At 28.2% G+C, this 57,671-nt stretch carries 56 protein-coding genes, 8 tRNA genes and 2 rRNA genes (2 of these 66 cut by a window edge); 16 read left to right on the top strand and 50 right to left on the bottom strand.

The window, feature by feature from the left end; all coding sequences use genetic code 11:
* The 26 genes from CPEL_RS03175 to CPEL_RS03045 form a co-directional block, all read right to left on the bottom strand.
* Positions 1 to 1,777, bottom strand: the 5' portion of a protein-coding gene (locus tag CPEL_RS03175) for a hypothetical protein (protein WP_044598582.1). It extends 1,706 nt beyond the left edge of the window; 1,777 of the gene's 3,483 nt are visible here — the first part of the coding sequence; it begins with the start codon at positions 1,775 to 1,777; the stop codon falls past the left edge of the window.
* Positions 1,774 to 3,204, bottom strand: a complete 1,431-nt coding sequence (locus CPEL_RS03170; RefSeq protein WP_084083553.1) for a hypothetical protein — start codon at positions 3,202 to 3,204, stop codon at positions 1,774 to 1,776. The genes CPEL_RS03175 and CPEL_RS03170 overlap by 4 nt, the downstream gene beginning before the upstream one ends.
* Before the next feature lie 7 nt (positions 3,205 to 3,211).
* Positions 3,212 to 4,753 carry an alpha/beta hydrolase family protein gene (locus CPEL_RS09230; protein ID WP_044598581.1) on the bottom strand — a complete coding sequence of 514 codons (1,542 nt, stop codon included), beginning with the start codon at positions 4,751 to 4,753 and terminating at the stop codon, positions 3,212 to 3,214.
* A gap of 256 nt (positions 4,754 to 5,009) precedes the next feature.
* Positions 5,010 to 5,447: a hypothetical protein gene (locus tag CPEL_RS03155; RefSeq protein ID WP_044598580.1), complete on the bottom strand. Its 438-nt coding sequence runs from the start codon at positions 5,445 to 5,447 to the stop codon at positions 5,010 to 5,012.
* Between the two features lie 303 nt (positions 5,448 to 5,750).
* Positions 5,751 to 5,951 carry a hypothetical protein gene (locus CPEL_RS03145; RefSeq protein ID WP_044598578.1) on the bottom strand — a complete coding sequence of 67 codons (201 nt, stop codon included), beginning with the start codon at positions 5,949 to 5,951 and terminating at the stop codon, positions 5,751 to 5,753.
* A complete protein-coding gene (locus CPEL_RS03140; RefSeq protein WP_044598577.1) occupies positions 5,951 to 6,376 on the bottom strand; it encodes a hypothetical protein in 426 nt (141 codons plus the stop codon). Before CPEL_RS03140 ends, CPEL_RS03145 begins: the two co-directional genes overlap by 1 nt.
* A gap of 1,185 nt (positions 6,377 to 7,561) precedes the next feature.
* Complete coding sequence (locus CPEL_RS09630; protein ID WP_256378932.1) at positions 7,562 to 7,684, bottom strand: hypothetical protein; 123 nt, start codon at positions 7,682 to 7,684, stop codon at positions 7,562 to 7,564.
* Positions 7,684 to 8,103, bottom strand: coding sequence for a tRNA 2-selenouridine synthase (locus tag CPEL_RS09220; protein ID WP_167332808.1), 420 nt, complete (start codon positions 8,101 to 8,103; stop codon positions 7,684 to 7,686). The genes CPEL_RS09630 and CPEL_RS09220 overlap by 1 nt, the downstream gene beginning before the upstream one ends.
* On the bottom strand, positions 8,013 to 8,312 hold the full coding sequence (locus tag CPEL_RS03120; protein WP_044598575.1) for a hypothetical protein: 300 nt from the start codon (positions 8,310 to 8,312) through the stop codon (positions 8,013 to 8,015). The genes CPEL_RS09220 and CPEL_RS03120 overlap by 91 nt, the downstream gene beginning before the upstream one ends.
* A gap of 28 nt (positions 8,313 to 8,340) precedes the next feature.
* The gene (locus CPEL_RS09440; RefSeq protein WP_148308768.1) at positions 8,341 to 8,496 is read right to left on the bottom strand and encodes a diadenosine tetraphosphate hydrolase; all 156 of its coding nucleotides are present in this window, start codon (positions 8,494 to 8,496) and stop codon (positions 8,341 to 8,343) included.
* 122 nt (positions 8,497 to 8,618) lie between these two features.
* Positions 8,619 to 9,215 (bottom strand): hypothetical protein, encoded by a 597-nt coding sequence (locus tag CPEL_RS03115; protein WP_232088152.1) that lies wholly within the window; start codon positions 9,213 to 9,215, stop codon positions 8,619 to 8,621.
* Between the two features lie 780 nt (positions 9,216 to 9,995).
* Positions 9,996 to 10,238 carry a conjugal transfer protein TraN gene (locus CPEL_RS09505; protein WP_232088182.1) on the bottom strand — a complete coding sequence of 81 codons (243 nt, stop codon included), beginning with the start codon at positions 10,236 to 10,238 and terminating at the stop codon, positions 9,996 to 9,998.
* A gap of 977 nt (positions 10,239 to 11,215) precedes the next feature.
* A tRNA-Glu gene (locus tag CPEL_RS03110) sits at positions 11,216 to 11,291 on the bottom strand.
* A 16-nt stretch (positions 11,292 to 11,307) separates the two neighbouring features.
* Positions 11,308 to 11,383 (bottom strand) — tRNA-Lys (locus tag CPEL_RS03105).
* A 2-nt stretch (positions 11,384 to 11,385) separates the two neighbouring features.
* Positions 11,386 to 11,462, bottom strand: a tRNA-Asp gene (locus CPEL_RS03100).
* Positions 11,463 to 11,475: 13 nt separating this feature from the next.
* Positions 11,476 to 11,551, bottom strand: a tRNA-Val gene (locus CPEL_RS03095).
* Between the two features lie 16 nt (positions 11,552 to 11,567).
* Positions 11,568 to 11,643, bottom strand: a tRNA-Lys gene (locus CPEL_RS03090).
* A gap of 2 nt (positions 11,644 to 11,645) precedes the next feature.
* Positions 11,646 to 11,722: transfer RNA gene (locus tag CPEL_RS03085), tRNA-Asp, on the bottom strand.
* A 13-nt stretch (positions 11,723 to 11,735) separates the two neighbouring features.
* Positions 11,736 to 11,811, bottom strand: a tRNA-Val gene (locus tag CPEL_RS03080).
* A 16-nt stretch (positions 11,812 to 11,827) separates the two neighbouring features.
* Positions 11,828 to 11,903, bottom strand: a tRNA-Lys gene (locus tag CPEL_RS03075).
* Between the two features lie 73 nt (positions 11,904 to 11,976).
* Positions 11,977 to 14,085, bottom strand: coding sequence for a polyribonucleotide nucleotidyltransferase (locus CPEL_RS03070; RefSeq protein ID WP_044598574.1), 2,109 nt, complete (start codon positions 14,083 to 14,085; stop codon positions 11,977 to 11,979).
* A 133-nt stretch (positions 14,086 to 14,218) separates the two neighbouring features.
* On the bottom strand, positions 14,219 to 14,878 hold the full coding sequence (locus CPEL_RS03065; protein WP_044598573.1) for a phosphoribosyltransferase: 660 nt from the start codon (positions 14,876 to 14,878) through the stop codon (positions 14,219 to 14,221).
* A complete protein-coding gene (locus CPEL_RS03060; RefSeq protein ID WP_044598572.1) occupies positions 14,875 to 16,911 on the bottom strand; it encodes an LPS-assembly protein LptD in 2,037 nt (678 codons plus the stop codon). The genes CPEL_RS03065 and CPEL_RS03060 overlap by 4 nt, the downstream gene beginning before the upstream one ends.
* Positions 16,901 to 17,356: an RDD family protein gene (locus CPEL_RS03055; RefSeq protein WP_044598571.1), complete on the bottom strand. Its 456-nt coding sequence runs from the start codon at positions 17,354 to 17,356 to the stop codon at positions 16,901 to 16,903. The genes CPEL_RS03060 and CPEL_RS03055 overlap by 11 nt, the downstream gene beginning before the upstream one ends.
* Positions 17,353 to 18,603: a phosphoribosylamine--glycine ligase gene (gene purD / locus CPEL_RS03050; protein ID WP_044598570.1), complete on the bottom strand. Its 1,251-nt coding sequence runs from the start codon at positions 18,601 to 18,603 to the stop codon at positions 17,353 to 17,355. Before purD ends, CPEL_RS03055 begins: the two co-directional genes overlap by 4 nt.
* A gap of 259 nt (positions 18,604 to 18,862) precedes the next feature.
* Positions 18,863 to 20,302: a hypothetical protein gene (locus tag CPEL_RS03045; RefSeq protein WP_044598569.1), complete on the bottom strand. Its 1,440-nt coding sequence runs from the start codon at positions 20,300 to 20,302 to the stop codon at positions 18,863 to 18,865.
* A gap of 118 nt (positions 20,303 to 20,420) precedes the next feature.
* Here CPEL_RS03045 and CPEL_RS03040 point away from each other — a divergent pair, with 118 nt between their 5' ends.
* Positions 20,421 to 20,972 (top strand): class I SAM-dependent methyltransferase, encoded by a 552-nt coding sequence (locus tag CPEL_RS03040; RefSeq protein ID WP_044598568.1) that lies wholly within the window; start codon positions 20,421 to 20,423, stop codon positions 20,970 to 20,972.
* On the opposite strand, the gene guaA is transcribed toward CPEL_RS03040, so the two are convergent.
* From guaA to CPEL_RS03025, 3 genes are read right to left on the bottom strand one after another with little or no spacing between them, the layout of a single operon-like run.
* Positions 20,973 to 22,508: a glutamine-hydrolyzing GMP synthase gene (gene guaA, locus CPEL_RS03035; protein ID WP_044598567.1), complete on the bottom strand. Its 1,536-nt coding sequence runs from the start codon at positions 22,506 to 22,508 to the stop codon at positions 20,973 to 20,975. It abuts the gene before it with no gap.
* A 9-nt stretch (positions 22,509 to 22,517) separates the two neighbouring features.
* Positions 22,518 to 23,876 carry a sodium:proton antiporter NhaD gene (gene nhaD / locus CPEL_RS03030; protein ID WP_044598566.1) on the bottom strand — a complete coding sequence of 453 codons (1,359 nt, stop codon included), beginning with the start codon at positions 23,874 to 23,876 and terminating at the stop codon, positions 22,518 to 22,520.
* Entirely contained in the window at positions 23,873 to 24,058 is a 186-nt protein-coding gene (locus CPEL_RS03025; protein ID WP_044598565.1) for a hypothetical protein, read from the bottom strand. The genes nhaD and CPEL_RS03025 overlap by 4 nt, the downstream gene beginning before the upstream one ends.
* Positions 24,059 to 24,127: 69 nt before the next feature.
* On the opposite strand from CPEL_RS03025, the gene CPEL_RS03020 reads away from it, so the two are divergent.
* Together CPEL_RS03020 and uvrC are read left to right on the top strand one after the other, a co-directional pair.
* On the top strand, positions 24,128 to 24,463 hold the full coding sequence (locus tag CPEL_RS03020) for a hypothetical protein (RefSeq protein ID WP_049984574.1): 336 nt from the start codon (positions 24,128 to 24,130) through the stop codon (positions 24,461 to 24,463).
* Positions 24,450 to 26,243 (top strand): excinuclease ABC subunit UvrC, encoded by a 1,794-nt coding sequence (uvrC, locus tag CPEL_RS03015; RefSeq protein WP_044598563.1) that lies wholly within the window; start codon positions 24,450 to 24,452, stop codon positions 26,241 to 26,243. The genes CPEL_RS03020 and uvrC overlap by 14 nt, the downstream gene beginning before the upstream one ends.
* Before the next feature lie 6 nt (positions 26,244 to 26,249).
* Here the strand turns inward: uvrC and recR are convergent, their stop codons facing one another.
* The 3 genes from recR to CPEL_RS03000 are packed head-to-tail and all read right to left on the bottom strand — an operon-like array spanning position 26,250 to position 28,719.
* The gene (gene recR, locus CPEL_RS03010; RefSeq protein WP_044598562.1) at positions 26,250 to 26,819 is read right to left on the bottom strand and encodes a recombination mediator RecR; all 570 of its coding nucleotides are present in this window, start codon (positions 26,817 to 26,819) and stop codon (positions 26,250 to 26,252) included.
* Positions 26,816 to 28,051 carry an ArsS family sensor histidine kinase gene (locus tag CPEL_RS03005; protein ID WP_044598561.1) on the bottom strand — a complete coding sequence of 412 codons (1,236 nt, stop codon included), beginning with the start codon at positions 28,049 to 28,051 and terminating at the stop codon, positions 26,816 to 26,818. Before CPEL_RS03005 ends, recR begins: the two co-directional genes overlap by 4 nt.
* Positions 28,048 to 28,719 (bottom strand): response regulator transcription factor, encoded by a 672-nt coding sequence (locus tag CPEL_RS03000; RefSeq protein WP_044598560.1) that lies wholly within the window; start codon positions 28,717 to 28,719, stop codon positions 28,048 to 28,050. Before CPEL_RS03000 ends, CPEL_RS03005 begins: the two co-directional genes overlap by 4 nt.
* Before the next feature lie 120 nt (positions 28,720 to 28,839).
* Between CPEL_RS03000 and dnaJ the strand changes: the two genes are divergently transcribed.
* The gene (dnaJ, locus tag CPEL_RS02995) at positions 28,840 to 29,958 is read left to right on the top strand and encodes a molecular chaperone DnaJ (RefSeq protein WP_044598559.1); all 1,119 of its coding nucleotides are present in this window, start codon (positions 28,840 to 28,842) and stop codon (positions 29,956 to 29,958) included.
* On the opposite strand, the gene CPEL_RS02990 is transcribed toward dnaJ, so the two are convergent.
* From CPEL_RS02990 to gatC, 8 genes are read right to left on the bottom strand one after another with little or no spacing between them, the layout of a single operon-like run.
* Positions 29,955 to 30,737, bottom strand: a complete 783-nt coding sequence (locus tag CPEL_RS02990; RefSeq protein ID WP_044598558.1) for a shikimate dehydrogenase — start codon at positions 30,735 to 30,737, stop codon at positions 29,955 to 29,957. The two genes, dnaJ and CPEL_RS02990, sit on opposite strands and share 4 nt — an antisense overlap.
* Positions 30,734 to 31,534 carry an SPOR domain-containing protein gene (locus CPEL_RS02985; protein ID WP_044598557.1) on the bottom strand — a complete coding sequence of 267 codons (801 nt, stop codon included), beginning with the start codon at positions 31,532 to 31,534 and terminating at the stop codon, positions 30,734 to 30,736. Before CPEL_RS02985 ends, CPEL_RS02990 begins: the two co-directional genes overlap by 4 nt.
* A gap of 17 nt (positions 31,535 to 31,551) precedes the next feature.
* The gene (locus CPEL_RS02980; RefSeq protein WP_044598556.1) at positions 31,552 to 32,097 is read right to left on the bottom strand and encodes a DUF1882 domain-containing protein; all 546 of its coding nucleotides are present in this window, start codon (positions 32,095 to 32,097) and stop codon (positions 31,552 to 31,554) included.
* Positions 32,094 to 33,335 (bottom strand): serine hydroxymethyltransferase, encoded by a 1,242-nt coding sequence (locus tag CPEL_RS02975; protein WP_044598555.1) that lies wholly within the window; start codon positions 33,333 to 33,335, stop codon positions 32,094 to 32,096. Before CPEL_RS02975 ends, CPEL_RS02980 begins: the two co-directional genes overlap by 4 nt.
* Positions 33,336 to 34,838, bottom strand: a complete 1,503-nt coding sequence (gene lysS / locus CPEL_RS02970; RefSeq protein WP_044598554.1) for a lysine--tRNA ligase — start codon at positions 34,836 to 34,838, stop codon at positions 33,336 to 33,338.
* A gap of 4 nt (positions 34,839 to 34,842) precedes the next feature.
* On the bottom strand, positions 34,843 to 35,304 hold the full coding sequence (locus CPEL_RS02965; protein ID WP_044598553.1) for a Fur family transcriptional regulator: 462 nt from the start codon (positions 35,302 to 35,304) through the stop codon (positions 34,843 to 34,845).
* Positions 35,294 to 35,863, bottom strand: coding sequence for a CvpA family protein (locus tag CPEL_RS02960; protein ID WP_044598552.1), 570 nt, complete (start codon positions 35,861 to 35,863; stop codon positions 35,294 to 35,296). The genes CPEL_RS02965 and CPEL_RS02960 overlap by 11 nt, the downstream gene beginning before the upstream one ends.
* 22 nt (positions 35,864 to 35,885) lie before the next feature.
* Positions 35,886 to 36,173: an Asp-tRNA(Asn)/Glu-tRNA(Gln) amidotransferase subunit GatC gene (gene gatC, locus CPEL_RS02955; protein ID WP_044598551.1), complete on the bottom strand. Its 288-nt coding sequence runs from the start codon at positions 36,171 to 36,173 to the stop codon at positions 35,886 to 35,888.
* Between the two features lie 160 nt (positions 36,174 to 36,333).
* Here gatC and CPEL_RS02950 point away from each other — a divergent pair, with 160 nt between their 5' ends.
* From CPEL_RS02950 to pyk, 6 genes are all read left to right on the top strand, one after another.
* Positions 36,334 to 36,882, top strand: coding sequence for a hypothetical protein (locus tag CPEL_RS02950; RefSeq protein WP_044598550.1), 549 nt, complete (start codon positions 36,334 to 36,336; stop codon positions 36,880 to 36,882).
* The gene (locus CPEL_RS02945) at positions 36,879 to 37,874 is read left to right on the top strand and encodes a hypothetical protein (protein ID WP_044598549.1); all 996 of its coding nucleotides are present in this window, start codon (positions 36,879 to 36,881) and stop codon (positions 37,872 to 37,874) included. Before CPEL_RS02950 ends, CPEL_RS02945 begins: the two co-directional genes overlap by 4 nt.
* Before the next feature lies 1 nt (position 37,875).
* Positions 37,876 to 38,211 carry a hypothetical protein gene (locus CPEL_RS02940; RefSeq protein ID WP_044598548.1) on the top strand — a complete coding sequence of 112 codons (336 nt, stop codon included), beginning with the start codon at positions 37,876 to 37,878 and terminating at the stop codon, positions 38,209 to 38,211.
* Positions 38,198 to 38,821: a type III pantothenate kinase gene (locus tag CPEL_RS02935; RefSeq protein WP_044598547.1), complete on the top strand. Its 624-nt coding sequence runs from the start codon at positions 38,198 to 38,200 to the stop codon at positions 38,819 to 38,821. The genes CPEL_RS02940 and CPEL_RS02935 overlap by 14 nt, the downstream gene beginning before the upstream one ends.
* A 110-nt stretch (positions 38,822 to 38,931) precedes the next feature.
* The gene (locus CPEL_RS02930) at positions 38,932 to 40,278 is read left to right on the top strand and encodes an FAD-dependent oxidoreductase (protein WP_044598546.1); all 1,347 of its coding nucleotides are present in this window, start codon (positions 38,932 to 38,934) and stop codon (positions 40,276 to 40,278) included.
* Positions 40,279 to 40,290: 12 nt separating this feature from the next.
* The gene (gene pyk, locus CPEL_RS02925; RefSeq protein WP_044598545.1) at positions 40,291 to 41,742 is read left to right on the top strand and encodes a pyruvate kinase; all 1,452 of its coding nucleotides are present in this window, start codon (positions 40,291 to 40,293) and stop codon (positions 41,740 to 41,742) included.
* A 7-nt stretch (positions 41,743 to 41,749) separates the two neighbouring features.
* On the opposite strand, the gene gmhA is transcribed toward pyk, so the two are convergent.
* Genes gmhA through CPEL_RS02905 form a run of 4 tightly spaced genes read right to left on the bottom strand, consistent with a single transcriptional unit; the run spans position 41,750 to position 45,166 of the window.
* Positions 41,750 to 42,310, bottom strand: a complete 561-nt coding sequence (gmhA, locus tag CPEL_RS02920) for a D-sedoheptulose 7-phosphate isomerase (RefSeq protein WP_044598544.1) — start codon at positions 42,308 to 42,310, stop codon at positions 41,750 to 41,752.
* On the bottom strand, positions 42,303 to 43,673 hold the full coding sequence (rfaE1, locus tag CPEL_RS02915; protein WP_044598543.1) for a D-glycero-beta-D-manno-heptose-7-phosphate kinase: 1,371 nt from the start codon (positions 43,671 to 43,673) through the stop codon (positions 42,303 to 42,305). Before rfaE1 ends, gmhA begins: the two co-directional genes overlap by 8 nt.
* Positions 43,666 to 44,619 carry an ADP-glyceromanno-heptose 6-epimerase gene (gene rfaD, locus CPEL_RS02910; protein WP_044598542.1) on the bottom strand — a complete coding sequence of 318 codons (954 nt, stop codon included), beginning with the start codon at positions 44,617 to 44,619 and terminating at the stop codon, positions 43,666 to 43,668. Before rfaD ends, rfaE1 begins: the two co-directional genes overlap by 8 nt.
* A 1-nt stretch (position 44,620) precedes the next feature.
* On the bottom strand, positions 44,621 to 45,166 hold the full coding sequence (locus CPEL_RS02905) for a D-glycero-alpha-D-manno-heptose-1,7-bisphosphate 7-phosphatase (protein ID WP_044598541.1): 546 nt from the start codon (positions 45,164 to 45,166) through the stop codon (positions 44,621 to 44,623).
* Between the two features lie 88 nt (positions 45,167 to 45,254).
* Here CPEL_RS02905 and CPEL_RS02900 point away from each other — a divergent pair, with 88 nt between their 5' ends.
* Entirely contained in the window at positions 45,255 to 45,560 is a 306-nt protein-coding gene (locus tag CPEL_RS02900; RefSeq protein ID WP_044598540.1) for a cytochrome c553, read from the top strand.
* Positions 45,561 to 45,584: 24 nt separating this feature from the next.
* On the opposite strand, the gene ccoS is transcribed toward CPEL_RS02900, so the two are convergent.
* A complete protein-coding gene (gene ccoS / locus CPEL_RS02895) occupies positions 45,585 to 45,788 on the bottom strand; it encodes a cbb3-type cytochrome oxidase assembly protein CcoS (RefSeq protein WP_044598539.1) in 204 nt (67 codons plus the stop codon).
* Entirely contained in the window at positions 45,785 to 48,139 is a 2,355-nt protein-coding gene (locus CPEL_RS02890; RefSeq protein ID WP_044598538.1) for a heavy metal translocating P-type ATPase, read from the bottom strand. Before CPEL_RS02890 ends, ccoS begins: the two co-directional genes overlap by 4 nt.
* Positions 48,140 to 48,313: 174 nt before the next feature.
* Here CPEL_RS02890 and rho point away from each other — a divergent pair, with 174 nt between their 5' ends.
* Positions 48,314 to 49,618, top strand: coding sequence for a transcription termination factor Rho (gene rho / locus CPEL_RS02885; protein WP_044598537.1), 1,305 nt, complete (start codon positions 48,314 to 48,316; stop codon positions 49,616 to 49,618).
* Between the two features lie 2 nt (positions 49,619 to 49,620).
* Positions 49,621 to 51,153 (top strand): DNA polymerase III subunit gamma/tau, encoded by a 1,533-nt coding sequence (locus CPEL_RS02880; protein WP_044598536.1) that lies wholly within the window; start codon positions 49,621 to 49,623, stop codon positions 51,151 to 51,153.
* On the opposite strand, the gene cfrA is transcribed toward CPEL_RS02880, so the two are convergent.
* Positions 51,150 to 53,243, bottom strand: coding sequence for a TonB-dependent ferric enterobactin receptor CfrA (gene cfrA, locus CPEL_RS02875; RefSeq protein ID WP_044598535.1), 2,094 nt, complete (start codon positions 53,241 to 53,243; stop codon positions 51,150 to 51,152). The genes CPEL_RS02880 and cfrA overlap by 4 nt on opposite strands.
* A gap of 153 nt (positions 53,244 to 53,396) precedes the next feature.
* Between cfrA and exbB the strand changes: the two genes are divergently transcribed.
* Genes exbB through CPEL_RS02860 form a run of 3 tightly spaced genes read left to right on the top strand, consistent with a single transcriptional unit; the run spans position 53,397 to position 54,881 of the window.
* On the top strand, positions 53,397 to 53,828 hold the full coding sequence (gene exbB / locus CPEL_RS02870) for a TonB-system energizer ExbB (RefSeq protein ID WP_044598534.1): 432 nt from the start codon (positions 53,397 to 53,399) through the stop codon (positions 53,826 to 53,828).
* Complete coding sequence (gene exbD, locus CPEL_RS02865) at positions 53,821 to 54,210, top strand: TonB system transport protein ExbD (RefSeq protein ID WP_044598533.1); 390 nt, start codon at positions 53,821 to 53,823, stop codon at positions 54,208 to 54,210. Before exbB ends, exbD begins: the two co-directional genes overlap by 8 nt.
* Complete coding sequence (locus CPEL_RS02860; protein WP_044598532.1) at positions 54,207 to 54,881, top strand: energy transducer TonB; 675 nt, start codon at positions 54,207 to 54,209, stop codon at positions 54,879 to 54,881. The genes exbD and CPEL_RS02860 overlap by 4 nt, the downstream gene beginning before the upstream one ends.
* Before the next feature lie 23 nt (positions 54,882 to 54,904).
* Here the strand turns inward: CPEL_RS02860 and CPEL_RS02855 are convergent, their stop codons facing one another.
* The 3 genes from CPEL_RS02855 to CPEL_RS02840 form a co-directional block, all read right to left on the bottom strand.
* Positions 54,905 to 55,348 carry a DUF411 domain-containing protein gene (locus CPEL_RS02855; protein ID WP_044598531.1) on the bottom strand — a complete coding sequence of 148 codons (444 nt, stop codon included), beginning with the start codon at positions 55,346 to 55,348 and terminating at the stop codon, positions 54,905 to 54,907.
* 823 nt (positions 55,349 to 56,171) lie between these two features.
* Positions 56,172 to 56,288: ribosomal RNA gene (gene rrf / locus CPEL_RS02845) — 5S ribosomal RNA — on the bottom strand.
* 120 nt (positions 56,289 to 56,408) lie between these two features.
* Positions 56,409 to 57,671: ribosomal RNA gene (locus CPEL_RS02840) — 23S ribosomal RNA — on the bottom strand; it runs 1,645 nt beyond the window's last position.

Genomic DNA, 57,671 nt, shown 5'->3' with positions numbered 1-57,671 from the left:
CTTTTTGTAAAACATACAAAGTTAAAGTCAATAAAACAACCGTTAAAGGTGAGTATTTCTTAAAATCTACATTTTCATATGTTTTGGATATTGATGACTCTAACTCAAGAAAAAATTGCATTTGATCATAATAAGAATTGATATTATCTAAATAATTATTAAAAAGCCCGATATATTCTTTTACTTTTTCTTTTTCTTTTTCGCTAATTTCTTCCAGTTCTTTGGGTAATTTAAAAAAGCTATCAATATAAGCAAAATCTTGCTCAACTGATTGTTTTGTACTCTCTAATAAATCAAACAATAACCGAGAATATGTTTGATTATAAAAATTAAAATACCTTTTATATTTTTGATAAATCTGTCCATCAAGTTTCACAAAAGGACAAAGTTGCAATACAAAATCATCTTCCTTTTTAACATCTCTTTCTATAAAATAAGAACCATAATCTCTTTTACTAGGAAATTGCTCTTTTAATCCAAGTTTTTCATTTTTTGTAAGAGCTTTTGGGCGATTTTTTATTATTGCTCCTAATTTTTTTTGATACAAATCTTCACAAAGTGCTGCATTGTTAAGCTGTGGTGGATTGGTAATAAACAAATAATTTTTACCCATTTTGGTTGTATTGATTTGATCAGTATTTTTTTTATCTAGTATCATTTCTACTAGTATAGAAGAATTTAAATCAGGATATTCTGCATAAAAGAAATGATTAAGTTCAGAGATATTTGAATTGATTGCTTTTTTTAATGTTGTATCAAAATTTTTTAAACTAGAATTAATTAAAAGCGTATTATCTAACTTTTCATTTTTAATTTTTGGATTATTTTCTAAAAAATGATCAAAAATACCTTGAAATTCTTCATCTAAAATAACTTTATAAAAACTATTTTTATAAAGACTAATAGAAGGTGCATTAGAATAAGATGAAAAATCTAATAATACTTTATCATCTATAATCAATACATCAGATAAAATTTCTTCATTGCACAAAGCGATAATAGGATAAAGCTTACTAGTAATAAGCTCTAAAAGTGGATAAGCAAAATCATAATAATATTTTTGTTCCTTATACTCTTGATAGTCAGAAGAAGAATTATAAACTTCAAATAATGTATTTACAACAAAAACATAAGGATTTTTTTTAACTAAAGAGATAGGTTTTTTAAGATTGGTTACAGAATCTAATATATTGATAAAAAATTTTGCTATAGCTCTAATAATTTGCTTATATTCATCATCATTAGATTGAGTGATATTTTTTAAAAGTGTATTAAAAAGTGTATCTAGGGTAAGTTGTATCTTTGGTTTAATCTCTTGCTCAAAATAATCAGATTCTTTGATATTTTTTAATAATGCATTTAATTCTTTTTGAATTCCTTTTAAAAAATTTTCAATATTTTTTTCATTGCTCTCATCAATAATTTTATTGAGTGTTTTATTTTTGTTTTGATTGATTACATCATTTAAAAAATTTAAATTATTAAAGATAATTTTTTTAATACTAGATAAATTTTTATCAGAGCTAAATTTTTGTTCTTTTGTGATTTCATCTTTATTAGCTTGATTTAAATGTATGATTTTAAAAGTTTTTTTCTTGTTACTTTTAAATTTATCTTCAATAGTATGTAGTGTCTTATACAAAGAATTCTTAGCTTCTTTATATCCATCAAAATCACCACATATAAAAATAATTTTATTAGCATTTTCGGTAAGATTTTTTAACTCAATTTCCAAATTATGATTTGATGTAATTAAGGTGAAATCTTTTATTTTCATATTTTAATCCCATTCACTACTACAAATTTACAAACATAAAGCTCTTGTTTTCTATCTTCATCTTCTAAGATCTCATCTAGTCCATTTGCGATTTGAAATTTTAAATTTTGCATTTTAGCAGGAGCTAAAAAACTAAAATGATATTCGTTTAATTCTTTATTATCTTCTAGGGAATTTTTGATGATTTTATCATACTCATGTAGCTGTGTAAAATACCCTGCTCCTAAATCTTTATATTCAAATTCTTTATAAGCACTTTTATAAACTTTAGCAATATTTTTTGGGATAATAAAATAAAGTTTGATTAAATTAGTATCAAAACTAAAATTTAATTCTTTAAATTCATAATCTTTACTAAAGTCTTGTTTGAATTGATTAAGAATATTAACATCTTCTATATCTTTTAAATCTTTTTGATCTATATTTAATTCACTTAAAGCTTTATTTTGTTCTTTTTTTTCATTATTAATTAAAAGGTTATAGATAGGTAGGTTATCTTTTTGAAATCTATCACTTTTATAATGAAGTCTTATTATAGACTCTTTTAGCTTTGTTTGGTTTTTGTTTTGTTTGGCTAAGCCTTCCTTAGGATTAAAACTATGATCAAATTTAAACTTAGTAGGTACAAAGCTTACTTTTAAAGGATATCCTTTATCTGTGACACAAGCTAAGATGAGTTCTTGTAAGATTACATATTCATTATTAACTTTCTTTTGAGATAAAGAGCCTTTAACATCTACTACCTTAGTACAAGGATAGCTTACTTTTCCTATAGTATTAGGACAACCACTTATGCTAGAATTAAGTAAATCACTTTCTAGCATAATAGGCACACCACCATCTTTAAAAGTTTTTCCTTTGTTTGATTGAAGTATGACTTTACCTCCATGGATACATTCTAGGTTTTGATTTTCTAAAAGGGCATGAAGTTTAGCTATAGCTTGTTTTTTATTTATTTGTATGGTTTTTTGTTCTTTTAGAGTGTTTGAAATTAAGTCTTTATACTCTAAGCTTTGCTTGCTTAAACATTCTAATTTGATATTTAAAGAATTTTCTATAATAGAATAATTAAGCAAGCAAAGTTCATCATTTTTATAAAAGATGCTAAGTTTTCCTTTGCCACTATCTTCATCTTTAGGAGAAAAATAATAACTAGGTGTATCTTGTTTTATAGCATTATCTTGATCTAATTCTCCAAAGTAAAAAGGATTATTAGGAAGTTCACTTGAGCCTGTAAGGAGGGTGGAGTTTAGGAAGATATAAGCTTGATAGTTTTGGAGTTCTTCAAAAGTAAAATCTGTCGTTGCTTCTAATTTATAAAGTTCATCATAAATACTTTGACAATCAATGATGCTTTTATTTTCACAAAACAAATAAATACTTTTTTTATCTTTATGAATAGAATATAAAAAGTCTTTACCTATCATAATTTTCCTAAATAATACCTATTTTAGCTTTTCCATTAAAATACAAAGCTTGTGATATTTTACAAACTCCACCTAAATATTGCTCATCCCAAATTTGATCTTTTATTTTATAACTTTTTGAATTATATCTGTATATTTTTGTTATATTATTAATATTTTCAAGACATTTCATATCTTTATAAACTACAATGAAAATTCTAAATTCCCCAATGGCAATTTTATGAGCTAAATTTTCTTGATTATTAATAAAGGAACAATCTTTTCTGTATTTATTAAAATCATTTTTATCAAGAATTAAAATATATTTTTCTTTTTCATGTGCTTTTAAAATAAAATCTATGATTTTTGTTTGACTAATGGTAGGAGCTTTGTAGCTTGTATAATAATTATCTCCAACCTCTTCTAAAATACCATTTGTTTCTTGCATTATGGTGGCTATTAATGAAAGAAAATATTCAAAATGGTTGATTTTTTCTGGAGAGCTTCTTAAAAGCCCAAGAGGTCCATTTTTAAGAGCGAAATTTTTATTATTAATAGCATTATTTTTTAACACAAAAGTTTCTGTATATATTTGAATATTTTTCATAAAATGATTAAGATACTCTATACATTCACTAAAACTTTTATCTTTGACTTTGTTATGGTTAGCATCTAATTCTAAAAGATAGGAGTAGAAGTAAAGAGTTTGAGTTAGGGGGATTATGGAGTGAGAATCTTTACCCGTATAGATAGGCAGTCTATTGTGTGAGCCATATTGAGCAGAAGCGATGATATTTATACCACCGCTGTCATAGACACAATATACTTTTTGGGGATTTAAGACTTGCTCCATAATATTTTTATCTAATAATGCTGCCAAAGCCCGCATTAGCATATTATCAATCTCATCAATAGCAGGAGAATTAAAAGTATAGACTTGCGATGCCATAAATTTGATTGCATTAAATTGTGTATTTAAGCTCCTATCAATAGTATCGCAAAATTGCATTGCTATAACTGCTAAATATCCGCCTAAAGAATGCCCTATAAAAATAATATTATTTGAATCTACTTTGTTTAAAATAGGTGCTATGTCTAATAAAAATTGCTTTAAAGCATTAAGTTGAAAATCGCCCTTACCAAAGGTAAGCCCTATATCCGCCAAAGTATCCATACTCCAAAGTCCCTCTGTCCCCCTAAACCCTACTACAAACTTATCTTTTTCTTTATCATAAAACAAAGTAGCACTAAAGCCAGAAGCCGTATTTGGTTGGTGGAATTTAATCTCATATTTTTTAGCAAAGTTTTTAGCTTGAATCTCCCCAAATTCTCCATTAAGTGTCGGATATAGTGCAATGGAATCATCATAAATAAAATAATCTTTATATTTTTTAGATAAGGTCTTTGTATATTCTAAATTTTCTATATTGTCTTTATCTTTAGGGAATCTATTTTGCCCTATTTTATAACTATCCATTTCTCGCTCATCGTTATTGATATACATAAAGTTAAAATAACTTGCTTGAGCCAACTCGGCATAGTCTCTTAGATTGTTGATTAATTCTTTCATTTAGTCTCCTAAAGTTAATTTAGCACCAAAAACAGAGCAAATGCCAAAGGGTAATATAAAAACAATATTAAAAAATTCCTTAAATATTTTTTAATTCTTGTTATTCCAAAAAGCCATAGATTGGCTATCATTAGTGGAAAGACTATCCAACCAAGCATTATAAAAAACTCCTCAACCCTATTTGGATTATGTCCAACAATAGGAGATATAAACCAACCTACAACACATAATATAATCCAACAAATATAAAGTATTTTTAGAATCCGCATTCTGTTTCCCTAAACCACACCACGAAACCATCTTTGTATGTATCATAGAACAAAGCAGCAGAAAAGCTTGACTCTGTATTTGTTTGATGGATTAATAAATCATATCTATCTAAGAATTGTTTGGCTTGGAGTGGGGAGAAGTCGCCATCGAGCTTGCTGATAGTAATTTCTTTTTGTTCTTTATCTAACTGAACAAATTCAACAACTCTATGATTTTTATAGTTTGTATTCAAAATATCCGTAATGTAAATTTCTTGAATTTTAGGTTTATTGTCAGCGTCTCTAATTTCATTGCCTTGCCTATCTTGCATTACAAGAAAGTGAGATTTACTTTGCTGTTCTAAAAAATAGTGAAAATATCCATAGCTAGCCCATGCTAACTCAGCGTTATCTCGTAGTTTTTCAACTATCTCTTTATTTGTCATTTTGCCTCCTTAAAATTACAGATAAACTTATTATCTTTAAAACATTCTGGCATCTCTTTAATATAGATATTACCACAGGTAATATAATTATTCCACATAACTCTAAAATCCATATTGCCTTCATTGCCTAATATCATAGGTCTCCAATCATACCAAATTGAGCCTGATTCATTGATTTCTATTATATTTTTTTCCAAATCCATTTTAATATTTAACTGAGCTTTTATTCTCTCAGTATCATATCTAAATCGTGCAATATAATTATTATTCTCAAGTTTTAAATTATTTTGTAAATCACTAGGATTAACTCCAAATAATTTTAATGCTTTCTCTGTTCTTTTTTTTAGAAGGCGGTGTAATATCTAACTCACATATTTTCTTAAACTTCCAATAACTTGATTGTAATTCATAAGGAGTATAATAAAGCGGGATTCCAAGTAGATAAATTCCAAATAATGTAATAAATACTAAGATAATCTTTTTAGGTGCAAGAAACTTTTTCATTATTTGACTTCCTTAGGCTCTATTCCTCTAATGGCTAAAATATAATTGATATAGCCATATTCACTTGTATAGATTTTTTCTTTAGTTTTACTATCAATTTGTTTTCTTTTTTCTCCAAACAAAGTAGCACTAAAACCACTTAAAGTGTTAGGCTGATGAAATTGAACCTCATATCTTTGAGAGAAATTCCTAGCTTGTAATTCTCCAAATTCTCCATTTAATTCACCTTTGCCAATAAAACTATATTCTTGTCCGACCTTTTCTTTTCTTCCAGCTATGTTTCCGTTATAACTTAAACTTACAAGCTCATTTAAAGTAACGATAGTTTCATTTTCTTGTAATATGCAACCTTTTAAATCAAAATAAAAATAACTAGCCCATGCAAGTTCTGCATAATCTTTTAAATTATTGATTTGAGTTTTCATTAATTTATTCCCCTATAAAAATAAGATTTATTATAAAACAAATTATTGCTCCGTAAGCAAATTAATTATTTCTCCGTAAATATATATCCTTATATCTTTATCTAACAGTATATCTGCCCATTCTATTTCATAACATACTATAAAAACATGTAAAACTATATAGAGATAAGTAAAAATACATAAAATTATGTAAAAATATAATCTTAAATTTATTTTAAATTTCCATAAAATTATAGCACTACAAATAATCATATATAAAGTAATCATTATAAAAAATGTTAAAAAATTTGCTCCACATGAATATATTAAAGTAAAATAATAAGCGGTAATAACAAATAATAGTAGATAATAACAAATAGAAATGAATATATTTTTGTTCTTTGCTTTTTCAAAAATTAAATAATGCAAATAAGGCAACAATGGAAAAAGATAAAGTATAACAAGAAAAAAGAATATTTTAGTAAAAGTTGCATCATATCCCATATAATAACCTAAAATAGCCCCAAATCCCCAAATTATAATCCAAATAATATATAGATTTTTTAGTATTATCACACTACTTCCTTTTTTGTTGAAATTTAAATTATTATTAAAAAATCAAAAAAACCAATCTATACAAGTTTAGCATAATTTTTGAGATTGTTAATTTGAGCTTTATTACTCATTTTTTAAATCCATATAGAAAATAAAAAGATATAAAAAAATGTATAAAAAAATACAAAATAATAAAGAAAAATAATAAGAAAGTTCTTTTCTAAATTTAATAGATATTATTAAAAATAATATTGTATAAATACCTAATATTATTACATAATTAAAAAATCCCCCCGAGATAAAGAAAAATAAAGAAAAATAAAGAAAAATAAAGAAAAATAAAGAAAAATAAAGAAAAATAAAGAAAAATAAAGAAAAATAAAGAAAAATATTTTTGGATTTAATAGTTTCTTGTAGTGTTAAATATGATATGTAAGGTAACAATGGATAAGAATATATAAAAAATGCAATCTTTAACATATCACCAAAAATTCTATATCACTAAAATAAGCATATAAAGAACTAAACAAAAAAATAATTCCCCAAAACATCCCCCAAGCAATGTATATTTTTTTTAATAAACCCATTTATTTTCCTTTTTATATTTTTAATAAAATTATCCTACTTTTTAAAAATCAAAATATAATTACACTAGGAACCATTCCAGCCATAAATACCAAGAACATTAAAAGTAACATATTCCAACATAGCATAACTAGCATCTGCTATATTAGCATAGTCTTTGATTTGAGAGATAAATTCTTTAGGGTTCATCAGTAACTTTGTCCTGTATATTTTTCATCACTTTTTACAAATTTACCATTAGTAAAATAATGAAAAGATCCTCCTCCTGCACTTTTACGACTAATACTAGAAAAGCTAAATCCTCTTCCTTCATCTCCAAACAATCCATAGCTTTTTACTTTATAATCTATCATAGTAGCAAAAACAACAGGATATTTTTTACCCTCACACACATAATAAGTTGTCATACCTAAATAAGGTCTTAATTTTTTATAGTTTTCTTCACCCATATATGCTTTAAATTGATCTTCATAGTATGCAAATTCGGGTTTATCTTTGAAGTTGAAGTTTGATTCTCCTATTTTATAATTATAATCATTACGATAATATTTACAACCATTAGAAAGGACTTGAGGGAATTTTTTTCTATGATTTTTAATTGATCCCAAAAATCATCCCCTAAAGACATTTTTTTCATTGCCTCTCCTTTCTTTCTTTCATTTTCCAATATCTCTTCTCTTATTTTTTTATCAAAGATATAAATTCCACCATAATTACTTGCAAGAGTTTCTAATTCACTTGCTTTATTTTCTTTAAAAGCACATGCACTTAAAGATACTAAAGAAAATAAGCTTAGAATTATCATTGTGATTTTCATTTGATACTCCTTTTTAAAGTATATTATTTCAAATACCTTGGTATAAGTAAAATTTAGTTTTTATATTTAACATACTATTAAAACCTTTTTCATCATTCTCATCGATTAAATCAAGCATAGCATAACTAGCATCTGCTATATCAGCATAGTCTTTGATTTGAGAAATAAGTTCTTTAGGGTTCATCAGTAACTTTGTCCTGTATATTTTTCATCACTTTTTATAAATTATAACAATAAAATATAGCATATAAGCAAAAAATACTTTGCTGTGATTAACAAATCACACCTGCTAAATCTACCATTTACTTACTTCAATCTCACATTCATAATCATATTAGATAAAAAGATATTATCTTTATCAAAGCTTTTTAAGTTATATTCTAGTTTTAAGTTTCTTTTTTGTATATCTTGCATTAAAGTTGAGAGATTATATAAACTTAAACTTTCTAATATATTTATAAGTTCTATCTTACTTAAAGTATTAAAATCATTTAACAAGCTAAGATAATTACTTATAATAGAAGAAGAATTGATATTGTGAAATACAATTTTATTTTTTATATCTTCTTTAATAAAAAATTGATTATTTTTTATATAAAAATAATCTTTAAGATGATGATTACTTAATATTTGATTGTAAAAACTTAAAAGACTTTCTTTACTATTTAAGTCTATAAAATTTAAAAATATATTTTCTTTTAATAATACTTCTTGTAATTGTTTTAAGTTTTTAAAAGCTTGATTTATACTAGAAGTATTTTTTAAAGCATAAATGATATTATCATCTTTAGAAATTTTTCTATTTATATTATATTGCAATAAAGGATTTTTATAAAGTGTATCACTATTGATTAAGATATTGATATGAAAAGATTCTTTACTTTTATTAGTTAATTGAAGCAAAAATATAACATCTTTTATAACTTGTAAAATATCATTTGCTACTTCACCATAGCCCCAAGTAAAGATAATATGATTATCATCTATATTTGTAGCACCAAATAATAAAGAAAGTGAAAAATTAAAGCACTAAGGAATAAAATGTAAAATCTTTTCATCAATTGTATTAAAGAAGCTAAAGAGTTTGTTTGATATAATTATATTAAGGGTGCAACGCCAAAGGGGCGCAACCCTTTAGCGTTAATTTACCGCCCAGAAGGGAGGTGAGCATAATGCTAACAAAAATTATCCTTATAATTATACTCTTAACACTTTGCTATGTCAAGGCTTATTGAGTATCCCCTGCTTTTGCAGGGTTTAGGATAATCCCTTTGGCTTTACCAAACAAACTTTTAACTAAACTTCATCTCCTTTCTATAGTTTTATATATTGTTTTTTTAGCATTTGTGTTAAATAAAGACACAAAAAAATAAATTCTAAATAACAAAAAAGTAATTTTTTATTGTGTGTATTAAATAAGTTAAAGAGTTTGTTCGGTATAATTATATTAAGGGTTTAAGCCGCAGGCTGACCCCCTACGGCTAAATTGTGAAACCCCTGAAAGGAGGTATAACTCAATGAGGTTCGTAAAGCTCATTTTAGTGGTTATTATACTACTTTGCCTATTTATAGTCAAGATATATTAACCAAGCCCCTTTTTGGGGCAACTAGAGTGAGCTACCTGCGGTACCAAACAAACTTTTAACTAAACTCTATCTCCTTTCTATAATTTTATTTTTCTTTTTAATTAGTAGGTTTTCTTGTTAAATTCTCAAGATTGCTTTCAATCTTTTCTTGTATTTTTATAGAATCAGCTTGTATTTTATCTACATCAATACTTCCAACAATATCAGCAATAAATTCACTTAAATCTATTTCACTAAAATCTAACTTTTGAAATTCTTCTGGAACAAATCCTCTACAATCAGGACTTTTTGGAGAACCCCAACCTCTTCCAATTTGTGGGCGTCCTTGCTCATTAAATATTCTTGCTAATTTTGAATTAAAACAACAATGTGTTTTTTATGCTGAATACAAGCTATGAATTTAATTTTTTTAGAGCAATATTCACCAACTTCTACACATCTATTTTGCTTATTGAGTTTAGCTAGCTTTTTTTATCTTCTTTACAAGGTATAAGCCCTATAAATACTTTATCTTTATCACAGCAACCACCCCCAGTTAAGCCAAAAATTTGTCTTTAGAGCGACATCTATTATCTTTTCCATTAAAGATAAAAATTTGTCCTCCACAAGAACCATCATCTTCCCAACCATTATTATTTTCATCATTAATACCAACTTGAGCATCATCATCTTCGATATGGCTAGTGCTTTTTTAAAACACAACTATTACATTTAAAATAGTTATTGTTTTAAACATACAATATCTTTACTAACTTCTAAAACTATCTAAAGCATAGCATTTATATTTTATTTTACAGTATAAGCAGGACATAAAATAAAATATTTAATATAGTATAATGTAGAATTATAGATATTAGAAAAAATTTAAATGGTAATGATTTTAAAAAATGTTTATAGCTTTGAAAAAATAGCTAAAATTATACTAAGGGTTAAATCTTTAAAATAAGATTTAATCTACTTTGGCAATTCATATAATAGCAAATATTCTATTTTTAAAATTGTTTCTTGAATATATTAAACACTTACTCTTCATTAGTCAGGCAGTATTTTTCTTTGTTAGAATTTAAATACACAATATTCTTTCCTTGAAATTCACACTCTAAAAATTTTAATACATCACCTATTTAGCAAAACAATATCACTTTTTTACACATTTTTACAATAAAATACAAAGTATGTGCAAAAGTATGTGCAAATGAAAAATATTTCATTAAAGTATGGATATTTAGGAGTTTAGTTGGTAAATTACACGCCTGCTAAATCCACCATTGCTTCTTACATACAATTATAAAATCTTAAAACAAAACTTAAATTAAATGGCGACCCCTAGAGGATTTGAACCTCTGTTTTCACACAGAGAGAGTGATGTCCTGAGCCACTAGACGAAAGGGTCAAAGAATTAGCTGAAGTGGTGTCCCGTGTTGGATTCGAACCAACGGCCCCCTCCTTAAAAGGGAGATGCTCTACCGGCTGAGCTAACGAGACAATGGCGCGGCGGACGGGGCTCGAACCCGCGACCTCCGGCGTGACAGGCCGATATTCTAACCAGCTGAACTACCGCCGCACCTAAAAAAGAATGGTGGTCACTATAAGACTCGAACTTATGACATCCACCTTGTAAGGGTGGCGCTCTACCAACTGAGCTAAGCGACCAAAATAAAGATATAAGTGGTGTCCCGTGTTGGATTCGAACCAACGGCCCCCTCCTTAAAAGGGAGATGCTCTACCGGCTGAGCTAACGAGACAATGGCGCGGCGGACGGGGCTCGAACCCGCGACCTCCGGCGTGACAGGCCGATATTCTAACCAGCTGAACTACCGCCGCACCTAAAAAAGAATGGTGGTCACTATAAGACTCGAACTTATGACATCCACCTTGTAAGGGTGGCGCTCTACCAACTGAGCTAAGCGACCAAAATAAAGATATAAGTGGTGTCCCGTGTTGGATTCGAACCAACGGCCCCCTCCTTAAAAGGGAGATGCTCTACCGGCTGAGCTAACGAGACAACCAAAAAATGAAATTATGCCAAAACTATTATATTTTGTCAAGGTTTTAAAGCAAGTATTGCTTAACTTGCTTTAAACCAAATCCAAAGAAACTTTTCCATTTTTTATTTCTAACACTTTAACTTTAACCTCATGACCCACTTCTAATTTTTCTTTAATCTTGGAATTATGCAACAATCCATCAATACCATCTTTTAATTCTATAAATACACCAAAATCAACTACTTTTTGAACTTTACCAATAAATTCTTCTCCTAACTCAAATTTTGGCATTTCTTTTTTATCGCGTTTTTTATTAGAACTCTTTGAGTGAAGCAAATTTAATATATATTCTTTACTTTGATGGATTAACTCACTATTAATCCCAGAAATTTTAACCTCACCTTTTTCTCTATCTAAATCTATGTTTACCTCAAATTTTTCTATAATTTCTTTTATGGTTTTACCACCTTGACCTATAATATCAGGTATTTTATTTGGATCAACATTAAAAATTTCAATTTTAGGCAATATAGCTTCATTAATAATAATATTTTTGCTTGCTTGTTCCATTAAATTTAAAATATATTCCCTTGCTTCTTTTGCTTGATATAATGCTTCTTTTAAAACTTGCTGTTCAATACCACCAAGTTTTATATCCATTTGTAAAGCAGTGATACCATCATAACTACCTGCAACTTTAAAATCCATATCCCCATCATGATCTTCAAGCCCCATAATATCTGTCAAAATAGCATATTTCTCATCTTCAAAAACAAGTCCCATAGCCACACCTGCGATTAATTTTTCACTCTTTATACCAGCAGCTTTTAAAGCCAAAGATCCTCCACACACCGTAGCCATAGAACTAGAACCATTGCTTTCTAAAATTTCAGAAACCAAACGAATAATATAAGCACAATCACTATCAACACTAGGATGTAAAGCTCGTTTTGCTAAATTTCCATGACCTAACTCTCTTCTTCCCGGTGCTTTAATAGGACTAGCCTCTCCCACAGAAAATCCTGGAAAGTTATAATTAACCATAAATTTTTCACACACTGGATTTTTTTCTGTTAATAAATCTGACATTTGCGCATCATTATCTCCGCCCAAAGTTGCAACAACTAAAGCTTGTGTTTGACCTCTAGTAAATAAACAAGAACCATGTGCATTCGGTAAAATATTTGTTTCTATGTCTATTTTTCTAACATCTTTCAAACCTCTACCATCTGCTCTTTTTGCCTCATTAATTATCTGTGCTCTAACTAATTCTCTTTTACATATATGCAATGCTTTTTCAATATCTTCTAATTTCCATTCTTTTTCAATTGCTATAGGTTCTATCTCAATTTCTTTAGCAATTTTAGAAAGCTCGCTAGCTCTTTCACTTTTAGCCATTTGATTAATAGCAATTTTTAATTTAGTTAAATAAGAATTTTTTACATGATTGATAATTTCTTCATTATCAAGTTCTATTTTAAATTCAAGATTTGAAGTTTTTCTATAAGCTGCAAAAACCTTTTCATATTCATTAGAACCTCTTAAAATAGCATTGCCTGCAAATTCTAAAGCTTTAAGCGTGTCATCTTCACTTAATTCGTTCATAAAATGAATATGGTTTTGTTTATTAGACAATGCTCTCATTTCTATCATCAAAAGTTCATCTTTAACTCCAGCCACATAAAGATCTAGCGAACTATTCTTTAACTCACTATTGCTTGGATTTAAAACAAATTCATTATTAATGCGTCCTATTCTCACTCCACAAACTGGAGCTTTAATAGGAATATCACTTAAATACAATGCAATGCTAGCTGCATTTAAACTCATTACTTGCAAATCAACCTCAGGATCAGCCGAAAGAACCATCACTACAATTTGAGTTGGATATGCATAGCCTTTTGGAAATAATGGTCTTAAACTTCTATCAATAATCCTAGCACTTAAAGTTTCATTATCGCCTGGCTTTGTCTCTCTTTTAACATAACCTCCAGGTATTTTACCTGCTGCATAAGCTTTTTCTATATACTGCACAGTAAGTGGTAGAAAATCCTCTTCTACCATTTTTTCTTCTCTAGCTACAGTAGCTAACACTACTGCATTTTTTTCTTGCATCAATACTGCACCAGCTGCTTGTTTTGCTACCTTGTCAGTATCAAAAATTTCTAAATGGTTATTGATATTTATTTCATGTCGCATAATTTATCCTTAAATATTTTTATTATAGACAAAAACAAATAAGCTTTTTAAATTTTAAATATAAAACTTAAAAAGCCTGTTTTTATTTTGCCTATAAATTTATATCTAAACAACTTTTTGCTCAGATATAAATTTATTTTTGCAAAGGAAGATAATATTTACTTTCTTCTAAAATATCCAAAATTTCATGTGTTTGTAAAATAGTCTTGTTTTTAAAATAAAATTCTATATTTACAAAATGATCTATTTTTTGTGCACAATATACATTATCAACAAAACTTGCGATATAATCATTAACATCACTTGGCATTAATGCTGTTGCATAAACAATGCTATTAACCTCCTCTTTTAATAAACTTTTTATACAACATGAAGCAGTAATTCCACTTTCACAACCTTCATGTAATATTAAAATATTTTTGCCTTTTAAATCTTTTAAAAGATTGCCTTTTCTATAACGATATAAATTTTTCAAAATTTTTTCTTCATAAGTTCTATTAGCCTCTCCATATATATAATCTAAACTTATATCAAAAGCATTAACCAAAGCTTCATTATACACTATATCTTTAGTTTCGCTAATCATAGCAATTTGACATTCGTTATTATTAGGGGCTTTAATTTGCTCTGTAAATAAAAAATTATAAGGAATTTCTAATTTATAAGCAAGCATATCAACAAAAATAATTGATTTTAAAGAGGGGGTGATAATAATATAATCTTTTAGTTTATCACTTGGTAATTGTTCGTATAACCTTTCTACAGCTTCTTTTTCATCTTCAAAATATATCATATTGATTTCTCGCTTTCTTCTAAAGAAAAATCATATGCAACTCCACCTATAGGATAAAAATTAAACATAAAATAAAGCCCGCTTTGATCTTTAGCACTTATACCACCACTTGTAAGTTTTGGAGAGATATCTTTACGATACATCAAAGAATAATTCCAGCATTTTCTCTGATAAGTATAACCTAATTCCCATTTTTCGGGGTTTTTATTCAAATCAAACCATAATCCACCAAAAATTTTATAATTTACATTGATATCATATTGAGCCTTAGTTCCTAAAAAATTATATTTTTCATTTTCATAAATTCTATATGCATGGTTTAAACTAATTTTCCAATCATAGTAATCAAACAAAGCTTCACTAAAAACCCTATCAAATTTTTCCTCTACTCCTAAATATCTACTTTCATTTCTAAAACTAATATTATCACTATAAAAATATTCTATTATATTGTCAAAACCACCAAAATCTTTTTCATCTGTATAGTATTTTGCTACTAAACTATGAAAGAGCTTTTTTTTACCTAATGCATTATAAAAGTATTGAGAAATTGCAAAATTAAATTGTTCAGGATCGTTTTTTATACCTATAAAATCTTCAGTTATTGATCCTGACTTAGCACCTGGAAGATAATAATTTAAACCCATATACAAAGTATGATAAAAATTTTTATAAGATTTTGAAAGGTCACTATATAATGAAAAATTATGTGAATTTCTAAATAAGTGCTCTTGGTTTTTTAAATCTGTATTGGAATAGTCCACAAAATTAGCATATATTCTTTCTGTAAAAGTAAAATTTAAAAAATCATCTAAAAAACTTGCATGGTAAATTAAAGGAATATCAAAATTTAATGTTTTGGCATAAATACCAACTTGCCTATAATATCTGTGAAACGATGAATCAATGCTATATTGTATATAATTATCAAAAAAACCATTTAAGTATCTATGATATTGCAAAGATGGATATTCTTGCATGGTGTCTTTGTTGCTAATTTTAGATGTATCAATATAATATTTTGCATAAACTCCATAATAATTATCCTCATCGGATAAAAAATAATTAATCTTAGAAGTAACAAGTGAAGCTTGTGTATTTATTTTAGAACTTAAATTCATATAATCTACATCATTTAAGTAAGTAGCATCAATCCACAATCCCTCTTGGTAGTCATCTTTTAACAAGCTTTTAAAAAGATCTTCATTAGCATACTTAATCTCAAGTCCATAGTGTTCTTTATTTTTTAAATTTTCTTCTCTTTTATAACTTGATTTTTCACCAAAAATTCCACCACTAATCTCACCTTGTGAATGCAAAGAATCTATAAATCTTAAAGTTGTGTATATTCCATAACCTCTTTTTGTTCTAATTTGAGGTTCAACTTGTAAATCTGCATTATCATCAATAACATAATAAACTGGCTGATTATAATACAAACCTTCACTTTGTTTTAGAACAAGTTCAGGCACCAATAAACCACTTTTTCTTCTAGTATCCACGCTAAAACCAAAATAAGGCAAATACATTATCGGGGTATTTTTAACATACAATTTTGCATTATAAAGATGTAAAAAGTTACTCTCTCTGTTTAATTTTCCTTCATCAAATCTAATTTCCCAATCAGGCTTTTCAACATTACAACTTGAAACAACAGAATTTTCTGTTATAAAAAATTTATTATCAAATTTAGCTTTATGACATTGAAGCCAAACTTCTAAGTCGTTATTAGAAAAAAAGAGATTTTTAAAGGCGGTTGAATTATCTTTAAGATTGATTTTTGTATAAGTTGAATGAGTGCGTTCTTTTTGACCTCTTAGTATATTAACATCACCAAAAAGCTCCAAATCTTTAGTAGTCTCATTATATTTTGCTTCACTAGCTGTTATCAAATAAAAATCAGAAACAACTACTACATTATTTTTTGCTTCAATTATATCTTGTTTTTTTACAACATCTAACGCATAAATATCAACTTTTGAAGCATATATACTGCTAACACAAACTAAAGATAATAATATTTTACGCAAGATCTATTACCACCGTTTTTGCAGCATAATCATGCCAAGTTTTTAAAACCACATTGCTCAATGCCCAAGCAAAACCTAAACCATAAAACATATCACTAATTTGCCTAAATCCTGCTCTAATAGCACTTTGTGTTAAATTAGGTTTATCTAAAACATTTTGATCGATAATTGTAATTTTCAAAAACATTTTTCCTAAAGTTGCACCATAAAGATAAGTAAATAAAGTATGATAGCAAAATTGTAAAATCAAAATTCCACCTGCAAAACGGATTAATACACTATGCATTTCTTCGTATGTTTGCACCATAGAAAATTTATCAAACAAAATAATACTAACAATGCCTAGTATCACAAAACTATCAATCAAATATGCTAAAAATCTTTTTTTAAAACTAGCTATTTTAATTTCTTCTTTTTCTAATTTATCAAATAAATCTTGATTGCTCATTTAATAACCTGAAAAGCTATATCTTTTCTATATTGTTTGCCTTTAAAATTTACCTTTTCACAAAGTTTATATGCATTTTTTTGTGCCTCATTAATACTTTTTCCTGTTCCAACGCAAACTAGTACTCTTCCGCCACTTGCATATAATCTCCCATCTTCTAATGTCACTCCAGCATAAGAAATGTGAGAATTTTCAGGAATTTCATCTATGCTAATTAAAGCTCTTGGGGTATCTTTGTAAGGATAATTTTTGCTAGCACAAACAACACCTACTGCATATTCATCTTTAATTTTAATTTGAGTATTAGCAAGATTTTTATTAACACAAGCTAAAAACAAATCTAAAGGATTTTCTATAAGTGGCATCAAAACTTCACATTCTGGATCTCCAAAACGCACATTATATTCTAAAACATAAGGTTTGTTATTAACCACCATTAATCCTATAAACAAAACACCAACAAATTCACTACCTTCTGCTTTCATACCTCTTAATGTTGGTATAACTATATCTTTTTTAACTTGTTTGAGTAAATTTTCACTTGCTAAAGAACTTGGTGCATAAGCACCCATTCCTCCAGTATTTGGTCCTTTATCATTATCTAATAATCTTTTATGATCTTGGGCAGCAGGAAGTAAAATAAAATCATCACCATCACAAACAGCAAACACACTTAATTCAAATCCATCAAGATATTCTTCAATAACAACTATTTTTCCAGCCTCTCCAAAACTTTCTCCACTTAACATACTTTTTGTCACTTCTAAAGCCTCATCATGGCTTTGCGCTATAATAACACCTTTACCAGCACATAACCCATCTGCTTTTATTACAATAGGAGGAGTTAAAGTAAGAATAAATTTTTTTGCTTTTTCAAAATCAGTAGTATTTAAAAATTTAGCCGTTTTAATTTTGTATTTTTTCAAAAAACTTTTCATAAAAGATTTTGATGCCTCAAGCATTGCAGCAGCCTTTGTTGGCCCAAAAATAGCAATGTTGCTTTCTTTAAAAAGATCTACTATACCTTCAGCTAAAAAATTTTCACTTCCAACTATACAAAGGTCTATCTCAGAAGCTTTAGCATAGGCAGTAATCACTTTTGGATCTTTCATATTCAAATTTGTTCCCATTTGTGCAGTAGCACCATTACCAGGTGCAAAATAAAACTCTATATCATTATGTGTTTTTTTTAAAGCTAAGGCAATAGAATATTCTCTAGCTCCGCTTCCTAAGATTAAAATTTTCATTATTTTCCTTAAAAATATTAAAAACCCAAATGGTCGGAAGTATAAGTGTCTGACCCTCAAAAGTCAAATTTTGCCATTAGGTAATTTTTAAAGGCTGCAGCTTCTCGCTTTTTTAAAAACTCAAACGAAGTCACAGAACACGGTAAATCACACAATCATAGCTTACAAATAATGTGTTGGATCCTCTTTAATACCATTCGAACCATTTAGGCTTAGTAATTATAACTAATAAAACTTAAATTAGTGTTCATAAAGACTACTAAAGTATTTTGAATTTTGTTTTAGAATCTTTCTTTAAAAAATACTTACCTTCCAAAATTACATCAGCCACAGGTGCCCAAATAGTTTTTTCATCCACATAAACAACATCAAAATCAGTATTTTTCATTAATCCTTGATAATTTACCTTTTTAGGGGCATGCTTAACAACATAATAAGGATTTGTTGAAAAAATTTGTATTTTCATATTTACATATAAATCAAAATTAGAAGTTACAACTAAAAAATTCTTTTCACATTCTTTTTTTACTTTATTAATATAAGAAAGCAACAATTGATCATTAGGATTTAATGCATGTTTATTTAATCTATTAAGATAAAGTTCCGCAAAAGACAAAGTACAAAAAGAAATTTCGGTTGCATTTTTAAAATAAGAATTTTTTATACTAGTTGATTTTAAAGATTTTTTCCAAATTTCTAAATCTAACTTTGTAGCACAAATATTTAAGCCTTGCTTAATTTTTTCAAATAATTTTTCTCTAGCTAGATTAAAACTATTTGTAAAAATAGTCAAATTTTTATCATAAAATGATTTTTTAATTAATTCTAATTTTTCAATACTCTTACTGAAATAATCTAATTCATTTTTTAATTCAACTAATTTATGCTTTTTTTCTGTGATTAATTCTTCTAGTTCTTGGCGTTTTTTTCCGCTTTCTGATTCTACTCTAGCTTGCTTAGCTTTTACATCACTAGCTAAGGTACTCATTTGTCTTTCAAGCGCTAGTTTTCTATTTTTGCGATTATCTAAGGAAGCTAATAAAGCTTGATAATGACACTGATGTGATAAAAATACCTCATCATATATACGCTCCATATTAATATGCTTTTGTTTATCTTTCATATCTTTATATGCCATTTCAAGATGAACTATAATATTTTTCATAGCAGAAAAATCAGCTTGGTTGATGGTATTATCCGAAAAAAGTAAAGTGTCTAATGCTTTATACAAAAAACGCTTTAAAGCAAAAAAATCTATAATATAAGGAACTTCTTCGGTATTGATATCTTTTACCGCATTAATTGACAAAGTTTCGTTATAAAAATACCTTTGAATAGCTTGTGGAATTGTTACATTAAGAGTAATTTTTTCCAATTCATCATAATTAGTTTCTCTATATAATTCCTGAACATAAGCATCTCTTCTAGTTAATCTTAAATCCTCTAACTCATCATCACTATCTGTTTTCCAAAAATCCCTTTCTTTTATGAAATCATTTTCTCCAAATTCTTGGAATTTTGAAGGACGCAAGTCTGTAATATGTTTTCCATCAGATCTAAATTCAACAAACATACCCACAGTTGGCATGCTTCTTTTATCATGCCATGCATGTTTATTAAATTCAAAAAAAGTTTTTGCAAGATTGATAACCGTACCTCTACCAGTACCATCTACATAAACCATTATTTTACCATGCATATAAAAAGCCTTATGTTATAGAAATTAAAATATTATTGTAACTTTGTTTTTATAAATTTACAATAATATTTTAAAATTAATAAAAATTTTTAAATATTTTACTAGGGTATTATAATTTATGTTTTTATTTCATTATTTTAAAAATCCAAAACAAACAGGTGCATTTTGTGCAAGCTCAAAAAAACTTAGCAAGCTTATAACCTCTCATGTTCATAATGCCAAAAACATCGTTGAAATAGGACCTGGAACAGGAAGTTTTACCCAATATATACTCAAGCAAAAAAGCCATAAGGCTAATTTTTTTGCTGTTGAAATCAACCCTCACATGGCAAAAAAACTCAAGAAAAATATAAAAAATATTGATGTAGAAGTTAATTCTGCTGAATTTTTATCTAATATGCTTGAAAAAAGATCGATAAAACAACTTGATTTAATAATCTCAGGAATTCCTTGGGCTATGTTAAATTCTAAAGAACAAGATGTTTTGTTAAATTCTATTCATGAAGTTTTAGAAGAAAAAGGCTGTTTTGCAACCTTTGCATATGTTTTGCCTACTCCAAAAGGAAGGGCTTTTAAGAAAAAACTTTTTGCTACTTTTAGCAAGGTGGAAATTTCACCCATTATTTGGCAAAATCTCCCCCCTGCTTTTGTTTATTTTTGCACTAAATAATCACTCCCACTCAATTGTTGCTGGTGGTTTGCTAGAAATATCATACACCACGCGGTTAATGCCTTCAACCTCGTTAATTATACGGCGTGAAATATTTTCCAATAACTCATAAGGTAAATGAGAAAAAGTTGCAGTCATACCATCGCTTGCATTTACCACACGCACGCAAACTGCATTATCATAGGTTCTATTATCACCCATTACGCCAACACTTTGCACATTTAAAAGCACACAAAATGCTTGCCATGTTTTATCATACCAACCGCTGCTTTTTAACTCTTCAATCAAAATCACATCTGCTTTTCTTAAAAGCTCCAAACTAGGTTCATTAACCTCACCCATAATGCGTATAGCAAGCCCTGGCCCTGGAAAAGGATGACGATAAACCACATCTTTGCTTAATCCTAACTCAATCCCCAAAGCCCTTACCTCATCTTTAAAAATTTCTTTTAACGGTTCGATGAGTTTTAAATTCATTTTCTCAGGCAAGCCTCCGACATTATGGTGAGATTTTATAGTCTTACTAGCCCCTACAACCGAACTTTCAATGATATCTGTATATAAAGTTCCTTGAGCAAGATATTTTACATCTTGATGTTTTTTTGCTTCTTTTTCAAACACTTCTATAAAGGTATTTCCTATAATCTTTCTTTTTTGCTCAGGATCTTTAACGCCTGCTAAGCGGCTTAAGAAAATTTCTCTAGCATCAATACTAATTAAATCTATGCCCAAAGTATGTTTAAACATATATTCAACCTGCTCTTTTTCACCACTTCTTAAAAGCCCATTATCCACAAAAACCACTACAACTTGATCTTTAATCGCACTTGCTAATAACGCGGCTACCACGCTACTATCAACCCCACCACTTACAGCACACAATACTTTATCATTGCCTACTTCTTCTTTGATTTTTTGTGCTTGGGTTTTTGCAAATGAGCCCATATTCCATACGCTATCGCAATTGCAAGCATATTTAGCAAAATTTTTCAAGATGCTTTTGCCAAATTCGCTATGCTGCACTTCAGGGTGAAATTGCAAAGCAAAAAATTTACGCTTTTCATCTCCAAATACACAAAATGGACTATTTTCACTGGTTGCTAAAACTTCAAAACCTTGTGGTAAATTTTCTACCTTATCAGAATGACTCATCCAAACTACTTGTTTTTTAGGCAAATTCTTAAACAAATCGCTATCATTTTTTATATCAATACTAGCCTTTCCGTATTCTTTATGGCCTGCTGGAGCTACATTAGCACCAAAATGATGTGCCATTAACTGCATACCATAACAAATTCCTAAAACAGGAATGTTTAAATCAAACACTGCTTTTTCACAAAAATAAGCATCATTTGCATAAACACTGGCTGGACCACCGCTTAAAATCAAACCCTTTGGCTGTTTTTCTTTGATTTCTTCTATACTTGCATTAAAGGGTAAAATTTCTGCATAAACACCTTGCTCTCTTAATCTTCTAGCGATTAATTGAGTATATTGTGAACCAAAATCCAAAACTAAAATATCTGCTTTTTTCATCTATCTCCTTTATAGTTTTAATATTTGAAATTGTATATACCAAATTAAAATAGATACTATATAACCTATCAAAATCGTCCAAGCGTATTTTAAGTGTGTATTGAATGTATAAATTCCTTTCATTTTTCCCATTACCCCCACACCAGCTGCTGAACCAAAACTTATTAAAGATCCACCAATTCCAGCTGTTAAAGTTACTAAAAGCCATTGAGTATCATCCATGCTTGGATTTGCTTTTAATACTGCACTCATAACAGGTACATTATCTACAATAGCCGATAAAAATCCTACTCCGATATTTACACTAGTTGGTCCAAAAATTGTGTATAAATTTGATGCATATATTAACCACCCAACAAAATGCAAAGCACCAACAGCAGATAAAATACCAAAGAAAAATAACAATGTATCCATCTCAATACGCGTCATATAATAAAACACATTTAAGTCTTTTCTACCATTTTTTCTATTGAAAAAATAAATATACAAACTAAGTAAAGAAAGCCCAAAAATCATTCCCCACATAGCAGGTAAATCACAAATACTATGGATAAACACAGCTAAAGCAATTGTTAAAAAACCTAACACTATAAAAACTTTACCTCCTGGTTTAATCTCCACTTTTTCTAAAGAATCTTGCTGGAATTTTGGTTGAATATTTGGCACATAATGTGATAATAAGTAAGCAGTAAGAAACCATCCTAAAAATGAAGCTGGAAAGAGTGCAAAAAATTCAAAAAATGTAGCTTTTTTTGCCGTCCACACCATTAAAGTAGTAATATCACCAAAAGGTGACCAAGCACCACCTGCATTTGCTGCAACGACTATATTTATAGCTCCAGGGATTAAAAAATCTTTGTTTGTTTTATCTATGGTTAAAAGCACTGTAGATAAAATTAAAGCAGTAGTAAGGTTATCTGCAATTGGGGAAATAAAAAAAGCCAAACAACCTGTTAGCCAAAATAATCTTCTATAAGTATAACCTTTAGTAACTAATTTATATTTTAGTGTTTCAAATACTGATCTTTCTATTAAAGCTTCTATAAATGTCATTGCTGCAATTAAAAAAAACACAATCTGTGCAATTTCTAATATAAGATGATTTACATTTTCTTCTAAAATTTGAGTATCTATATCGTTAATTACCATATAAATACCAATAACAATAAAAGAAAAAGTTCCTATAAATAACGCGGGCTTGGTTTTGTTTATATGATACTTTTCCTCACTCGCAATAAAATAATACCCTAGAATAAATATCACTAAAATTCCAATACCCAAAGCACTAAATGCCAAATTTAATTCATGTGTTTGACTAGCCAATGATAAGCTAATACCAAAACAAAGCAAAAAAAGAATCTTAATCATATTTCATTCTCCAAAGACTGAAATTTCTTTACATCAATAACACTTCCATTTGCATCTTTTATTTCATAATAAGGACTATCTTTATAACCACATGCATTTAAAAAAATTAATAAAAAAAATGATACAATAAACAAATGAAAACGAGTAGTCATATTATAAACAAACTTGCTAATTTTAAACATTACAAACCTTTAAAAACATCTTTAGAATATAAAGATTTTCTAAATTTATTTAGCTACAACCATAAGAAAATGATTAGTAGACTTTTTATAAAAAACAATACCTTGATAATTCTAGTAAAACATCATGTTGCATATCTAGAATTAAATCACGATAATACCAAAAAAACAATTAAAAATCTAATAAAAAACTACACACTTGCAAAACCTTCAAGTAATTTTACTCAAGTTGAAAACATAAAAATACTCACAGAGAAAAATATTACAAAAAATTTTGAAACAAAAATAACAAAAAAGCAGTCTTTTCTTGAGCTCTCTAATGGAAAATTTACTAATAATATTCAAAACATTTTTTTATATGAAAAATTTGAAAATATAAGAGAAGCAATAAATAATGCTAGAAAATGAACTTAAAAATCTACCAAATTTACCAGGAATTTATCAGTATTTTGATGAGCATGGAAAATTATTATACATAGGAAAAGCTAAAAACTTAAAAAATCGCATTCGAAGTTATTTCAGCTTTACACCAAAACTTTGCCCAAATTCCAAAAATAGTCTTAGAATTCAAAAAATGATTAGCCAAACTCATCATGTAGAATTTATTACAACTAAAAATGAAGCTGATGCCCTAATTTTAGAAAATTCTTTTATAAAACAACTGCATCCTAAATATAATATTTTATTAAGAGATGATAAAACTTATCCTTATATATACATTGACTTAAACGAAGAATACCCAAGGTTTGAAATAACAAGAAAAATCATTAAAAAAAATAAAATAAAATATTTTGGGCCTTTTTTTAAAGGTGCAAAAGAGCTTTTAAATGCCTTATATTTAACATTCAAGCTAAAACAAAAAAAATCTTGCAAGAAATCATGTTTATTTTACCAAATACAAAGATGCACAGCACCTTGTGAAGGAAAAATATCCCAAGTAGAATATAGTAAAATTGTTCATAAAGCCATACAAGCACTTTTAAATCCATCTTATTTAATAAAAAATTTAGAACAAAAAATGCTTGATTATGCTAAAAATGAAAATTTTGAAGAAGCTGCAACAATAAGAGATCAAATTCAAACAATTCAAGACATCAGTGTTAAAATACGAATTGACCTAGCAAAACTTGAAAATTTTGATGTTTTTGCTATATGTATAGAGCAAAATATACTCTCCATGGTGCGTTTTGTTATAAATAGTGGAAAGGTTATTAGTTCTAATCATAAAGTCTTAGTATTAAAAGAAGAAAGTGAGTGTGGTTTTAATGAAATTTATAAACAATATATTTTAGAAAACTATACACAAGAAAGTCCTGTAAATTCTACACATATTTATATACATAAAGAATTTGAAGATATGAAAATACTAGAAGATTTATTAAGTCAAAGATTCAATAAAAAATTTACTATTAAAGTTCCTAAGATAGGTGAAAAAAAAGAAATTTGCCAATTAGCTATACAAAATGCACAAATTAACATTCAAAAATACCTAAAAAACGAAAATTACTTATTTTTAAGCGAATTTCAAAAATACTTTAATTTACAAAATTTCCCAAATCATATAGAAATTTTTGATAATTCTCATTTACAAGGAGAAGCAAATGTAGGGGCTTTAGTTTCTTATAAAAATGATAAATTTGATAAAAACTCTTATAGACATTATCATTTAACACATAAAAATGATTATGAGCAAATGCAACAAACCCTTACTAAAAGAGCTTTATCATTTGATAAAAATCCGCCTCCTGATTTATGGATTATTGATGGTGGCTATGCTTTATTAAAACTAGCAAATGATATCATTAAAAGTTCTGGTGCTAATATAGATATAATAGCCATATCCAAAGAAAAAATAGACGCCAAAGCACATAGAGCAAAAGGAAGTGCCAAGGATAAAATACACACTATTAATGGGGTAATTACCTTATCTCCTAGTGATAAAAAATTACAATTTATACAAAAACTACGCGATGAGGCACATCGCTTTGCAATAAGCTTCCATCAAAAAACAAAAAGAAACCAAAATTTGAAAAATTCAAGACTCATTAAACTTGGAATTTCTCAAGGTAATATCAAAAAACTTTTAGATTACTATGGCAGTTTTGATAATATAACTAATGCAGATTTTGATGAATTAAAAATAATTTGTAATGCAAAAATTGCAAAATTAATCAAAGAAAATTTGTAGATTTTACTAATCAAGTTTAGTTCTGTGATTGATTGCTTTGTGCAAAGAAATAAAATCAACATTTTCCAAACTAACCCCGCTTGGAATACCTTGTGCAATCTGTGAAAAATGAATTTTTAAATCTTTAAGTTTTTCTTCTATAAAAAAAATCAAAGCATCAGTGTTTAGCCCTTGAGTAAAAGCAAAAAAAACTTCATTGATATTTTTATTTATTATCATATTTTTTAATCTTTCAATGCATTCCTCATCAGAATTTTCCAAAACAAAATAATACCCTTCAAAACTTCCACTATCTTCCAATATAAGTATATCTTTTGGGCTTTGAACTATGCAAATAATTTTATTTCTGTGCTCATTTATACATATTGGACACAATTCATCTTCGCACAAAGCACCGCATTGTGTGCATTTTTTTATCGTTTTAACAGATTCTTCTATGTTATATGCTAATTTCAAACCAAGTAAAGGATCTTTTATACTAACATGATAAGCTAATCTCATAGCTGTTTTTTTACCAATAGTAGGCAAACTTGCAAAAACACTAACTAATTCATTAAATTTTTCAATATTTTTCAATTATCTAGCCTTGAAAAAATAATTTTAAAGGTGTGATAACCATCTTCATAGCTATAAGTAAGATTATATCCGTGTAGGTTGCATATGTTATTAATTATATAAAGTCCAAGTCCCATACCTTCAACTTGATTGTTATTTTCTCTTACAAATGGTTTTAAATAATAATCAAAAGTCTTCTTAAATTGCACACCTTTGTTACGAACTATAATGTAATCACCTGAACATATTATTTCACAACTTTTATCATCAGAATACTTAATAGCATTGTCAATTAAATTTTTAAGCATCAAAGAGAATAATTCCAAGTCAGCTACAATCATAGTATCTTCTTTATAAATAATCTTCACTTTTTGATAAAAATCATCTCGCATTAAGTAATCTTCAGCTTGTTCTAAAATCAAACTCAAATGATAAGTCTGCAAAGATAAATGACAATTTCTTGATAAAACTTTTTCTATTTTGCCAAATTCATCAATCAATAACTCAAGTCTTTCAAAAATAGCAATTAATCTTTCTTTTTGTTTTTGATCATCAAGCATTTCGCTAACTATTCTTCCCTTGCCTATAGGAGTTTTTAATTCATGCATAATCATTCTTAAAAAAAATTGTCTTGACTTTACAAGTTCTTGAATTTTATTAATAGCATGATCAAATTCAAAAGAAATTTCTGAAATTTCATCATTTATTCTAGAATACTCAGAAAGAGGTTCTATTCTTCCTGCACTTATATTTTTTATTTTTTTCTTTAAAATTTTTAAAGGCATTAAAGATCTTAACACAGAAAAATATAAAAAGATAATCAATACCAAACTACAAAGAAAACTCAATAAAAATAAATATTCCAATCTAGCAGAAGCATTTAACTCATATAGTTGTTTAAGCTTTCCCTTTTCAATATAGAAAAAAATTTGATTATGGTATATAATAGAAGAAAAACTTCCATATTGAGAATTAATCCTTAAAACTTTCTCACCTTTTGTTACCACATGTTTTGCAATTCTATCATTTTCAACCATTTTAAAGGACTTAGAAAGAAGATAATCATGAATTGAAAAATTCTCTCCTCTTTCTAAATTATAAATAATTTTTTCAGCAATTTCCTTCTGCCTACTTTGCTCATTTGTCAAATAAGAATCAATTTGTATTTTTCCTAATAACAAAAACAATCCGCAAACAAACAAAAAAGCAGTTGCAAATAAAATTGTTATTTTTAGATTAATAGTTACTTTCATCCTATGAGTTTATATCCTATACCTCTAACCGAAAAAATATGTTTTGGTGCTTTAGAGCTATCACCTATTTTTGTTCTAAGTCTTCCTATAATAACATCTAAACTTTTTGAATCTTTATCTTTTAAACTCTTACAATGATATACAAGTTGCTCTCTACTTACAGAAAAACAATGTTGTCTTATCATATAACTTAAAATTTCATATTCTGCTGGAGTTAATACCAAAACTTCATCATTATAGCTTATCTCATGTCTTTTTTCATCAATTTTAAAAGCTGAGTTAATTATCTTCTCTGGTGTTTCATTAACGCGTTTTGAACGACGAATTAAACTCATAATTCTTGCATGCATCTCTTTAGGATCGTAAGGTTTTGGTAAATAATCATCTGCACCGATTTGAAGTCCGACGATTTTATCACTTAAATCGCTTCTTGCAGAAGAAATAATAATAGGTATACTATATTTCTCTCTAATTTCACGGCATACTTCTAAACCATCAAGGCCAGGCAAAGTTAAATCAAGTATTAAACAATCATAATTTTTTATACCAGCACTCATTCCTAAATAAGGATCTTCATAATTGGTTACTTTGATATTAAATTGAGCTAGATACTCTGCTAAAAATTCTGCAAAATCTGGATCATCTTCGATCATCAAAACATTAATCATTCCAACTCCTTCATTATCTAAATTTTTTATTTACGAACTTAATATTATAACACATAATTTATTTATTCATTTATTTTTTTGCTAAAATTACATTTTTAAAATATCACAGAAAGGGATAAAGTGGAGCTTAGCTACTATGAAATTTTAGAAATTTCAAAAACATCAGATAAAGAAACTATCAAAAAAGCATATAGAAAGATGGCTCTTAAATACCATCCTGATAGAAATCAAGGCAATAAAGAAGCAGAGGATAGATTTAAATTAGTTAACGAAGCCTATGAAGTTCTTAGTAATGATGAAAAAAGAAGTATATATGATAGATATGGCAAAGAAGGTTTAAAAGGACAAGCTAGCGGATTTGGTGGCTTTAATGACTTTGACTTAGGAGATATTTTTTCAAGTTTTTTTGAAGAAGGTTTTGGCTTTGGTAAAACATCTAGACAAAAAAAAGAAAGTAAATATCCACGCGATTTAAAAATATCTATCAAAATTACTTTTAAAGAAGCTGTGTTTGGGTGTAAGAAAAAAGTTGACTTTACTTATAAAACATTTTGCAAAACATGTAATGGAAGTGGTAGTGAAAATGGAAAAGAAAGTACTTGCGAGCATTGTGGTGGTAAAGGACAAGTAGGAATTAGACAAGGTTTTATGACCTTTGTTCAAACTTGTGAGTATTGCAGTGGAAGTGGCAATGTGATAAAAGACAAGTGTAAAATTTGCCAAGGTAAGGGATATGAGGAAATTAAAGATAGTATAGAACTTGATATACCAGAGGGTATAGATAATGGTATGAGTCTTAGAGCACAAAATAAAGCCAATGAGCTTCCTAATGATTCAAAACGAGGTGATTTATACATAAAAATTATAGTTGAAGAAGATGAAAAATTTATAAGGCATGAAGATGATATATATACTATAGTGCCTGTATTTTTTACCCAAGCTGCTCTTGGTAAAACTATAAAAGTTTCTACAATAAGAGGCGAGGCAGATCTTAAACTTCCAGTTGGAGCAAAAGATAAAGAAAAATTTGAACTTGTAAACCAAGGTGTTAAAAATTTACATAGTGGAAAACTTGGATCTCATATCGTTCAAATAGATATTAAATTTCCAAAAACACTAAATGATGAACAAAAAAATCTACTACAGCAACTAGAAAAAAGCTTTGGTTTGGCTGAAGAGGAATCTTTTATAGAACAAGAAAGTCTATTTGATAAAATCAAATCTTGGTTTAGTCATTAATACATATATAAAGCCTCATACATGGCTTTATATATTTTTTCCTGATCGTGTTGATTAAAAAATATTTCAAAAGCATAAACTCCTTGCCATAGCAACATATCTGTGCCATCTTTCACTTGTAGATTATTTTCTTTGGCTAATTTTAAAAAAGGCGTCTCTTTTCCATAAATAACATCAAATGCAAAAGAAGATTTTTTAAAAATGTTTTCTAAAATAAACTTTGAACAAGGTAAATTTTCATCATTTAACCCAGCACTTGTAGTATTAATAACTAAGTCAAATTGTCTATGTAAAGGTATATTTTCATATAAACAGCATTCATAATTAAAAAAATCTTTAAACCGGTAGCTAGATCGATTTGCGACTAAAAGTTCAATATTTTTATTTTCTAATGCATACACTAAAGCTTTTGCTGTTCCTCCTGCTCCTAAAATTAAAGCTGACTTTGCATTAATAAATTTCTCTATTGCTTTTAAAAAACCTAAATAATCCGTATTATAAGCATAAACTAATCCATTTTTTACTACTAAAGTATTAGCAGAACCTATTTTGATTACACTTTCATCTTTAAAATCAGCAATCTCACACGCGATTTCTTTAAATGGAATAGTTATATTTGCACCATCAAAACTCAACAATATCTTTTTTAAATTTTTACCATCTTGTAGTAAATATCTTGTATAAACTGCGTTTTCGTTAAATAAAGCTATAGCATTATTGTGCATTCTTGGAGACTTAGAATGCACAATAGGATTTCCAATAACAGAAAAAATTCTCATTTTATTCTAAAAGTAAAAGCACCTTTTGCTATCTTAGAACGAATTTTTTCTAATTCTGCTTTCAATTCGCTTTCCTTATAAGGACCAACTAATACCTTTGTAATTTCTTTACCATTAACATTTGTTTTATATATTTTATAATCATAACCATTGGTTTTGAGTATGCTTAATTCTTTAGACTTAGGATCTAAATTATTTAATGAAAATACTTGTATGTAAGCACCAGATGGAAGCTTATTATCTGAATTTATAGTTTTTATATCATCAAACAATTCGCTAGTATTTTGCTGTTTTGGTTTTTCTATTTCACTGGTTTTTGGTTTTTCTATAGGCTTTTCTGTAGGTTTTTGAACAACTTTATTTTCTTCTTTTGTTGTCTCTTTAACCTTTTCTTCTTTTTTTGGTTCTATAGTAGAAATTTGATCAAGCACGCTATTAGAAGAAACAGCTGGTATTTCTTTTTTATCCTCTACTATGGCAGTGTTATTTGTATCAGTTAAAGTGCTTTCTTCTTTTAATTTTCTTGCCAAAGCCTCAAATTCATCTTCTTCTTTCGAGCTATCTGTAATAGGCAAAGAATCAAAATTATTATCATAAGATGTTTGTTTATCTGGCTCTGATGGAATTTGCAATGCTTTGTCCTCACCTGGATCATTTATAATTTTCATCACTATCATCACAACCAAAAATACAATAATTAAAATAATCGAACGCAAAAGAATTTTTTTCATTTTTTCACTTTTGTTTCCTTTTTGCAAAATAATATCATCAAATTCATTTTTATTTTTTTCTTCCATTTTTTATCCTTTCAAAATTACATATGTTTTGACCACGAAGCACCACGCTCTTTTTGGTAAACTTCATAAGGTAAAGTTAAGATGTTGAATTCTCTTGGAATATCCATACTAGGAAAAACCTTCCATTCTACTGGCATTTTCTGAGAAAATAACAAAGAAAGCTTTGAACCCAAAGAACAAGCCTCATTAAAAGTAGTATGTCCTTTATGTATATATAAATGCAAATGATTATTGGTTCTAGTTTTATAAGCTGTAAAATTTATAAAACCTTCTTCTCTAAGAACCAATTGTGCTCTATGCCAAAAACGCTCAGCGTTAAAGCCGTTGTAATCAAAAACAATATTTTCTACTTTATCAAAACTATTGATTAAAGAGTGTGCAACAATAATTTTTTTATCCATATGCTCTTGAATTACGCTTGCAGTTAATGGAGCATTTATTTTTTCAAATTTATCAAAAAAAACGCGACCTTTATACTCATACTTGTTAACAATTGTATTTCTTTTTACATAATAATGGCTTGTTACCATTTTAATCAAAGCCATATCCATAGTAGTTATCAAAATAAAGCCCTTTCATAAATAATAAAATTACTTGCTAAATCTTTTAATTTAATTTTAATTTCATCTTGTAATTTTGTATTTTGTATATCATCTAAAATATCAGCTATATAGTTTGCAACAATAGCAATTTCCTCTTCTTTAAAACCTCTAGCAGTTAAAGCAGCAGTTCCAAGCCTTAAACCACTAGTTACAAAAGGACTTCTTGTTTCGCCTGGAACTGTATTTTTATTAGCTGTAATTCCTGATCTTTCTAGAGCTAAATCCGCATCCTTGCCACTAAATTCTTTATTTAAAAAGCTTAGCAAAATCAAATGATTATCAGTTCCACCGCTTACTAAGTCATATTTTCTATCTGTTAAAACTTTAGCTAAAGTCGCAGTATTTTTAATAATTTGCTTAGCATAAATTTTCCATTCGCTACTTAAATTGTATTTAAAACCTACTGCTTTTGCGGCTATAACATGCATTAAAGGACCACCTTGAATTCCTGGAAAAATTGCAGAATTTATTTTCTTAGCAATCTCCTCATCATTACACATAATAATACCACCTCTTGGACCTCTTAAGGTTTTATGTGTTGTGGAGCTAACTACATGAGCATGAGGAAATGGACTAGGATGCTCCCCAGCTACAACCAAACCTGCAATATGTGCAATATCAGCAAACAAATACGCTCCAACCTCATCTGCAATTTCTCTAAATTTAGCAAAATCAATTATTCTAGGATAAGCACTTGCACCACAAACTATAAGTTTAGGTTTAACTTCTTTTGCAATTTCTCTTACTTTATCATAATTTATTCTTCCATCAAGTTCTACTCCATAAAAGAAACTCTCATAAATTTTTCCAGAAGAACTCACTTTAGATCCATGTGTTAAATGGCCTCCGTGGCTTAAATCCATCCCTAAAATTCTATCGCCTGGATTTAATAAAGCCATATAAACACCTTGATTTGCTTGAGAACCTGAATTAGGTTGAACATTGGCAAAATTGCAATTAAAAAGTTTTTTACATCTTTCTATAGCAATATTTTCAATTTCATCTACAAATTCACATCCACCATAATATCTTTTACTAGGGTATCCTTCTGCATATTTATTTGTTAAAATACTACCCATTACTTCCATAACCTCTGGTATAGTAAAGTTTTCACTTGCTATCATTTCAAGACCATCGCATTGTCTTGCCAGTTCTTTTTGAGTTAAATCAAAAATTTCTCTATCAAAATTTTCCAACATCTATTCTCCTTTTGTTTCATTTTTTAGCGGTCTCATTGCCGGAAAAAGCACTACATCACGAATTGATTTTTTATTAATTAAAAGCATTACCAATCTATCTATACCTATACCTTGGCCTGCTGTTGGTGCCATAGCATATCCTAAAGCATTCACAAAATCTTCATCCATTTCACAAGCTTCCTCATCACCTGCATTTTTTGCTTCAATTTGTTTTAAAAATCTATCATATTGATCTAGCGGATCATTTAACTCATTAAACCCATTGGCAATTTCTCTACCTGCAATAAACAATTCAAATCTTTCAGCAATATTTGCATCCTTATCGCTTCTTCTAGACAATGGGCTTATAGAAATTGGAAAATCAATCACGAAAGTAGGATTAATAAGCTTATCCTCTACATAATTATCAAAAAGTTCAGCTTGTAAATGGCCTAATTCTAATTTTTCATTGGCTTCAAATCCATCTTTTTTTAGCTTTTTTAAAATTAATTCTTTATTATTAATAACTTCATCGTCTAAACCACCATATTTTTTTAAAGCATCTTTATAAGTAATTCTTTCAAATGGCTTAGAAAAATCAATTATTTTTTCATCAAACTCAAGCTTTTTATCTAAATTTAGTTTATCTAAGAGCATAGCAAAAAGCTCTTCTGTTAAATCCATAAGATCATGATAATTATGATAAGCCCAATAAAACTCAATAGTTGTAAATTCAGGATTATGTGTCAAATCCATTCCTTCATTTCTAAAACATCTATTAATTTCATAAACTGCTTCAAATCCACCAACTATTAAGCGTTTTAAGTATAATTCAGGTGCAATTCTTAAAAATCTTTCTACGCCTAAAGCATTATGGAATGTAACAAAAGGTTTTGCATTGGCTCCTCCTGCAATAGGATGCATCATTGGAGTTTCAACTTCCAAAAACCCCTTGTTATCAAAAAAAGATCTGATATAAGAAACAATCTTAGAACGCAAAATAAAATCTTTTCTAACTTCACTATTCATAATCATATCAAGATATCTTTTTCTATATCTTTGTTCAATATCTGTTAATCCATGATATTTTTCAGGCAAAGGAACTATGGCTTTTGTAGCTATTTGAATTTGTTCTACATGCAAACTAAATTCTCCCGTTTTAGTCATAAACGGATATCCCTTGACCAAAACAATATCTCCTACTTCAAGATATTTTTTTAAAATAGTAAAATATTCTTCTCCTAAAATATTTTGATTAAAATAAATTTGAATATTATCTTGCTCATCTTCTATATTTGCAAATACAGATTTTCCAGCTATTCTAAGAAGTTTTAATCTTCCTGCTAATACTCCATTAGCATTTTCATCTCTTTGTTTTTCCATATCTTTAATATATATGAACTTATTTTTATATTCACTTATACTCATTTCTTTTCTTAAAAAATGAGGATATGGGTTAATCCCTATTTTTTTTAATTCTTGAACTTTTTGAATTTTTTGTTGTTCTAAAATATTATCAAACATATATTTACCTTTGTTTTTTTACACATTGTGGACACAAGCCATAAAGCTGCATCAAATGCCCAGTTAATTTAAAATTATATTCTTTTGCAATTAACATTTGCTGTTGCTCAATAATAGAATTTTCAAATTCCACTATTTCACCACAACTTTTACAAATTAAATGATCATGATGAGGCTTATTTGCAAGTTCAAATTTTTTACCTGAAGCACCAAAGGATATAGAAGTAGCCATACCAGATTCTTCTAACAAATTTAAAGTTCTATAAACAGTGGCAATACCTACATTTAATTCAGGATTATTTTGTTTAATCTCTACATACAAACTTTCTGGAGTATAGTGTTTATCACTATTATATAAAGTTTTTAATAAAATCTCGCGTTGCTTTGTGTATTTTAAACCATTATCTTTAAGCGTTTTTTTAAAACGCTCAAGTAGCACATCATACTCTATATTTTCAATTTGCATTATCTGCCTCCGAATTTAAACTCAAATTAGAATCTTTAATCTGCTCTTCTATTTTCTCTAAACCATTTTGAGTAAAATCTGTATTCATTATATATTCGCCTGTTTTTTTAAGCAAATCTAAAGTATGACTATTATTTGCATATTTTTCTAAACTTGAATTTAAAAATTCAATATTACTTATACAAGCAATTAAAATAGCAAAAACTAGAAAAATTTTAGCACTACCAAACAAAAAACCACCTATGCGATCTATAAAACCCAGTCCACTCATGCTAAACATTTTTGATAAAATATTTCCCAAAAGCATACACACAACCCAAATCACAATAAGCAAAGCTAAAAATCCAGCGAAAATTCCAAGATTCTCATTTTGGATTTGGTAAAAATTATTATTAATAATTTGTGCAACATCTTTAGCGTATCTTGATGCAAGCAGCACACCGCCAACAATACCCAATAAACCAAAAATTTCTTTAAATAAACCGCTTACTAAGCCTTTTAAGCCTAAAATTATTGTTAAACCTACAACAAAAACATCAAACCAAGAAAAATTTTCCATTTAACCATGACTCCATAATTAATTATTCTATTATTTTAGGAACAACAAAAAATCCATCTTGGGATTTTGGAGCATGTTTGCTAACTTCATTAATTACTTCAGACTTTTTACTTTCATCATTCCTAAAAGGTGTTCCGCCTTTAGTAGTACTTGTTATAGCTTCTATATTATTCAAATCAAGCTCATCTAATTTTTCAACAAAATTTACAATTTGACTTAATTGTTCTTTTAATTCACATCTTTTATCATCAGCTATTTTTAAAGCACTTAATTTTTCAAGCTTACTTAGCAATTTATCATCAATTTGCATTATTTACCTTAATTTTAAATTTTTATATTTATCCAAAAATATTTATCTTCTTAGATAAAAAATTATAACATAAAATAATTTATTTTTTTATTTTTATATGTTACAATTGTAGCTTTTAAACAAGATTTTATTATCACAATAAACAATAAAAAGGAAAAATATGTCTTTTAAAGATAACTTCAAAGCAGTCAAAGAAGAATTAAATTCACAAGAGCAATTAATGGAAAATTTTATAAAAAGTGAGCGTTTTATAAAAAAATATAAATATTATATTATTGCTTTAATAGTAATTATTCTTGTTTATTTTAGTGGAAGTTATTTTTATAATCTAATTCGTGAAAAAAATATTCAAGAAAGCAATGCTATTTTTTCTGAGCTATTGAAAAACCCTAACAATCAACAACTACTTGAAGAACTAAAACAAAAAAACACCAATTTATATGCTATTTTTTTAATGGCTAACAAAAACACTCAAGATCTAAACCAAACTTTACAACTTAATTTAGATCCTTTGCTCAAACAAATTATACTAGCTCAAAATAACCAAAAATCAGAATTTTTAAAAGATTACAATATTTTATTAAAAGGCTATACTTTTTTAAAACAAAACAAATTTAAAGAAGCAGATATTGAATTTAATAAAATACCTATCAACTCGCCATTACAGCAAATTGTTACTAGTTTAAAACACTACCAAGGAATAAAATGAGACAAATTTATTTTTTCATAGCCATATTGATTTTTCTTAACGCTTGTGGAACAAAAAGAGAATACTACCAGCCATCTAAAATTGAAAATTTACCTAATACAGCCAAGCAAATAAATGGTTCTATTGTTGATTTTAATAACAATATAGCTCAATTAAATAATGGTAGTTTTATTGATAATAATGGCAATATTATAAAATTTAATCTAGATAAAAATTACAACATTATAAACGCCTATCAAGATGAAATTTTAACAGCAGATGACAATGGAAATTTTAAAATTTATAATACCAAACATGAAGAAATATTTTCGTATAAATTTAATGAAAGTGTTGTAAGTGCAAGTATAGATGGTGATGATATTGCTTTAATTTTAGCTAGCAATACTTTAGTTTATGCAAATAAAAACCTAGGAATTAAATTTATACAAAATTTAGGGACAGCTTATGCACAAGATAGTCGTTTTGCTAACCCATATTTTTTAAATACTATTATTATATACCCTATGCTCAATGGCAAACTTGCCATAGTAAATAAAAGTTCTTTAAAAGTCATTAGAGAGATTATTGTTAGTAGCGAAGAATTTTTTAATAATGTCATTTATCTTAATATTCAAGATGATAAAATGATTGCTGCAACAGATCAAAAAATAATCGTCGTAACTCCAAATAGAACCTTATATCTTAATGAAAATATTAAAGATGTCAATGTTGGAAATCAAGAAATATTTATACTAACCAAAGATGGTAGAGTAATAAAAACCGACTTAAATCTTAGAAAAATTGATGAAGTAAAATTCCAATTTGCACTTTTTTCAAAAAGTACTTTTTATGATAATTTCTTGTATATTTTTGAAAAAACAGGATATCTAATCAAGATAGATTCTAATTTAAAACAATACAATGTTTATAAATTTAGTGATGCTGTAGATAAAAAAAGTTTTATGAAAAATAACCAATTTTTCTACCAAAACAAAGTATTGCAATTAAATTAAAATGAATACACATTTTAATAATATACTATATAAGCACAAAATTATTTTAAAAAATTTCCAAGAATTAGATATTTGTGCTTTTAGCAAAAAAAAGAATTTATACTGCTTCTATGGTAAAGACAACAAAGATCAGTTCTATCTTGTTTTATTTTCCTTTGCTAAAAGTAGAATACTTCTTAATTATATACTAGAAGTAGAAAAAATTATTTCAAACATTATAAACCATCTTAATAATATAAATTTTGCAAATATTATTTTTTTTCATCAAGCACCAATTTGTTCTAAAGCCCAAAAAGAATTTAATTCTAAAGGATTTAAAAATTATGCTTTTATGTGATGTTGGCAATACTACAGCCAGTTTTTTAGATGATCAAAAATTTCATTCAATGGATATAGAACATTTCTTACAATATGAGCCAAAAGAAAAAATATTTTATATTAATGTCAATCCTAATTTAGAAGAAAAATTACAAACTAATCCTTTATTTGTAAATTTAGCGCCATATTTTAATTTTGATACTATTTATAAAAATTTAGGTATAGATAGAATAGCAGCTTGCTACACAATAGAAGATGGTGTGGTAGTGGATGCAGGATCAGCTATCACTGTGGATATAGTGTCTAATTCTATCCATTTAGGTGGTTTTATACTACCAGGTATAGAAAGTTATAAAAAATCTTTTCTTAGTATTTCTTCAAAATTAAATTATGAATTTAATACTCAAATAAATTTCGATGCATTCCCGCAAAGAACAAAAGATGCTCTAAGTTATGGTGTTATTAAAAGCATCTACTTACTTATAAAAGATAGTGCTTATAATAAAAAATTATATTTTACTGGTGGAGATGGACAATTTCTTGCTAATTTTTTCGATTATGCTATTTATGATAAATTTTTAATTTTTAGAGGTATGAAAAAAGCTGTTTGTGAAAATTTTAAACTTTAAAAGTATTTTTTACATAAAATGTATAAATATTATAAGCTTTATTTAAACTCAAAAAAACTATATTTTGATATCATAACAAAATCAAACATACTCAAAAGGAAAAAATAACAATGGATCAAAAATACTTTGATACCGTAGTCATTGGCGGAGGTATATCCGGTGCTGCTGTGTTTTATGAGCTAGCAAGATATACAAATATCCAAAATATTGCTTTATTAGAAAAATACAATAGTGCTGCAACCTTAAATAGCCATGGAACTAGTAATTCACAAACCATTCATTGTGGCGATATAGAAACTAATTATACTTTAGAAAAAGCGAAAAAAGTTAAAAAAACTGCTGATATGATCGTAAAATACGCTCTATTGCAAAATGCACAAAACAAATTCATGTATTCTCATCAAAAATTAGCTCTTGGAGTTGGAGAAGAAGAGTGTATATACATGAAAAATCGCTATGAGGAATTTAAACAACTATATCCTTATATAAAATTTTACACTAAAAATGAAATTAAAAAAATAGAACCTAATGTTGTTCTAAACCACAATGGAACGAATGATAGGGAAGATGAAGTTGTTGCTATGGGTGTAGAATCAGGAGAAATTTACACCACAGTTGATTTTGGATTAATGAGCCAAAATTTAATAGAACAAGCTTCTAAACAAGGTAAAAATACTCATGTGGCATTTAATCAAGAAGTGGTTTTTATAGAAAAAAAAGACGATGTTTTTTATATAAAAACAAGAGATTTTAAAGAATATATAACAAAATCCATTATAGTAAATGCTGGTGCTCATTCTTTATTTTTAGCTCATAAAATGGGTATAGGGCTAGATAAATCGTGTTTTCCTGTTGCTGGAAGTTTTTATCTAGCTAGAAGAAAAATTTTAAATGGAAAAGTTTATATGGTTCAAAATCCTAAACTTCCTTTTGCGGCATTACACGGAGATCCTGATTTGCTTGCCAATATGAATACGCGTTTTGGTCCAACTGCATTGGTTATTCCTATGCTAGAAAGATACCATGGGTACAAATCTTTACCTGAATTTTTCAAAACCTTAAATCTTGATATGAATGTAATAAAAATTTGTTTTAATCTTTTTAAAGATTCTACTATTAGAAATTATATACTTTATAATTATTTATTTGAAATTCCTTATATCAATAAGAAATTATTTGTCAAAGATGCAAGAAAAATAGTTCCTAGCTTGCAAACAAGTGATATTTATTATGCGAAAAATTTTGGTGGTGTTCGTCCACAAGTTCTTGATAAAAAAGCAGGAGAGTTAATGCTTGGTGAAGCTAGTATAACAGAAATTCCAGGTATTATATTTAACATGACTCCAAGTCCAGGAGCAACAAGCTGTCTTGGAAATGGCTATAGAGATGCAAAACTTATTTGTCAATATTTAGGTGCAAACTTTAACGAGGATTTATTCACAAGCGAACTACTATAAAAAGGATAAAAAATGCTAAAGAAAACAAAAATTGTAGCTACAATAGGGCCAGCAAGTGAAGATGAAGCTGTTATTAGACAAATGATTATAAATGGCGTAAATGTTTTTCGCTTAAATTTTTCTCATGGGAGCCATGAATATCATAGTAAAAATTTAAATACAATAAGAAAAATAGCTACTGAGCTAAATGCAAGAATTGGTATTTTACAAGATATTAGTGGTCCCAAAATTAGAACACTAAAAATAAATGAAGCTTTTGAGTTAAAAAGTGGTGATAGGCTTGATTTTTACAAAGATAATTTTGAAGGAGAAAAATTATCTAATGAGCATTATAAAGTATGCATAAACCATCCAGAAATTCTTCCTATGTTAAAAGTTGGAGAGTATATTTATCTTTGTGATGGCTCAATCAAAACAAAAGTAGTGCAAATTAATGAAAATTTTATTCAAACTCAAGTTGAAAATAACGGGGTATTGAGCTCAAACAAAGGAATTAACTTTCCAAATACAAAAATAAATATAGATATTATCACACAAAAAGATAAAGATGATTTAGCTTGGGGTATAAGAAATGATGTTGATTTTTTAGCCATATCTTTTGTTCAAAATGCACATGATATAGATGAAGTAAAAAAAATACTTAATGAAAACAATGCTAAAATAGCTATTTTTGCAAAAATAGAGAAATTTGATGCTGTAGAAAATATTGATGAAATCATTAATTGCAGTGATGGCATAATGGTTGCAAGAGGTGATTTGGGTATTGAAGTTCCTTATTACAAGGTTCCAAATATACAAAAGCTTATTATAAAAAAAGCTAACGAAGCAAATAAACCTGTTATCACAGCCACTCAAATGCTTTTTTCATTAGCAAAATCCAAAACTGCTACAAGGGCTGAAATTTCAGATGTTGCTAATGCGGTGCTTGATGGCACTGATGCAGTTATGCTTAGCGAAGAAAGTGCTATTGGTGTTGATCCAGCCAATGCGGTTGATATCATGACTCAAACTATTATAGAAGCAGAAAAAAATTATCCATATAATAAATTTGATAATTTTCATTGTTTCAACGAAACAGATATTATCGCAAAATCAAGCACTCAATTAGCTACTAACTTGAATGCAGATGCTATCTTTACACTCACAAGTAGTGGTGCATCAGCTATAAAAACTGCACGATATCGTCCAAAAATGGATATTATAGCTATAACGCATTCTAAAAAAGCTTTAAATTTTTTAAGCATAGTTTGGGGAGTTCAACCTGCTATTTTAATCGAAAAACATGAAAATTTAACAGAACTTTTAAGCAATTCAGTAAAACTTGGCATTGAAAAAGGTTTAATGCAAAAAGAAGGTGTGTATACATTAACAGCTGGATTTCCAGTAGGTGTTGCAGGTAGCACTAATCTTATTAGAATTTTACAAAAAGAACAAATTGAATACTATTTAAGCTTGAGTAAATAAATCAAGCTTAAAATTGTTCTTCTATTAACTCGCAAAGACAATGTATGATTAAAATATGCATTTCTTGAATTCTTGCAGTATCATTTGATGAAACCACTAAATTTATATCACAAATTTTATTCATATCTCCGCCATTTTTTCCGCTAAGCCCTATACAAAAACCACCAAGCTCTTTTGCTTTTTCAAAAGCATTTAAAACATTTTTGCTTTTACCACTAGTTGAAATGCCTATTAAAACATCATTTTTATTTAACAAAGCCTCAACTTGCCTTGAAAATACAAATTCAAAACCATAATCATTACCTATGGCACTAAGTGCGGAAGTATCAGTGCTTAATGCTATAGCTGCTAGTGCTTTTCTTTCTTTTTTATACCTTCCGCTAAGCTCAGCTGCAAAATGTTGGCTATCTGCTGCACTTCCACCATTGCCACAAATTAAGATTTTTCCATTATTTTGTAAGCAATTTAACAAAATTGCACCCACTTTTATAATTTCATCTTTCAATGCTAAAGTTTTTTCTAAAACTTCTTGATGATTTTTAAATTCTTGTTCAATTTTTTCAATCATTTTTAATCCTATTTATAATATTTGTAGTGCTAAAGCCATCTTCAAATTCTATTAATTTTACTTTTTTAACTAAATTTGAGCCTACTACTTCTTTGTCTTTATAATCAGCACCTTTTACTAAAATATCAGGTTTTAAAAAGTTAATTAATTCATAAGGAGTATCCTCATCAAAAATCACAACATAATCAACAAAATACAAACTAGCAAGCATACAAGCGCGTTCAAATTCATTATTTATAGGTCTATCACTACCTTTTAATCTTTTTACACTTTTATCAGAATTTAAACCTACGACTAAAATATCGCCTAGTTTTTTTGCTTTTTCAAGGTATTTTATATGACCAAAATGCAAAATATCAAAACATCCATTTGTAAAAACTATATTTTTATTTTGTATATTTTTTAAAAGCTCTTCTTTAGTTTTTATTTTATTTTCAAAAGATGATTTTTCAAGGTTTTTAACCTCATCAAAACTCACACTCACACTTCCTACTTTAGCTACTACCACAGCTGCTACTTTATTTGCTAATTCACAAGCCTTTAAAATATCTATATTTAAAGCAAGAGCATAAGCAAGCATAGCTATTACACTATCTCCAGCACCCGTTACATCATAAACTTCTAAAGCCTTAGCAGGAATTATGTGTAATTTTTCGTCAAAAACAGCTATTCCTTCTTCTGATAAAGTAATAATGGAGTATTTTAAATTATAATCATCTTTTAATTTTTTTATAAAAAATTCTAAATTATCTAAATTATCCACGCCTAAAGCATTCATAGCTTCTTTTTTATTTGGAGTTAATAAAGTAGCATTTTTATATTTTGAAAAATCACTTCCTTTTGGATCTACTAAAACAGGTATATTTAAAGAATTTGCTATGCTTATGAGCTCTTTGCATACTTTATCGCTTAAGGTGCCTTTTTTATAATCGCTTAAAATAAGTGCTTCAAAATTTTTTATTATTTTTTTAAACTCATCTATCAATTCATCTTCTAATTTTGTCTCAAAATCATTTTCATCATCAAGCCTTAAAACTTGCTGAGAATGAGATAAAATTCTACTTTTTAAAGGCGTTTTTCTACCATTTTCTATTAATAATTTTGCGTTTAAATTTTCTTGTAAAAATCTTCCGCTTTCATCATCACCTATAATGCCTAATGCATAAACATCAGCACCTAGACTTTTTAAATTCGCATAAACATTACCAGCCCCACCTAATCTTTTGTCTTCTTTTTTTGATTTTACTACCATAACAGGTGCTTCAGGACTTATCCTTTCGCAATCACACCATATATAATGATCTACCATAAAATCACCTACCACTAAAATCCTAGGCTTTTTAGAACTTAAAAAATCAAGCATTTATTTCCTTTTGAAAAATTCTTTTTATCTCAGGCAGATAATCTTTTATGCCATCTTCTAAACTAAATTTTGGCCTATAAGAAAAACTCTCATCTAATTTTGCTTGAGTGTGAAACTGATAAGCCTTTTTGTAAGGATTTGGTATATATTCGCATTTTAAATTTGTATTTAATTCTTTTTGCAAAATATTTACTATATCTTGAAAAGTTCTAGCTTTTCCAGTTGCTACATTATAAATTCCATTTTTTGAATTTAAAGCTTGCAAATTCGCACTTACCACATCTTTAATATATACAAAATCTCTATAAATCCTATCACTTCCTTCAAATAATCTTGGATTTTTATTTGATAAAATTTGCAAGCCAAATTGCAATATCATAGAGGCTGTAGTATTTTTAAAAAATTCATTTTTACCATAAACATTAAAATATCTAAGCCCTATTATATGCATTTTGTCAAAATATTTTTTTGCTAAATTATCCATCATTAATTTTGAAAAAGCGTAGGGATTTTTAGGTGCTTCGCTAAAATCCACACATTGTGGGCTAGGTGCATCTCCATAAACAGAAGCTGAACTTGCATAAATTAATTTAGCATTAAGTTCTAAAGAAAGTTTGATAAAATCAGCAAAAGTATTTAAATTTGTAGTTAAGACTTTGTTTTGGTTATAAGCAGTTGTATCAGAGATTGCAGCTTTGTGAAAGATTACATCGGGTTTAAAATTTTTAATTACTTTTAAAGTTTTTTCATCATTAATATCCCCTGTATAAAGCTCACCTTTAAAATCTAATAAATTTTTAAAATGCCCAAAGCACTCTAAATTTCCATTATCTAATCTATCCCCTCCTTGCATTTTATCTACAATCAAAACTTCATGCTCATTTTGAAGCTCTAATGCAAGATTAGATCCTATAAAACCAGCCCCACCTGTTATAACAACTCTCATTTTAATCCTTTAAATATCTTAAAAGTTCTTTTAAATTTTTAAAAACTTTATAATTTTCATTATCTTTATAATCTTCATTTATCAAAAATAAATTCTTAATCTTTGCATTAATTCCTGCTTGCATATCAGTAATATTATCTCCTATGAAAAAAGATTTTTCCATATTTATATTAAATTCATTTTGTGCTTTTAAAAGCATAGCAGGCTTTGGCTTTCTACATTCGCAACCATCTAAATGCGGACAATGATAAATTTTTTGTATTTTTATATCTTTTTTTGAAAATTCATTTATCATATAAGAACTTAAAATTTCAAAATCTTTTTCACTATAGTAGCCTCTTGCTATGCCTGATTGATTAGTTATAACAAAAATTAAAAAATCTTTTTGCATAAAAAATTCACAAAGCTCAAAAATACCATCGCAAAATTCAAAATCTTCTATCTTATGGACATATTTTTTATCTATATTTATAATTCCATCTCTATCTAAAAACAAAGCATTTTTTTTCATAGAAAAATTATAATGTATTTTTATTAAGATTTTCATAATATATCGATTATTTTTTTAAGCCAATATAAATAAAAAAATCATATAATTAGTAGTATTTTATTTTCAATTTTATAGGAGAAATACAATGAAAAAATTACTTGTTTTATCGGCGTTAGCTTGTCTTGGCGTTTCAGCTTATGCTGCAGATGGTGCTACACTTTATAAAAAATGTGCAGTTTGCCATGGTGCAAAAGCTGATAAAGTTTACTTAAATAAAGTTCCAGCTTTAAATTCTTTAACTCCAGCTGAAAGATTACAATACATGAAAGAATATGCAGCAGGTACAAGAAATGCTTATGGCCAAGGTGCTATCATGAAAATCAATCTTAAAGGTTTAACAGAAGCAGATTTTCAAGCTATTGAAAATTACATCGAAAGCCTAAAAAAATAAATCAAAACAGCCTCTTTGGCTGTTTTATTGTTTTTTATTCTTTAACGCTTCTTCTTTTCTTTTTTCAAGCAAATACGCATCATTTAAAGCTTCTTCACTATCATTTAAAGTAGTGAATTTATAATCATCATCAAATTGTTTGTTTTTAATCCCCCAAAGCAAAGCACATATTGCTAAAAATAAAGCAATCAGTGAAACGCCTATCATCATCATCAAAACGCCATTCATTTTTTAATCCTTAATGCATTTAAAACTACTATTATACTACTAAAAGACATAGATAAAGCTGCTATAAGAGGATTGATTAGTCCAAAAAAAGCTAAAGGCATAGTTAGAGCATTATAAAACAATGAAAAAGCTAAATTTTGTTTTATAATCATATAAGTTTTTTTGGAAATTAAAATTGCTTTTTGCAAACTTTGTAGATCATTTTTAAGTAAAATAATATCACAATTTTGCATTGCAAGCTCAGAACCTTCTTTTAAAGAAATGCCAACACCTGCATAAGAAAGAGCTAAAGCATCATTTACCCCATCTCCTATCATTAAAACCTTACCCTGCTGATTTAACTCATATACCATTTGCATTTTATCTTCTGGCATACAAGAGGCTTTATAGTTTTTTATTCCTAAAGCATATGCTACTTTTTCCGCAGCGTTTTGATTATCACCTGTTAACATGTAAATTTGCATATTTTGTTTTTTCATAAAATTAATTAATTTTTGAGAGCTTTCTCTGATTTGATCTTCTAATTCAAAAATTGCTAAAATCTTTTTATTTTTAGCAAATATAAAATGCGTTCCTTGAATTTCATCTATTTTATTTATATATATATTATTCTCATTGAAAAATCTTTTATTTCCACCTAAAAATTCATTCTCCTTTATAAAAGCCTTATAACCCTTTGCTTGAAAATTTTGTATATTTTCAAATCTAATGTTTTCTAATACACCATCTTTTAAATAATCTAAAATACTTTTGGCAACTGGATGGTTGGTTAATCTCAAAAAACAAATCAATTCATTTATATCTAAATCATCATCTAAAATACTTTTTTTAACTTCTAATTTAGCCTTAGTTAAAACACCTGTTTTATCAAAAACAGCTATATTGCATTTACTTAAATCTTCTACAACTCCAGCTTCTTTAAATAAAATTTTTTCTTTTAAAGCCGTGCTAATTGCAACTAGCGAACTCACAGGAGTTGCCAACGCCAAAGCACAAGGACAAGCTATAATTAATACAGAAACCATTCTAATAACAGCTTCTTCTATTGTTAAATTTAAAATAAAATAAGTAAAAATAAAACACAAAAAAGAACAAGTTAAAATAATAGGCGAAAAATATCTACTAATTTGATTAACTTTTTTTTCAATTTTTGCTTTTTTTGAGCTTGAATTTTCAAGTAAAGTAATAATCCGAGCTAGTTTAGAATCCTTATAAAGTGCTTTTGCTTCATATAAAATATTACCATTTAACACCAAAGAAGCAGAATATATAATATCTTTTTTTTGAATATCTATTGGTATGCTTTCTCCACTTAAACTAGAAACATCTAAACTTGCATTACCACTTACACACTCACCATCAATTAAAACAATATCTCCTTCTTTTAATTCTATAATGTCTCCTATTTTTACTTCTTCAACATCAACAAGTTCTATTTTATTATTTCTTAAAACCCTTACTTCATCACAAAGTAACGATCTTAAATGATCGAGTGTATCAAGTGCTTTTTTCTTACTTAAAAGTTCTAAATACTTACCTATAAAAACAAAACAAATTATCATTGCAACAGAATCAAAATACACTTGAGAAGCTCTTGAAAACATTGCCCACAAAGAATATATATAGGCTAAACTTGCTCCGCTAATTACCAAAGTATCCATATTAATGTTTTTAAATTTTAAAGCATAATATGCATTTTTATAAAAAACAGAACCTGTATAAAAAAGCACAGGAGTGCAAAGTAAAAATTCAGCAAAATGTAAAATATCTTTTGTATCAGCATCCATTCCACTAAAAAAACCTGCATATTTTGCAACAGATATCCACATAATATTCATCACACAAGCTAAAGCGACAATTAATTTTGCATAAAAATCTCTTTTAGTTTGTGTCGCTCTTTGCTCACTTTTTGTTGGAGAATATACACTAGCTTTGTATCCTATACTTTCTATATTTTGTATGATTTTTGCTAAATTAATAATATTTGCATCAAAAACAATTCTAGCTTTATGAGTAATAGAATTTATGTCTACTTCTATCACTCCATCACTTTTTATCAAAATTTTTTCATTTAACCAAACACAAGCAGCACAATGAATTTCTTCTATTAATAAAAAAATTTCACTAAAACCATCTTCAGTCTTTTGTATGTATTTTTCATAGTCTTTGACATTATGATTAATTTCAACAGGAGATAGTGTTTGATTCCCAAGTTTTTCATAAAATTCTTCTAAACCGCTTTCTTTAAGTATTTCATAAACACTTTGACAACCTTTACAGCAAAAGTAAGATCCATTTTTTTCAATCATCTGCTCTTGTTTAAAATCTAACTGACAGTGCTTGCATTTCATTATTTTACTTTCTTTAAATTTTTTAAAATATTTTATCATCTTTTTAAAAATTACAATTTTAAAAATATTTACAAAGCTATATTATAATTTCAAAAATTTGACAAAATAGTATTTTTTTTAATAAAATCTTGTATTCATTTTTAAATACTACATTTTCTACATTTTAGAGGATATATGGAAAATACGAAAGAAAAAAAACAACATCAACGAACACACATTCCTGTGGAAGGCTACAAAATAGAAGATTTAAAGTTGCTTGATTTAGAAAGCTTAATAAAAATAGCTAGCGAAGCTGATATAGAAAATCCAAGAGAATTTAGAAGACAAGATCTTATATTTGAAATTTTAAAAGCTCAAACAAAAAAAGGTGGCTTTATACTTTTTACAGGGATTTTAGAAATTTCTCCAGAAGGCTATGGCTTTTTACGCGGAATGGATTCAAATTTAAGCGATAGTGTAAATGATGCTTATGTATCAAACTCACAAATTCGTAAATTTGCTCTGCGTGTTGGAGATATAGTAACAGGACAAGTTAGAGAGCCAAAAGATCAAGAAAAATACTATGCTTTATTAAAAATTGAAGCGATTAATTATCTCCCTTTAAAAGAAGCTAGAGAAAGGCCTTTATTTGATAATCTAACTCCTATTTTTCCAACTCAAAAAATTAAACTAGAATATGATCCACTTAAATTAACTGGAAGAATGCTTGATCTTTTTGCACCTATAGGAAAAGGGCAACGCGGACTTATAGTAGCTCCTCCTAGAACAGGTAAAACAGAATTAATGAAAGAACTAGCCGCAGCTATAGCTAAAAATCATCCAGAAGCACATTTAATAGTTCTTTTAGTTGATGAAAGACCAGAAGAAGTTACCGATATGCAAAGATGTGTAAAGGGTGAAGTGTTTAGCTCTACTTTTGATTTACCAGCTTATAATCATGTTAGAGTAGCTGAGCTTGTTATAGAAAAAGCAAAAAGAATGGTAGAAACTGGAAAAGATGTGATTATATTGCTTGATTCTATCACAAGATTAGCAAGAGCTTATAATACCGCAACTCCTAGTAGTGGCAAGGTATTAAGCGGTGGGGTTGATGCAAATGCATTGCATAAACCAAAACGCTTTTTTGGAGCTGCTAGAAATATAGAAAATGGTGGCTCACTAACTATCATAGCAACTGCCTTAATTGAAACAGGATCAAGAATGGATGAAGTTATTTTTGAAGAATTTAAAGGCACGGGAAATAGTGAAATAGTATTAGATAGAAGTATATCTGATAGAAGAATTTATCCTGCTATAAATATAATAAAATCAGGAACTAGAAAAGAAGAACTGCTTCAAGGGGTGGAAAAATTACAAAAAATATGGGCTATAAGATCAGCTATCTCTCAAATGGATGATATAGAAGCGTTAAAATTTTTATATTCAAAAATGCTTAAAACTAAAAGTAATGAAGAATTATTATCTATTATGAATGAGTAAAAATGCTTCAAGCACTAGCTATAAAATATAGACCAAAAAATTTCAATGAACTTGTAGGACAAAACACCGTTTCTACAAGTTTAAAATACGCGCTTGAAAATAATCGCTTAGCGCATGCATATTTATTTTCAGGCTTACGAGGAAGTGGAAAAACTTCAAGTGCAAGAATTTTTTCAAGAGCTTTGGTGTGCGAAAAAGGGCCAAGTGCTAACCCTTGTGGAGAATGCTCTCAATGTATATCTTCATTAAATGGATCAAATATAGACATTATAGAAATGGATGCTGCAAGCCATAGAAGTTTAGAAGACATACAAGAGCTTATCGAGCAAGTTAAGTATGCTCCATCATTAGCAAGATTTAAAATTTTCATCATTGATGAAGTTCATATGCTTACCTCGCAAGCTGCAAATGCTTTACTTAAAACATTAGAAGAGCCACCAAGCTATGTGAAATTTATACTTGCTACAACTGATCCTTTAAAATTACCAGCAACTGTTCTTTCAAGAACGCAGCATTTTAGGTTTAAACAAATTTCTACACATGATATTTTAAATCATCTTGAGTGGATTTTAGAAAAAGAAAATATAAGCTATGAAAAAGAAGCTTTGAAACTCATTGCAAGAAGTGGAAATGGATCTTTAAGAGATACTTTAACCTTACTTGATCAAGCTATAGTATATTGTCAAAATCACATACAAACGCAAAAAATAACAACAATGCTAGGTTTTTTAGATCCTGCTAAAATCGAAGAATTTTATCAAGCTATTTTAAATAGCAATAAAGACAAGGTTCTTGAATTTTTAAAAGATTTTGAAGATTATGAAGCAAGTAATGTTATTGATGAAATGATATTTTTTTTAAAAGAAGCTTTCTTTGCTAAAAATAATCTTTTTTCTATGTTAATTTATGAAAGATTTTTTAGAATTCTTTCGCGTGCTAAAACAATGCTAAATTCAAGTGACGATGATAGTTTTGTTCTTTGCGTTATGGCTTTTATGCTTATAGAAGCAACACATTTAAAAACCATTGATGAGGCTATTAAAGGTTCAAAACAAGATAACACGCCAAGTCCAAAACAACAAGAAATTCCTCCTATTCAACAAACCCCTAAAGAAGAAAAACTTAATCCTTATGAAAATTTATTAAAAACCATTTATAAAAGAGATTATGATTTAGCAGAGGTTTTCAAAAAAACAACGCAATTTATCTCTTTTGAAAATAATATTTTAAATATAAGTTCTCATGCAAAAGACAATGATAGAATAGTTTTAAATAATGGTTTTAAGCTTATTAAGACATTACTTCATGAACTCTTTGGGGAAAATGCACAAATTAAAATTCAAAAAATAGAACCCTTAGAAACACAAAAATTACAAGATATATTCAAAACGCCCATAAAACAAGAAACAACAAATACTCCAAATTTAAATGAGCATTTTGAAAATTTTAAAAAAGATGCTAAAAAATATGATCCAAAAGAAGAAACCAAAGAAGCTCTTAATAAACTCTTTGGCTCTCCGCAAATAGAAAGTTAAAAATTACCATTTATAGAAATATAAAACCTTCTTCCTTCTTCAATGCGGTTGTAGGTATTTACCCAAATATCTTCACCCTTACTCTTATAAGATTCCCAATCATTTGTAAAACTTTTATCAAAAAGATTATAAATTGATGCATTGATATTCCAATTTTTATTGATATCATAACGCACACCCATAGAAGCTAAAAAGACATCTTGATAATATTCTCTGTTGATATTTGTATCACCCATATAACGATCTATTTGCCACTCACCTTTTACCCATGGAGTAAATTTATTAAAGATATTATAACTTGCTTTTAGCATGATATTATGTTTTAAATCACCATTTTCAGGCTTTCCTATTAAACTTTTATCTTGTGCATCTTTTACTTCACTATCAAGATAAGTATAAGCTAAATCTAAATTTAAATGCTCTATAGGAGAAATCCCTGCTCCAAGTTCTATGCCTTTGTATTCAACTTTTCCATGATTAATCGCTTGATAACAAGTACCAGCTTCACACATTCCAACGCCAGAAATCATACTGCCATTGCTAAATTTTTGACTAGAAATTTTATCTTTGAAATTGGTTAAAAACCCAGTTGCCAAAATATAAAACAAATCATTATTATAAACAGCACCTAATTCATAGTTAAGCGATGTTTCTTCTTTTAAATTTGGATTTCCATATATAGGATATTTTCCTTGACCTCCATAATTATAACTTCCTGCTATTAATCTATTAGCATAAGGGGTTCTAAAGCCAGTTGAAACACCACCTTTTAAGGTAAGTTCGCTGGTAGGATTATAAACTAAATAAGCTCTTGGAGAGATGTTATTTCCAAAAATTTCATGATGATTATACCTTGCACCAAAAGTAAATCTTAAATCATCTCTTATGCTATACTCATCTTCTGCAAAAAAAGCTAATAAATATTGATCAAAATTAGTAGGATTAGCGATTTTATCTTGCATTTTCTCAAGTCTATATTCACCACCCACGCTTAAAATGTGACTTTGGCCTAAAGGAATAACTGATTTTGTATCTAAAATAATATCTTCAGCTAGTATATCTCTATTTTGTCCTAAAAATGGCTGTGTTTTTTGGCCAACTACTTCTCTACCATCATTACTCACACGATTATACTGCAAAGTAGAAGTAATCGAAAAATTCTCATAAACACCATCATGGCTTAAATAAGTTACCAACTTATCTACTTGCATAGTATCTGTATAACCACCAGTTAAAGAACCATCATTTTTATCTGTTGGCTTAGTCAGTGTGCCTAATTGGCCTTTTTTATTATCATAATGATTTCTTGAAAAATCAATATCAAATATCAAAGTATTATAATCATCTACTAAATAATTTAACCGAGTTCCTAAATTAAAATTATTAGCTTTTGTAGGGCTTTGTGCTTGATCACCTTGCACTCTTTGGCCACTTCCATTGCTAAATTCAACATTAGATTGTTCTCTATAAAATTCTCTAAAACGCAAAGCAAGTCCTAAACGATCATTCATCAATGGACCACTAGAATATATACTAGTTCCATAAGAATTGCCCCATTCTTTGTGTGTGTTAAAAATACTATCTAAACTGACTGATGTTTCCCATTTATCACTTACTTTTTTTGTGATGATATTTACAACACCACCCAAAGCTTCAGAACCATATAAAGTACTCATTGGCCCTTTTATTACTTCTATTCTTTCTATACTAGAAATTGGTGGTAAAAATGAATTTGAAATTTCATTAAAACCATTAGGCCCAACTTCTCCACCTATGCCTTGACGACGCCCATCAATTAAAATTAAAGTATAACCGGTAATTCCTCTCATAGTAATATTATAAGAACCAGTTTTTCCTTTGCTAGCAAATAAATCCACTCCAGGAATATCTGCAATTGCCTCAGCAACATCCCTATAAGGCTTACTTTCTAAATCTTTTTTGCTAATCACATTTATAGTAGCAGGAGCTTCTTTGATATCTTGAGAAAATCCAGAAGCACTTACTATAGAGCTATCTAGTAAAACCTCTTGCGATAAAGCATTAGAAGCTAAAAAACTAGCAACACAAACTGACAAAATATGTTTTTTCATTATTTCCTTTCTTGCTAAAAAATTTAAAATCGTTATATTATGATAACAATTATTAATTTTATATAAATTTAATATCAATTATGATAATTGATATTAATAAAAAATTTAGCTTATAAGAATATAATTTCAAAAAATTTAAACAAATGGAGAAAAATGGAATTTTTAAAAACTTATATTGACTTAATCATTTTCATAGTTTTGGGAATTATGGCTTTTTTAGCTTTTTATTGCACTATAGAGCGTATTTTGTTTTTTAGAAAAATAAATTTTAATGATTATAAAAAACAAGAAAATTTTGATGATGCTATTAGTGAAAATCTAACAATGATTTACATAATCTACACAAACGCACCTTATGTAGGACTTTTAGGAACAGTGGTTGGAATTATGATAACATTTTATGATATGGGTTTAAGCGGAGATATTGATGTAAAATCAATAGTAATTGGATTATCCTTAGCTCTAAAAGCCACTGCTTTAGGAATATTAGTTGCTATTCCATCTTTAATGGCTTATAATGGATTACTTAGAAAAATATCTCTTTTGAGTAACTCATATCGTATTTTTAAGGATAATAATGCTTAAACTTCCAAAAAATGAAGGTTTAAACATCATACCTTTTATAGATATAATGTTAGTTTTACTAGCCATTGTTTTAAGTATATCTACTTTTATAGCACATGGAAAAATACAAATTGATTTACCAAAAAGTGAAATTTCAAATAATATAAACGAAAACAAAGATAAATTAAGCATCTTAATCGATAAAAATAATAATTTTTTCATAAATGATAAATTAAATTCTTTAGAAGAAATCGCTATAAAAATCAACAATACAGATTCAAAAACACTAATAGAATTAAAAAGTGATAAAAATGCTAAATTCGAAAGTTTTATCCAAATAATTGAAATTTTAAAAAGAAAAAATCATGAAAATTTTCAAATCATAACAGAGCGCAAAAGATGACTAAATTTATAAATAACCATAAAAATCAATCTTTTTTTATTACATCTTTTTTATTTTCTTTTATATTGTTTTCATTGGTTTATTCTAAAAATTTTTTACATATAAAACATACTAATATTAAAGAAGATCAGTTTAATCTAGCAATAACACATTTTTTACATCAAGCTATGCCAACTCCACCAAGTAACACAAATGAAAAAATAGACAAAAAGCAAATTGAAAAAGAACAAAAAATCACAAACAAACAGCAAAAAAATACCAAAAAAGAAAAACTTTTAGAAAAACCACTTCAAAAAGAAGTCAGCATCGAAAAAAATCAAGAAATTATAAACACAAAACAACCAACACTACAAGAAAATATTGCACCGCAAGAAGAAAGTATTTCACTAAATAATAACAATAATGAACTTTTAAAAGAAGTAAAACTAGCTATAGATAAAGCTTTAATTTATCCTAGACAAGCTAAAAAAATGCGTATAAGCGGGGAAATTTTTTTAGAATTTACATGGACAAAAGAAAAGGAATTAAAAAATTTAAAAATTATCACACCATCAAAATATAAAATTTTAAATGAAAGTGCTCTAAAAACCATACAAATTGCTTCAAAAAATTTCCCTCAATATGAAAAAACATTTCATATAAAAATACCTATAATTTACAAAATCCACTAATTATAAAACACATTTATGCTAATTTAAATTTTTTGATGTCCTTTATAAAAAGCATAGATTTTATAATCACCATTTTTTAGCATTAATATAACAGGATACTCTTCTTCATATCCTTGTTCCATTCCAGGACTACCTTGAGGCATACCAGGTGCTGAAATTCCTATAACATCTTTTGGTTTATTTTCTAAAAGCCAAGCAACCGCATCTTCAGGAACATGGCCTTCTATAGCATAACCATCAATTATACCCGTATGACAACTTTGATACATATCTTGAATTTTATATTCTTCTTTAATTTTTAAAAAATCATTAGTTTTATAAACATTAACTTTATATCCTTTTGTTTTCATATAATCAGCCCATAAATCACAACATCCACATGTTGGACTTTCATAAACATCAATACTTTTACTATTTGCTAATAACACTAAAGAGCTAAAACATAATGCAAAAAATACTTTTTTCATTTATCCTCCAAATAAATTTTTAAAATTATAAAAAACCAAAACAAACACATACCAAATCCAAATCACATCTTTTAATTAATTATCCTCATCACCCCAACCCAACCATACCTAAAACAAACAATCTAAACCCATAAGATTAAACTAAAAACTATTTCTCACTCAAACTCACTTACAAACACTCTTTTGTAAAAAATAAATCTCTATACCAATACTTTATCCACTCTAACACTAAAATAATTTATTTTACAAGCTAAACAATAAAAACCTAAAACTAAATCTAACACTAAAAAATAGCTATTTTTATAATAGGAAATAAAGAAAAATACATTAAACTTAAGCATTTTGAATATCTTAAAGATATACACACTATCACACCATAAATCATACACAAACATAATATTGCTAGCTAAATACTCTAAGCTAGCTTTTTATTAAATAAACTATAAAAATCTCTCAACACAATCCATAAAAAATAAAGAATAAAAATAAATTAAAAAACTAAAAAAGAATATAATTAAATAAAAAAATAAAATAATAAAACCTAAAAATCATCCCAATTAAAAAATAAAAACCAAATTTACCAAATTTATTATAAGTATTTTAAAACCGAAAAATTAAAACAACCAGAAGAAATAAAATAATAAAACTAAAAAAATAAAAAACAGAATAAATTAAAAACCATAAAAATTTAAAAAAATAAAACAATCAATTAAAAAATAAACTAATTTAAAAGTTAAACCAATAAATAACTAAATAATTTTAATAACTAACAATAAAAATAAACATAGGATTATATATAAAGTAAGAATAATAAGAATTAACAAGTCCGCAATGAGCTACTTTCCCCCTGCCAGTAAGGCGTAGTATCATCACCCACGATGTGCTTAGCTTCTTGGTTCGGGATGGGACAAGGCGTCTCCACATCTGTATAATCACGGACATTGTTATTTAAATATTCTTTATTAAGAATACTTAAAAAACAATGTTAAGAGCAAGTTTAAAAAACTTTTTTACCTTTTAAGATTTTAAAAACCTTAACAAGGAAGTGATGCTTATAAAAAAAGATAAGCCAAACGCTCTATTAGTACTGGTCAGCTAAAAGACTTTCATCCATTACACACCCAGCCTATCAAACTAGTAGTCTTCTAGAGAGCTTAGAGAAGATTCATCTTAGAGTTGGCTTCACGCTTAGATGCTTTCAGCGTTTATCCTTTCCAAACTTAGCTACGCTGCGATGCTCTTGGCAGAACAACAGCTACACCAGTGGTTTGTTCAACCCGGTCCTCTCGTACTAGGGTCAAATCTCTTCAATCTTCTTACGCCCACGGCAGATAGGGACCGAACTGTCTCACGACGTTCTGAACCCAGCTCGCGTACCGCTTTAAATGGCGAACAGCCATACCCTTGGGACCTGCTCCAGCCCCAGGATGCGATGAGCCGACATCGAGGTGCCAAACCTCCCCGTCGATGTGAGCTCTTGGGGGAGATCAGCCTGTTATCCCCGGGGTACCTTTTATCCTTTGAGCGATGGCCCTTCCACACAGAACCACCGGATCACTAAGACCGACTTTCGTCTCTGCTTGACTTGTATGTCTTGCAGTTAAGCTGGCTTATACCTTTATACTCTACGAACGATTTCCAACCGTTCTGAGCCAACCTTTGTAAGCCTCCGTTATTATTTGGGAGGCGACCGCCCCAGTCAAACTACCCACCAGACATTGTCCTACTTGAGGATAACTCAAGCTAGTTAGCTACCCAAATAAGAAAGAGTGGTATCTCAACAATGGCTCATAATAAACTGGCGTCTATTACTCAAAGCCTCCCACCTATCCTGCACATTCTTATCCAAATAGCAGTGTCAAGCTGTAGTAAAGGTCCACGGGGTCTTTCCGTCTTGCCGCGGGTAGGAGGAATTTTCACCTCCACTACAATTTCACTGGATCCCTCTTTGAGACAGCTCCCATCTCGTTACGCCATTCATGCAGGTCGGTATTTAACCGACAAGGAATTTCGCTACCTTAGGACCGTTATAGTTACGGCCGCCGTTTACTCGGGCTTCGATCAAGAGCTTCGCTAATGCTAACCCCATCAATTAACCTTCGAGCACCGGGCAGGCGTCACACCCTATACATCCTCTTACGAGTTAGCAGAGTGCTGTGTTTTTGGTAAACAGTCGGGAGGGACTCTTTGTTGTAAGTTTCTTTGCTTTCGAAGTAAATTCTAATACAAAGCGAACCACACCTTATACCGAAGATACGGTGCTATTTTGCAGAGTTCCTTAAAGAGAGTTCTTCCACGCGCCTTAGAATACTCATCCCACCCA

Source organism: Campylobacter peloridis LMG 23910 (assembly GCF_000816785.1).
GTDB lineage: Bacteria > Campylobacterota > Campylobacteria > Campylobacterales > Campylobacteraceae > Campylobacter_D > Campylobacter_D peloridis.
Note: the sequence above shows the minus strand (reverse complement) of the source record. Positions and strands in the feature narration are given on the sequence as shown.

What these genes read in the sequence shown, in the direction of transcription:
- CPEL_RS02890 (WP_044598538.1), bottom strand. Translation starts at nt 48,139, where the DNA reads ATGAAATGCAAGCACTGTCAGTTAGATTTTAAACAAGAGCAGATGATT.
- CPEL_RS03145 (WP_044598578.1), bottom strand. Translation starts at nt 5,951, where the DNA reads ATGAAAAAGTTTCTTGCACCTAAAAAGATTATCTTAGTATTTATTACA.
- gmhA (WP_044598544.1), bottom strand. Translation starts at nt 42,310, where the DNA reads ATGATTGAAAAAATTGAACAAGAATTTAAAAATCATCAAGAAGTTTTA.
- CPEL_RS02935 (WP_044598547.1), top strand. Translation starts at nt 38,198, where the DNA reads ATGCTTTTATGTGATGTTGGCAATACTACAGCCAGTTTTTTAGATGAT.
- CPEL_RS03045 (WP_044598569.1), bottom strand. Translation starts at nt 20,302, where the DNA reads ATGCATGGTAAAATAATGGTTTATGTAGATGGTACTGGTAGAGGTACG.
- exbB (WP_044598534.1), top strand. Translation starts at nt 53,397, where the DNA reads ATGGAATTTTTAAAAACTTATATTGACTTAATCATTTTCATAGTTTTG.
- CPEL_RS02985 (WP_044598557.1), bottom strand. Translation starts at nt 31,534, where the DNA reads ATGGAAGAAAAAAATAAAAATGAATTTGATGATATTATTTTGCAAAAA.
- CPEL_RS03170 (WP_084083553.1), bottom strand. Translation starts at nt 3,204, where the DNA reads ATGATAGGTAAAGACTTTTTATATTCTATTCATAAAGATAAAAAAAGT.
- CPEL_RS09440 (WP_148308768.1), bottom strand. Translation starts at nt 8,496, where the DNA reads ATGAACCCTAAAGAACTTATTTCTCAAATCAAAGACTATGCTGATATA.
- CPEL_RS03140 (WP_044598577.1), bottom strand. Translation starts at nt 6,376, where the DNA reads ATGAAAACTCAAATCAATAATTTAAAAGATTATGCAGAACTTGCATGG.
- CPEL_RS02965 (WP_044598553.1), bottom strand. Translation starts at nt 35,304, where the DNA reads ATGCAAATTGAAAATATAGAGTATGATGTGCTACTTGAGCGTTTTAAA.
- CPEL_RS03065 (WP_044598573.1), bottom strand. Translation starts at nt 14,878, where the DNA reads ATGATATATTTTGAAGATGAAAAAGAAGCTGTAGAAAGGTTATACGAA.
- CPEL_RS02880 (WP_044598536.1), top strand. Translation starts at nt 49,621, where the DNA reads ATGCTTCAAGCACTAGCTATAAAATATAGACCAAAAAATTTCAATGAA.
- uvrC (WP_044598563.1), top strand. Translation starts at nt 24,450, where the DNA reads ATGCTAGAAAATGAACTTAAAAATCTACCAAATTTACCAGGAATTTAT.
- CPEL_RS02960 (WP_044598552.1), bottom strand. Translation starts at nt 35,863, where the DNA reads ATGGAAAATTTTTCTTGGTTTGATGTTTTTGTTGTAGGTTTAACAATA.
- exbD (WP_044598533.1), top strand. Translation starts at nt 53,821, where the DNA reads ATGCTTAAACTTCCAAAAAATGAAGGTTTAAACATCATACCTTTTATA.
- pyk (WP_044598545.1), top strand. Translation starts at nt 40,291, where the DNA reads ATGCTAAAGAAAACAAAAATTGTAGCTACAATAGGGCCAGCAAGTGAA.
- ccoS (WP_044598539.1), bottom strand. Translation starts at nt 45,788, where the DNA reads ATGAATGGCGTTTTGATGATGATGATAGGCGTTTCACTGATTGCTTTA.
- rfaE1 (WP_044598543.1), bottom strand. Translation starts at nt 43,673, where the DNA reads ATGCTTGATTTTTTAAGTTCTAAAAAGCCTAGGATTTTAGTGGTAGGT.
- CPEL_RS02990 (WP_044598558.1), bottom strand. Translation starts at nt 30,737, where the DNA reads ATGAGAATTTTTTCTGTTATTGGAAATCCTATTGTGCATTCTAAGTCT.
- purD (WP_044598570.1), bottom strand. Translation starts at nt 18,603, where the DNA reads ATGAAAATTTTAATCTTAGGAAGCGGAGCTAGAGAATATTCTATTGCC.
- CPEL_RS02940 (WP_044598548.1), top strand. Translation starts at nt 37,876, where the DNA reads ATGAATACACATTTTAATAATATACTATATAAGCACAAAATTATTTTA.
- gatC (WP_044598551.1), bottom strand. Translation starts at nt 36,173, where the DNA reads ATGCAAATTGATGATAAATTGCTAAGTAAGCTTGAAAAATTAAGTGCT.
- CPEL_RS09630 (WP_256378932.1), bottom strand. Translation starts at nt 7,684, where the DNA reads ATGAACCCTAAAGAATTTATCTCTCAAATCAAAGACTATGCTAATATA.
- rfaD (WP_044598542.1), bottom strand. Translation starts at nt 44,619, where the DNA reads ATGAGAGTTGTTATAACAGGTGGGGCTGGTTTTATAGGATCTAATCTT.
- CPEL_RS02975 (WP_044598555.1), bottom strand. Translation starts at nt 33,335, where the DNA reads ATGTTGGAAAATTTTGATAGAGAAATTTTTGATTTAACTCAAAAAGAA.
- CPEL_RS02930 (WP_044598546.1), top strand. Translation starts at nt 38,932, where the DNA reads ATGGATCAAAAATACTTTGATACCGTAGTCATTGGCGGAGGTATATCC.
- CPEL_RS03040 (WP_044598568.1), top strand. Translation starts at nt 20,421, where the DNA reads ATGTTTTTATTTCATTATTTTAAAAATCCAAAACAAACAGGTGCATTT.
- CPEL_RS02950 (WP_044598550.1), top strand. Translation starts at nt 36,334, where the DNA reads ATGTCTTTTAAAGATAACTTCAAAGCAGTCAAAGAAGAATTAAATTCA.
- CPEL_RS03055 (WP_044598571.1), bottom strand. Translation starts at nt 17,356, where the DNA reads ATGAGCAATCAAGATTTATTTGATAAATTAGAAAAAGAAGAAATTAAA.
- lysS (WP_044598554.1), bottom strand. Translation starts at nt 34,838, where the DNA reads ATGTTTGATAATATTTTAGAACAACAAAAAATTCAAAAAGTTCAAGAA.
- CPEL_RS03155 (WP_044598580.1), bottom strand. Translation starts at nt 5,447, where the DNA reads ATGACAAATAAAGAGATAGTTGAAAAACTACGAGATAACGCTGAGTTA.
- rho (WP_044598537.1), top strand. Translation starts at nt 48,314, where the DNA reads ATGGAAAATACGAAAGAAAAAAAACAACATCAACGAACACACATTCCT.
- nhaD (WP_044598566.1), bottom strand. Translation starts at nt 23,876, where the DNA reads ATGATTAAGATTCTTTTTTTGCTTTGTTTTGGTATTAGCTTATCATTG.
- guaA (WP_044598567.1), bottom strand. Translation starts at nt 22,508, where the DNA reads ATGAAAAAAGCAGATATTTTAGTTTTGGATTTTGGTTCACAATATACT.
- CPEL_RS03000 (WP_044598560.1), bottom strand. Translation starts at nt 28,719, where the DNA reads ATGATTAATGTTTTGATGATCGAAGATGATCCAGATTTTGCAGAATTT.
- CPEL_RS03120 (WP_044598575.1), bottom strand. Translation starts at nt 8,312, where the DNA reads ATGAAAATCACAATGATAATTCTAAGCTTATTTTCTTTAGTATCTTTA.
- CPEL_RS02860 (WP_044598532.1), top strand. Translation starts at nt 54,207, where the DNA reads ATGACTAAATTTATAAATAACCATAAAAATCAATCTTTTTTTATTACA.
- CPEL_RS02905 (WP_044598541.1), bottom strand. Translation starts at nt 45,166, where the DNA reads ATGAAAATCTTAATAAAAATACATTATAATTTTTCTATGAAAAAAAAT.
- CPEL_RS03025 (WP_044598565.1), bottom strand. Translation starts at nt 24,058, where the DNA reads ATGTTTAAAATTAGCAAGTTTGTTTATAATATGACTACTCGTTTTCAT.
- CPEL_RS02855 (WP_044598531.1), bottom strand. Translation starts at nt 55,348, where the DNA reads ATGAAAAAAGTATTTTTTGCATTATGTTTTAGCTCTTTAGTGTTATTA.
- CPEL_RS03070 (WP_044598574.1), bottom strand. Translation starts at nt 14,085, where the DNA reads ATGCGACATGAAATAAATATCAATAACCATTTAGAAATTTTTGATACT.
- CPEL_RS02900 (WP_044598540.1), top strand. Translation starts at nt 45,255, where the DNA reads ATGAAAAAATTACTTGTTTTATCGGCGTTAGCTTGTCTTGGCGTTTCA.
- CPEL_RS03020 (WP_049984574.1), top strand. Translation starts at nt 24,128, where the DNA reads ATGATTAGTAGACTTTTTATAAAAAACAATACCTTGATAATTCTAGTA.
- CPEL_RS09230 (WP_044598581.1), bottom strand. Translation starts at nt 4,753, where the DNA reads ATGAAAGAATTAATCAACAATCTAAGAGACTATGCCGAGTTGGCTCAA.
- CPEL_RS03005 (WP_044598561.1), bottom strand. Translation starts at nt 28,051, where the DNA reads ATGAAAGTAACTATTAATCTAAAAATAACAATTTTATTTGCAACTGCT.
- cfrA (WP_044598535.1), bottom strand. Translation starts at nt 53,243, where the DNA reads ATGAAAAAACATATTTTGTCAGTTTGTGTTGCTAGTTTTTTAGCTTCT.
- CPEL_RS02945 (WP_044598549.1), top strand. Translation starts at nt 36,879, where the DNA reads ATGAGACAAATTTATTTTTTCATAGCCATATTGATTTTTCTTAACGCT.